The organism is Hydrogenophaga sp. A37, from assembly GCF_002001205.1.
GTDB lineage: Bacteria > Pseudomonadota > Gammaproteobacteria > Burkholderiales > Burkholderiaceae_C > Hydrogenophaga.
The window spans coordinates 1-48,435 of sequence record NZ_MUNZ01000063.1; the positions used below are offsets into that span (position 1 = coordinate 1).

Consider the following 48,435-nt stretch of genomic DNA (forward strand, 5'->3'; position numbering starts at 1 on the left):
GTGGTTCATGGGTAAACCTCCGCTCTGCGAGCTGCGGTGCGAGCGGGCTTGGGGCGGCCCGGCGCTGCGCTCATGGCAACACCTCCGCAGACGTCAACAACCGCTCGCCCACATCCGCCACGAGCAGGTGCTCCCAGTGGGGCGTGTCGCGGATCACGCCCATGGCCTGCAGGGTCCGGGCCAGGCTCTCTGCCTGCTGACCCAGGCGCTTGGGGTGGCCCGACAGCAGGTCCACCGATTGCCGGGCGGTGAAAAACCGCAGGCCCTTCAGCGTTGCGAGGTACGCGTCCACCGTCAGATCAACCTCGGGCGCCAGCAAGCGCGCACTCGCTTCGGGCTGCTCCTGCAATGTCCACAAGCCCCGCTGCCAGCCGGCCACCAGCGCAGCCACCTGCTCGGGCCGCGCCGCCAGCGTCTGCGCCCGCACCACCAGCACATCCATGATGTCGCCGGGCATCGCCCGGCTGTCGAAGATCGGGTGGTAACCCGCTGCGCGCAGGGCGCCGGCCAGCGGCTCGTAAGACACCGCGGCGTCCACACGGCCACTCCTGAGTGCCGCCAGGTGCTGAAACGCTTCAAGGCGGCTCACCACCACGTCGCTCTGCTGCAACTGGCCCGCCTGCAGCAGGCGTTTGAGCACCAGTGCACCGACCGCCGAGCCCTCCACGGCAATCGTCTTCCCCCGCAGATCCCGGGGGTTCGTCACCGAAAGACCGGCCAGCACGAGGTCGGCGCCGGCCGAACCGCTGAGCACCGCGACGATGCGGATGTCCGCCCCTTCGTCGGCCAGCCGCAGTGTTTCGTCCAGCGTCAGTGCGGCCGCGTCCAGCAGACCGTTGCGAAAATTGCGCAGCGTCTCGGCGCTCGACGGCAGTTCGATCACCTTGACCTGCCGGGCATCCAGCAAACCCTTGTCACGGGCCAGCGCCAGGGGGTCGTAACCCACCCAGGCATTCATGCCCACCTTCAAGGGTGCCTGCGGCGCAGGCTGGCAGCCAGCCAGCCACACCAGCATGAGCAGGAGGCAAGCCTGTGTCAGGCGCGCCAGGTCTCGGCCCATGTTCAGCTGCTGACCCGACCCTCCGGTGATGTGTGGCATGTTGGGGGAGTTGAAGAACGGTGGATGCGTTTCATTCTGTCACCACCGGCCCGGATATCCCACATGGGACCTGGCAAGTCCCGTGCGAAGCGATGGAACGACCGCTCAGTAAACGCCGACCGCGTTGAGGTACCAGCCCTTGTACCGATAGTCCGAGTGGCGCAAATCGTCGCTGAAGTCGGTGAAGTTGTAGCCCACCCCGAGGCGGAAATGGGGCGTGATCTGTTTGTCCACGCCGGCCAGCCAGCCAGAACGCTGGTTCTTGTCCTGCACGGTCTGCAGCCAGCGGTGTTCGACCATCACATCCCAGCTCTGCAACACGCGGTAGCGGACCTGCCCGGCGACGAAGTGGCGGGTGTTTTCATACCAGGCGCCGGTGTTGCGCCCCTCGCGCAATTCGCCGTTGCGGTAGGCGTATTTGCCGCCCACCTCCCACACCGGGTTGATCCGGTACAGCACCTCGGTGGCGGCGATGTGCGCCCGCTGATCCACCGCGTTGTTGGCCACGCCGGAAGCGGGTGAAATCTGCGCCACCGAGCCCAGGTCGTACAGATAGGTGTACTTCGACAACCAGGCCCAGCGGCCACTGTCGGCCGGGCGGTACGCCAGCCCCACGCTGGCTTCGGTGAAACGGGCGTCGTCGTTGCGGTCCTGCAGGTCCCGGGTGAGGGAGGTTCTCAGTCGAACCGCCGTGCGCCAGTCTTCGCTGAACTTGCGGGTCAGCCCCACGCTCAGCAGGTACTGGTTGCGGGCCTGAGCACCGCGGTCCCGGCGGTACTCGAACCGCGGCGTGAAGCTGGTCCGGGCGTCGTTGTAACTGGCCAGCACGGTGCCCGTGCGCCGCAGGGTTTCGCCGCCATCGGCGTCCTCGATCCGGCTCTGCGCGTAGCGCAGGCCGAGCTGCCAATGGCGCGCAATGTTGTAGTCCATGCCCAGGTTCTGGCCGCGCCCGCTGGTCCCCGCCCGTTCGCTCAGCTGCGCCTCCTGAAACAGGCTCAGGCCACCGCCCGCGTTCCAGCGCTGCCCCAGCGACAGGCTGCGACCGAGCCCGTCTTCAAACGGGTCGCTGCCAAAGAGGTCCCCCGGTTGCGTGGCGTAGGCATAGCGGGTGTACAGGTTGTAGTCGGGTGTGACGTAGTAGCTGCCTTCGAGCTTGCCTGCCACGCCGCGCGTGCCGGTCGACACCTCGGCCGTCGCCGAGGAACGCTCGCCGAAGTACCGGGTGGCCCCCAGTCCGAAGCGGTCGTTTTTCAGCGTCTCGTCGCTTTGCAAAGTGCTCTGCACAAAGGCATAGCCTTCGGTCTGGCCACCGAACTTGCGCTTGTAGCGAAGCCCCATGTAGGTGGCGGTGCCGATCCCCTGCCCCGCGTTGCGCACCGCCTCGTCCCGTTCGGCAAAGTCACCGCTCGGTTCGGCCGAGCGAATGCGGCGCAACTCCAGGCCCACGCTTTGCACATCGTCCAGGCGCCAGTTGCCCACCAGCTGGGCTTGCTCGAGGCGCGCCTGGGCATCGGTCTCGCGCCGACTCAGCCGCGCGCCCACGTCCAGATCGGTACTCACCTGCCCCAGCAGTTCGACACCCGACTCGCGGCTGTGCAGCCCGGCCGATTCGGCCCGAGCGGTGGAATAGCCGGCCTCCCGGTCCTTGTACCAGGCCCCGGCGCTCACATTGCCCTTCGTCAGCCCGAGCTCATAGAGGTTGACCTTCGCCTCGACGCCCACCGCCCGCCCGGATCGATCTTCGGTCTCCACGGCCACCGCCCGCTGGGTGTAGGTGAGACCGCCGTTGTCGGAGTAGTGCACGTCCGACTGGGTCGATTCGCTCTGGGCCAGCTCGGCCTTGAGGTAGGTGCCCCGCCCTGCGCGCAGCGTGACATCCACGCCCTGAAGTTTGTAGTCGTCGCCCGCGCGGTCTTCCGACACCACCGTGCCGCCGACGGCCACGTGGTCGCCCGCCCAGACCTGGCCACGCCCGCCCACCACCAAGTTCTCCACGCCCTCGGGGACGTATTCGTAGTCCACCAGGAGGTGGTTCTCGTGGTCGCCTTCCGCGCTCAGGCGCGTGATGCCAAACCCGCTGTCCAGGTCGCTGCGGCCCAGCGGGCGGCTCAGGATGATGCGGCCCTGGATGTAGTCGATCTCATAGTCGGTGCCGAAGACCAGGCGGCCGCGCCGGACCACCTGCCCGGTCACCCGGTCACGGACCTCGACGTGCAACTGCTCGGAACCCCGCAGCACGTCGGTGTGCTTGAGGTAATACAGGCTGCCCCCGGTGCCCAGCAGATCGCTGTAGCCTTTGGCCGACTGGGCCTCCGAGGCAAACACGCTGGCCTGCGCCTTCGGGTCGTCGAACCGTGTGGTCTCGTTGCTGCGCCATTTGAGCGCTCCGCCATAGAGCGTGCGTTGGTACTGGTTGAACTCGCCGCCGTCGATGCCCGTGTTGAAGTTGCCCCAGATGGCCTGGTTCTTGTCCCAGTCGAGCCGCACGTAGAGCTTGCCGGCGCTGTCCACATCGCGGTAGCCGCTGGCGTCATCACCGTACACCGAGTAGTACTGGTCCGGATCGAGGCGTCGGAAGATGTCCTGGGGCGTGGACTTGAAGAAGTTCTTGAACAGGTTGTTCAGTTCCTGGTCTTCGGTGTCGGCCTGGGCGGTGATGAGGTATTTGCCCTGGATCTTGCCTTTGAGGTAGAAGGCCAGGCGCCCTTCCTTGAGCAGTTCCTGATCGAAGCCGTCTTCCGCCGAAGCCGGTTCGATGTTGCCCGATACCTTGGATTTGGACAGGTAGAAGTCCGCCATGCCGACCATGAAGAAGTACTCACCGCTGATGTTCACGTCCAGCTGGCGCGAAAAGTCCGGGGTGGTCTTCAAGCCACTGACGTCGATCTTCAGGCCATGCGAACCGACCGGGAGCAGGAACTCGGACACGAAGCGGCGGTTGATGTCCAGCGACACCGTCTTGCCGTTGATCTTGATCTGCGCGTCGTCCGGAATGTCCTGCCCGAAGATGCGCACGATCGAGCCCGACAGGGGAATGTTCTGCTTCACGAGACCGTTGACCAGCTGGGCCTGGCGCGCCAGGCGCTGGTCGAGGGTGAAGCCATCGGCGAGCTGGTTGCTCTCGCTGAGCAACTGCTCTTTGGCCAGGCGCCATTCCTGCTCGGTGTACAGGCGCACGGAACGCGTCTGTGTTTCGTCCAACTGTCCGCCTTTGCCATAGGCCCTCACCAAGTAGACCAGGGTGTCCCCGGCACGCAGGCCATGGCCCGCGGGCAACTGGCCGTCCCATTTCGCAATCCCCTCGCCGCTCACCGGCAAAGACAGGGTGACCAAAGGTTTGACCAGATCGGTGTCGCGCCCGTTGAACACCAGCAGCTCCATGCGCTCGATGAAGCTGGCGTAGTTGCTGCTGTAGTTGAAGCTCAGGCCCTCGCTCAGCATGTCGTCGCGAATGCCGGCGATGGAGGTGGACGACACGTTCATCTGCGGCGTGAGGTTGGCTGGGTCTTCCGTCGCCCACACCCGCCCACCGCCCGGCAGGGTCAGCACCTGCCCGGGCCTCACCTGGGGCACCTGGGTCGTGGCCGGCGCGGCCACCGTGGCGGGCGCCTGCGCGGCAGGCTCGGCGGTTTGCGCGCTGGCCGCCAAAGGCGTCAACACGAAGACCGCGCCCATCGGCAGCAGCGCCGCCGCACGGAACCAGTCCCCCCCGGTGCGCTGGCGGCGCATGGCGACAAGACGTTCAATGTGGTGTGAAGTGAGTTTCATCTTGTGGTCATCCGTACGGGTTGTGTGCGGTTTCAAGGGGTCGCCTGACCCAGGGTGGTGTGCGCTGCAGACGCGCGATCACCACCCTCGGGGTCTTGGCAGGCGGGGAAGGCGTTCACCTTCGGAAGCCAGGTCAGATGCGGGCCATCAACGCGACGGTGTGGGTGCGGGAGCTCCCGGCGCCGGAGGCGGTGGCGGCACCACGACGGCGGCAGGCGCTGCGTTGTCGAACCCGACACCGAAGTCGAACCGCACCATCAGGCCGCCGGTCAGGCGACGCACCAAGGGGTTCTCCGTCGTCACGCGGGCACCCTGCGGCAGGCTGACCGGGTCCAGCTTCAGCACAAAGTTGCGTCCGCGCATCCGCGCGGCGGCATCGATGCCTTCAATGTGGAAGCGGCCGTAACTGTCCGTCTGCACAACGAGTCCCTCGGGGCTGGCCAGGCGCACGCCCGGCAGGCCCAGCTCGGAGACACCGCGGTTGGTGAGGATGTAGTCCACCCGGTGCTTGCCATCCACCGGCGTGACCGTGCGCTCGACGCGCAGGTCCTGACCGTTCAGGCCGGCGGCCACGTCGCCCTCGTGCCCGTAGACCACCTCACCGCCGGGTTTCACGGTGATGCGTGTCCCTTGCCCACTGGTGATCACGCTGTCCCCGACCCACACCGGGGCGGTCAGCCACTGGCTGATCACCACGCGGGACAGCGGGGTCGCGGGGTCGGCGTCGCCCCGTCCGCGCAGGGTGCCGATGCGGATGCCGTGCAGCAGCGGTGCGCTCGCATCGGGTTCCGGCTGGGCGCCCTGTCCGCGGTCCACGGTGGTGGAACCGGCCACATAGACGGAGGCGTCGATGCCGCCCTGGATCTTCACGTCGTGGGCGTCGGCGCTGTCTTGCCAGCCGTCGCCGTCCCGGTCGATGAACACCCTGCCGATGATCGATGTTTCGTCGGTGTCCGGGTCGGCCGAGACCGACACCACGGCCTTCGCCGTGCTGCCGACCTGCGCGCCTTCATGCAACGGGACGGCGGTGTTCACCGCGTCACCCCGGCGAGCGTTCGCGCCCACACGAAGCACGTAGGTGATGAACGCTTTACCGTTGCCGGCGAGGTCGATCTGATCCAGCGTGATCGGGCCGGTGCCGGCCACCGTGCCACTGGCGTTGCGGTCCTGGAACCGGGCGCTGCCCGACACCAGGCTGAAACCGGGCGGTGGGGTGTCGACGATCTGCAGCCCCTCCACCTCGGTGTCGTTCTCCGAGAGGTTGTCGATCTGCAGCGTGTAGGACACGAAGTCACCCACACGGGTCTGTTTCACGTTCGCGGTCTTGATCACCCTGACCAGGATCTGGCACTGCTTGATCTTCACCACGATGGTGGCGGTGTCGCAGTTGTTCGACACGCTGCGCTGGCAGATCTTGTAGGTGATCGAGTACGACCCACCCGGGGTGCCCGCCGGCACCTTCACGTCGCCCGTGGCCGTGTTGAGCTCGGGAACGGGCTTGCCTGGCTTGGTGGGTTTGGCGGCGGAGACCACCGAACCCAGGACCTCGGCAGCGCGGATCGGCTGGCCATCGATGGTGTCGTTCTTGTAGGCATTGCCGACGATGGCGTCCGCCTTGGGACACATGATTTCGCCGAAGTCATCGTTCTTGGCCCGCACCACCGCGGGAATCACCTGGGTGCTCAAGGTGACGCGGCATTGGGCGTCCTGACTGCCCGCAGCGCACCGGGCGCTGCTGACCGTGGCCACGTTCACCACCCGGCGCGCCCGCGCATCGGCCGCGGTGACGGTGTAGGTGCCCTGGAGCACGCAGGACTGACCGGGCAAGACCGTGGCGCAGGTGATGCTGCCCGGCGCGATGCGGGCGTCGCTCACCACCACATCGCTCAGCGGAACAAAGCCCGCGTTGCTCAGGGTGATGCGGTAGGTCAGGGTGTCGTGCAGCGACACCTTGCCGTTCCGGTCCTCATCGGCATTGCTCAACACCTGCTTGGTCAAGGTCTGCCGGGGGCTGCCCGTGCTCCTGACCTCGAAGTTGAAGACCGCGAGCTGTCCGTTGGCGTCGGTGACGGTCACGCTGATGTTGAAGGTACCGACCTGGGTGGCCGTGCCCGACAGCAAACCGCTGGCACTCAGGCTCAGACCCGTGGGCAGGCTGCCGCTGGTCAACGCAAACGTGTAGGGCGCCACACCGCCAGAGGCCGTGAGCAACTGGCTGTAGGCCTCACCCGCCACCGGATCGGGCAGCGTGGTGGGCGTCACCGCGAAGGTGGGCGCCGCGACGTTGAGCACGTGGTTCTGTGCCACGGAGAACGGCGCCCCTGCGCCTGTGAGCGCGCTGTCCGTGGCCGTCACCGTGATGGGATAGCTGCCCGGTGCGGTCGGCGTGCCCGAGAGCGTGTTGCCGCTGAACGTCACCCCTGTCGGCAGCGCGCCGGTCAACGCGTAGGTGTAAGGACCGGGGCTGCCGCTGGCCGTGAAGACCTGTGAATAGGCCACGCCGTAGGGCGCCGTCAGCACACCCGCCGCAGGGGTCATCGTCAGCGTGGGGGCGCCAACCACCAGGGTGTAAGCGCGGCTGCCGACCTGACTGAAGTTGTCGGTCACGGTGACCGTGAAGCTGAAGCTACCGACCTGTGTGGGAGTGCCCGTGAGCGCGCCACCGGTGCCCAAGGTCATGCCCGCCGGCAGGGCACCAGCGGTCAGGGCGAAGCTGTAGGGAGCCACGCCGCCACTCGCCGTGATCGTCTGGCTGTAGGCCGTGCCGACGGCAGGGTTCGGTAGCGATGCAGGATTGACCACCAGGGTCGGCGCTGCCACGTTGATGGTGTAGTTTTGAGCGACAGAGAACGGCGCGCCCGCACCGGTCGCCAGCGTATCGGTGGCGGTCACCGTGACCGGGTAACTGCCGGGCACGGTCGGCGTGCCGGAGACCGTGTTGCCGCTGAACGTGAGGCCCGCCGGCAAGGCGCCGGTCAAACCGTAGCTGAAGCTGCCCGAGCCCCCGCTGGCAACGAAGCTCTGCGAATAAACCACGCCGTACGGAGCGGTCAACGCTCCCGCTGCGGGTGCCAGTGTCAAGGTGGGTGCACCGATGGTCACGGTGTAGGCACGCGAGCCCGTCTGAGCATTGGCGTCCGTCGCGGTGACCGTCAGGTTGAAGGTGCCCACCTGGTTCGTGGTACCGGACAGCACGCCACCCGTGGACAGGGTCAAGCCGGCGGGCAGGCTGCCGGCGCTCACCACGAAGCTGTATGGCGCGATGCCACCCGAGGCAGTGACCGTCTGGCTGTAGGGCGTACCCACCGCCGGATTGGGCAGCGTGGTCGGGCTCACCGCGATGGTGGGTGCCGCCACCGTCAGCGTGTAGCTCTGCGCGATCGAGAACGGTGCACCGGTGCCGCTGGAGCCTGTGTCGGTGGCCGTGATGGTGAAGTTGTAGCTGCCTGGCGCCGTGGGTGTGCCCGAGACGGTGTTGCCCGAAAAACTGACGCCCGCCGGCAGGGTGCCCGCCGTCATGGCATAGCTGTACGGACCGGTGCCGCCGCTGGCCGTGAAGCTCTGGCTGTAGGGCACTGCATAGGGCGCACTGAAGGTGGTGGCGGCCGGGGTCAGCGCCAGACCCGGCGCAGCCACGGTCAGCACATACACATCGCCGACCGTGTACGGGCCGTTGCCGGTGCTGCTGTCGGTGGCGGAGGCGTTGAGCGTGAAGATGCCTGCCTGGGTCGGCGTTCCGGACACGGTCACGCTGTTGGGGGTGGTGCCGGTGATCGACAGCCCAGCCGGCAGGTTGGTGACGATGAAACCGCTCCAGGGCGGTGCCCCCCCGATCAGGGTGATGGTCTGGGCATACGGCGTGCCGACGGTGGCCGAGAAACTGCCGCTGGCCGTGGCGGTGATGACCGGGTCACTCACCGTGACGGTGACCGTGGCCGGCGCCGAGGTGCCCCCGGTGTTGGTCGCCGTGTAGGTGAAGCTGTCTGGCCCGGCATAGCCTGTGGTGGGCTGGTAGGTGATGGACGTACCCGATGCGATGGCCGTGCCGTGGGCGGGTGCCGTGCCGATGGCGACCGAGGTCGGCGTGCCGCCGGTGATGTTCAAGGTGACCGGCGTGGCGGCGGCGTTGTAGGCCACGGTGAGCGACGACGCATTGGCGATGGGAGGCAGGTCGATCACGGTGATGGCATACGACTGGGTCGCGGTGTACGGGCCGGTGCCCGTGCTGCTGTCGATCGCGGTGATGCTGAAGTTGAACGTGCCCGTTGCGCTCGGGGTGCCGGTGATGGCACCGCTGGGGGCGCTGAGGGTCAGGCCACTCGGCAGTGCACCGGCGGTGACCGCGTAGCTGTAGGGTGCCGTGCCACCCGAGGCTGCGGTGATGCTGGCTGAGTAGGCGGTGCCGACCGTGCCACCGGCCAGGCTGGTCGCCGGCAGCACGATGGTGGGAGCGGTCACGACGAGCGTGTAAGCGCGGCTGCCCGCGAACGGCCCCGGGAAGGGGCTGCTGTCGGTGGCGGTGGCGGTGAAGTTGAAAGTGCCGCCGGCCGTCGGCGTGCCGCTGAGCACACCGCCCGCAGACAAGGTCAGGCCCGCGGGCAAGGCGCCGGCCGTCACCGCGAAGCTGTAGGGCGCCACGCCGCCGCTGGCGGTGAGGGTCTGGCTGTAGGCTGCAGCGACGGCACCGCTGGGAACCGTTGCCGGGTTGACCGTCACTGGCACGTCGTCGTTGGTGATCGTGCCCAACCCTTGGTTGTCGGCGATGGTGGCGTTGGTCGCACCGCTGAGGTTGACGAAGAAGGTTTCGCCGGCCTCGGGCACGGTCTCGCCCGCCACCAACACCGTGATGGTCTGCGTGGTCTGGCCCGGGGTGAAGGTCAGCGTGCCGCTGGTGCTGGTGTAGTCGGCCGACTGCGTGGCGGTGCCGTCGGCGGTGGCGTAGTTGACGCTCACGGTCTGGCCGCTGGCCGCACTCAGGGTGACAGTAAAGACGGCGCTGGTGGTGCCGCTGTTGCCCTCGACCACGGTGACGTCGTCGATGGACAGGCTCGGCAGCGGGTCGTCGTTGACGATGGTGCCCAGCCCCTGAGCGTCGCCGACCACCGCATTGGTCACGTTGGTGACGTTGACGAAGAAGGTCTCGCTCGGCTCGTTGAGCGTGTCGCCGTTGACCAGCACGGTGAAGCTGTAGGTGCTGGAGCCGGCCGGAATGGTCTGGCCGGTCAGGCTGTTGGCGACGTAATCCACGCCCGCCGTGGCTGTGCCGTTGGCGGTGGCGATGTCGAAGGTGACGCCGCCCGGGCCCGCCGGGGTGCTCAGCGAGACGGTGAATGTGAAGTTCGTGGTGCCCGCGTTGCCCTCGGCCGCGGTGACGTCGTTGATCGTCAGCGTGGGCAGATCGTCGTTGAGGATGGTGCCGGTGGCGCTGGCCGGTGCACCGACGGTGTAACCGGCGCCCGCGGCGAGGGTGAGGATCACCGTTTCGTCGGTTTCGATGGTGGCGTCGGCCGTCGGGTTGACCGTGATGGTGCCGGTGGTGCTGCCGGCCGAGATGACCAGCGGCGAGGTCACGGCCGCGTAGTCGGTGCCGGAGGTGGCGGTGCCGGCGACGGTGAAGTTCACCGAGGTTGCAACCAGAGGGGCCTGGGTCAAGGTGACGGTGTAGACCAGATTGGTCGCCCCGTCTTCGGACACGCTGGCGGGCGCCACGGAAATGGTGGCACTGGGCACGTCGTCGTTGAGGATGGTGCCGGTGGCGCTGGCGGGCGCGCCGACCGTGTAACCGGTGCCGGCGTCGACGGTCAGGATGACCGTTTCATTGGCTTCGACCGTGCCGTCCACCGTGGGGTTGATGGTGATGGTCGCCGTGGTGGCACCCGCGGGGATGCTCACCGTGGCCACGCCGCCGATGTAGTCCACGCCTGAAGTGGCGGTGCCGCCGGTGGTGATGTTGACCACCGTCGCCGACGACAGGTTCAGGCTGCGGGTGATGGTGTAGACCAGGTTGGTCGCGCCGTCTTCACTGACGCTGGCCGGGGATACCGCGATCGAGACCGTCGGCGGCGGGCTGACGGTGAGGGTGAAGGCTTCAAGTTCGAAATAGCTGCCCGGGCCGGTGCTGGCATCGGTGACGCGCAGGGTGACCGGGTAGTTGCCGGGTGCGGCGGCCGTGGTGCCGCTGACCACGCCGGCGCTGGAAATCGTGATGCCAGCGGGGAATGTACCTGTTTCCAGAAGATAGCTGTAAGGGGCGACGCCACCGGTGGTGGAGAGCGTCTGCGAGAAAGGAGCGCTCTGGATGGCGGTGCCGCTGGACGTGGCGAGCGCGAGGCTCGGGTTCTGCACCGTGCCCGTGTAGCCCTTGTCCACAAAATCGGAGACGCTGTCGGTGGATCGCACGGTGAAGGTGTAGCTGCCGCGCTGGGTCGGCGTGCCGCTGAGCACCCCAGCGCCGGACAGGCTGAGGCCAACCGGCAAGGTGCCGGATTGCAGCGTGTAGGTATACGGGGCGACACCGCCGGCCGAGGTCAGGGTCTGAGAGAACGGTGTGCCGGCGGTCAGGGTCGGCAACGACGCCGGTGACACCACGATGGCCGAGGCTGCCGGGGTGATGGTGACGTTGAAGAACAGCTCATCGCCGTTTTCGTCTTCCAGCGCGAACGTGTCGGTGGTGGTCGCCGTACCGTTGTGGGTGTACGAGACCGTCTGGTTTCCCCCCCCACTCTGGGGGCCGAGATCGACCGAGCCGTTGACCGGCAGGAACGGCGCGAAAGGCCCACCCATGCCGAAGTTGAACGGACCGTCGCAAGCAGCCAGATCGATCGAGGTCACCGATCCGCCATTGGCCACCGTGAGGTTCTGCGCCGGGCAATACGGCGAGACCTGAGCCATCGCCAAACCCGGCAGGCACAGCGCCATGGAAAGCCAGATCCATCGCGCCTGCAACAGCGTCCACGTGCGCAAGCGGCGCAGGCACAAAAAAACACCCAGATTCAAAGTCCCTGCAGGCATCAGCCCCTCCATCTCAGTCGTTCTGACCTGTGTTGTTTGCGTGACCGGTGCTTCGGAAACGAACCGTTGCGCGGTGTCAGTATAGATACAAGGTGTAACAAGGAAGTTGTCATCGGACCACAGGCAGGGTCTTTGCTTCGTGTTGTTCTGGCCGCTCTTCGTGGCTTCGCTTGCGAATGTGACCTGAGGTTGTGGTCAATGGCTTCGGCACCTGTCAGCGTTGACAGGGGACCGCCCAATCTCGCCCGTTCAAAGCACACAGAATGCAACGCGGCGGCGCTGCACCTGCGCCAACCACCAACCACCAAGGGGGGACTGAAGTGAGCGATTTCTTCATCGGCCAGGTCATGATGACCGGCTTCAATTTCGCGCCGAAATTCTGGGCGCAGTGCAACGGCCAGTTGCTGCCGATCAGCCAGAACCAGGCGCTGTTCTCCCTGTTGGGCACGCAGTTCGGGGGCAACGGCACCACCAACTTCGCCCTGCCCGACCTGCGTGGGCGATCCCCCGTGGGTTATGCCAGCTCGGTCGACCCGGGCTGGCAGCCCCCCGGGGTGCAGATGGGCCAGACGGGCGGCGCCGAGAACGTCACGTTGCTCTCGAGCAACCTGCCTGCGCACACCCACACCATGGCGGCGTCGACCGCACCGGGCGACAACCGCACCCCGGTGAACCGCCTGCAGGCCACCAGCACCAACTCCGCGACGGCGGCCAACCTGTACGCTCCCTCGAACGGTGCGCCGGTGGCGATGAACGTTCAGTCGGTGGCCACGGCCGGCGGCAATCAGCCGCACCCGAACCTCCAGCCCTACACCGCGATCAATTTCTGCATCGCGCTCAGCGGCATCTTTCCCTCGCGCGACTGACGGCCAGAGCCAGAGCCCCCTGACAGATCATTCGGAGCACCGTTTCATGTCCACACCTTATATCGGCGAAATTCGCACGTTTGGCTTCGGCCGCACCCCCATCGGTTGGCAGGCCTGCGACGGCAGCCTGCTGCCGATCTCCCAGTACGACACCCTGTTCGTCCTCATCGGCACCACCTACGGCGGCGATGGCCAGAGCACCTTCGCCGTGCCCGACCTGCGTGGCCGCCTGCCCATCCACCAGGGCCAAGGCCCGGGACTGAGCAGCTACGTCATGGGCCAGATGGCCGGCACCGAAAGCGTGACGCTGCTGACGACCCAGATGCCAACGCACACCCACACCATGATCGCGACCACGGGCGCGGCGACCTCACTGACACCGGGCAGCACCCTCCTGCCCGGCTCGGTCAGCGGCGACGTCTTCTACGCCACCGATGTCACCGGTGCCACGGCCGCGGCAATGTCCGCGCAATCCACCACCATCGGTGGCGGCTCGCAACCGCACGAAAACACCATGCCCACACTGACGGTGCAGTACTGCATCGCCACCGAAGGCATCTTCCCGCAACAGGCCTGAACGCAGAACAACCCCACGAAGGAATCAGATCATGAGCGAACCCTTTATCGGCGAAATCCAGATGTTCGGCTTCAACTTCAACCCGCGCAACTGGGCGTACTGCAACGGCGCCACGCTGCCGATCCAGCAGAACACCGCGCTCTTCGCACTCATCGGCACCACCTACGGCGGCAACGGGACGACCACGTTCCAACTGCCCAATTTCGCGGCCCGCGCTGGCTGCGAACAAGGCCAGAGCCCGGGACTCAGCGAACGTTTGCTGGGAGAAACCTTCGGCGTCAACACGGTCACCCTGACCAGCACCGAAATCCCGGCGCACAACCACGGCATCAACGCGTTCGCCCAATCCGACAGCTCCAAAAAGAGCGGCTCGCCCAGCAACAACAGCGCGCTCTCCACGCTGGGCAGCAATACCGCGAAACCGTTCAACGCCGCGTCCCCCAACACCTCCCTCGCCCCCAACATGATCCAGCCCAGCCAGGGTGGCGGGCAGCCTCACCAGAACCAGCAGCCGTACCTCGGCGTGAACTTCTGCATCGCGCTGCAAGGTGTCTTCCCTTCGTTTCCCTGATGTGACGACGGCAGCACCGCAACCGCTGGCGCCGTTCCCACGGGAACGCGCCGACCGCATGCCAACTCCCGCGCTCCTTGCCGATCGCGGGTTTTTTTTGCGCGCGCTGTGTGATTCAGACTTGCCTTGGCTGTGCGATCTCTACGCCAGCACGCGCAGCGATGAGATGGCCCAGGTGCCTTGGCCCGATCACGTCAAACGCCAGTTCCTCGAACAACAGTGCTTGCTGCAACACCGACACTATCTGGGGCACCACGGAGATGCCTCGTTTCTGGCCATCGAGCACCGCAACCTGGGGCCGGTGGGAAATTTCTACCTGCTGCAGACCCCACCAGAGCATCTGATCATCCACATCAGCCTGCTGCCCCACATGCGCGCCAGCGGACTGGGCTCGGCGTTGGTGCGACAGGCCCAGGCCGATGCAGCCGCACTGGGGCGCGGCGTGCGTCTGCACGTGCTGGAGACGAACACCCGCGCACGCGCGCTCTACGAACGGCAGGGCTTCATGGCGGAAACCAGCGAAGGAGCGCATCTTTCCATGCGCTGGTGCCCCTGAGCCACTTGGCCCTCGGCGCCGCTCGCTGGGCCAAGAAGGCCAGCACCGGCAGACTCGGTGGCCACCGTCAGTTGAACACCGCCTGGTAGAGAAATCCGGCTTTCTCGTACGCGATGGGGACGAGAAAGATGCCCACCTCACCGACCCGGGCGTGGTGCATGGGGTAGATCTTCTGAGGAAAGAGCACCGCCGCAGAATTTCGAAACAGCAAAGAAAACGGCCGCCGGACGGCGTTGTGGGCCTTTGTTTCGATGGATCTGGCCTCGACCAGAACGAACTCCAGCGACACGCCGTCCAGCTGGGTGACAAAGGGCTCGTTCACGCAGCCCGAGAAGTGGTCCAGTGTCAACAGGTTCATGGTCATTCCACCGTGACCGACTTGGCCAGATTGCGGGGCTTGTCCACATCGGTCCCCTTGGCCAGCGCTGTGTGGTACGCCAACAGTTGCAGCGGCACCACGTGCAGGATGGGTGAGAGTGCGCCATAGTGCTCAGGCATGCGAATCACGTGGATGCCTTCGCCGCTGGTGATGCGGGTGTCGGCGTCGGCCAGCACATACAGCACGCCGCCGCGCGCGCGCACCTCCTGCATGTTGCTTTTGAGTTTCTCTAGCAGCGCATCGTTGGGCGCCACCGTCACCACCGGCATGGCCGATGTCACCAGCGCCAGCGGGCCGTGCTTGAGTTCGCCCGCCGGGTAGGCCTCGGCGTGGATGTAGCTGATTTCTTTCAGCTTCAGGGCACCTTCGAGCGCGATGGGGTAGTGCAGACCCCGCCCAAGGAACAGTGCGTTGTCCATGCGCGCGAAATCTTCGGCCCAGCTGATCACCTGCGGCTCCAGCGCCAGCACGGCCTGCAGCGCCACGGGCAGGTGGCGCATGGCCTTCAGATGCTGCGCTTCCTGCTCGTCGCTCAAACGACCGCGCGCCTGGGCCAGCGCCAGCGTCAGCAGGAACAGACCGGCGAGCTGGGTGGTGAAGGCCTTGGTGGAGGCCACACCGATCTCGACGCCCGCTCGGGTGATGTAGGCCAGCTTGCACTCGCGCACCATGGCGCTGGTGCCCACGTTGCAGATCGTCAGGGTGTGTTTCATGCCCAGACCCTGTGCGTGGCGCAGCGCAGCCAGGGTGTCGGCGGTCTCACCGCTCTGCGTGATGGTCACGATCAAAGTGCGCGGGTCGGGCACGCTGGTGCGGTAGCGGTACTCGCTGGCCACTTCCACCTGCGTCGGGATCTGCGCGATCTCTTCCAGCCAGTATTTGGCGGCGCAACCGCTGTAGTAGCTGGTGCCGCAGGCCAGGATCAGCACCTTGTCGATGTCCTTGAACACGCCGTGGGCGCCATCGCCGAACAGCTCGGGCGTGATGCCCTCGACGCCCTCGAGCGTGTCGGCAATGGCACGCGGTTGCTCGAAGATCTCCTTCTGCATGTAGTGGCGGTAGGGACCGAGTTCGGCCGCACCGCTGTGCGCGTGCACGGTCTTGACCGGTCGCTGGCCCGCTTCAAAGACACGCCCCCGCGCGTCGGCCACCCAGTAGCGGCCCAGTTGCATGTCCACCAGATCGCCTTCTTCAAGGTAGACGATCTGGTCGGTCACCCCGGCCAGCGCCATCGCGTCGCTGGCCAGAAAGTGCTCGGCCCCGACCACCCCATCGATCTGACCCACACCCAGCACCAGCGGAGAGCCGGCGCGCGCGCCGACCACGCGGTGCGGCTCGTCCTTGTGGAACACGGCCAACGCGTAGGCGCCGTGCAACTGCACCACCGCGGCCTGCAAGGCCCCGAAAACGTCGCCTTCGTACAGCGAATCGATCAGGTGGGCGATGACCTCGGTGTCGGTCTGGCTCTCGAACACGTAGCCCTTGGCCTGCAAAGCCGCGCGCAAGTCGTCGTGGTTTTCAATGATGCCGTTGTGCACCAGCGCCACCCGACCGACCGCACCGGTCGACGCCGACGGGCCGTGGCTGAAGTGGGGGTGGGCGTTGTGCACGACGGGTGCGCCATGGGTGGCCCAGCGGGTGTGGGCGATGCCCGTGCCGCTGGCGATGTGCTCGGTTTGCACCTCTTTCACCAACTCGGCCACTCGGGCCGTGCTGCGGGCCCGTTTCAGGCTACCCGAATGCACCGCCACACCACAAGAGTCGTAACCCCGGTACTCCAGACGCTGCAAACCCTGAACCAGCACCGGCACGATGTCGCGCCTCGAAACCCCTGCCACGATGCCACACATGCTCTGCTCCAAAAATCAAAGTGAGGCCATGCTACCCAGCATCAAAAGAAATTTTCAATCTCATTTCAAATGAAAATGAAGAATAATTCCTCATTCCATCAGTCACGAAATTTTTAGAACACAAGAACACAAAAAATGGAATCAATTGAACTGGATGAAGCCGACTTGCGCTTGCTCAGCCTGCTGCAAAACGATGCCTCCCTCAGCAACAAGCGCTTGGCGGAGTTGGCCCACGTGTCACCACCCACCAGCCTGCGGCGGATCAAGCGCCTGCACGCGCTGGGGTTGATCGAGCGCCAAGTGGCCTTGCTGCAGCCGGACCGCCTGGCGGCCTTGACGGGTCACGGCCTCACCGCTCTGGTCGAGATCACGCTGGAACGCCAAGGTGCGGAACAGCTGCAGGCCTTCGAAGACCGCGCGGTTGCCGACCCGGCGGTGCAGCAGTGCTACCGGGTCAGCCCGGGGCCGGACTTCGTTCTGGTGGTCCACAGCCGCGACATGCCGGACCACCTCGCCTTGTCTCAGCGCCTGTTCACCAGCGACGCCAATGTGCGCAACGTCAAGGCCTTCTTCAGCCTGCGACGGGCCAAGTTCGACCCGCGGCTACCGATCTGAGCCCCGTGCGAGTAGCAACAATGGGTTATCGATATCCATGTCACGCCACACACCCCCTAAAATTCGGTCACAAAAATGGCTTAGTTAACCGGAGGTTTCATGTTTCCACTGTGGATTGCGTTTGTTGTTGCCATCGCCTTGGTGGCGCTCGGTGTCTGGGTGTATCGCCGTTATTTCCGCACGGCGTCCGGACGCGAAGACCGTTACACGCCCGAGCGAATCCTCACGCCCGAGCAGGTCGCCATGCTGGACTACCTGTGCGAGACCTTCCCCGATCAGGTGGTCTTGCCCAACATGCCGCTGCGAAACATGTTGTCGATCCGGCGCGCCATCGACCGTCAGCGCGCGACCGAGCGGCTGCGCACCCAGAAGGTGGATTTTGTGGTGTGTGACGCCGAGGGGCGTCCGGTGTTTGCGTTCGACGTGGAGCAATACCACCTGAGCGACGCCAAGGCCAAAGCCCACCAGCTGAAGATGAAGAACCGCATTCTCAAGACGGCGGGGGTGCGCTTCCTGTTCCTGAAGAACAGCATTCACCGCATGCCCTCGCCCAACGATTTCCGCCGCCAGCTCGACCTGGCCGCCCTGCCCCGGCCCAAGCCACAGGACGCGGAACCCCAGGACAGCGCGCGCCAGCGCCTGGAATCCAAGATGTCGGAATACGACACCCTGGCCTACCCCAACACCGGGTTCAAAGAGTCCGAAGTCATGGGCCTGAGCGGCCTGATGGGGCTGGGTGAGGCCAAGGCCGACCGCAAGAACGATCTCGACAGCCCGCTGGACAGCCGAACGGAATCGGTCCGCCGGCGCGCCTGAGCGCCAGGGCGGATCAGCCTTCAGGGCTTTTTCTTCGCGGGGCGCTGCCAGTTCGGTAACACGACCTGTTTGCCGCGCGCCACGCTCAAGGCCCCCGGCGGCGTGCTTTTGGTGATGGTCGAGCCGCCGCCCACCGTGCCACCCGCGCCAATCGTGACCGGCGCCACCAACACACAGTTGCTGCCCACGTGCACATCGGCCTCGATCACCGTGCGGTGCTTGTTGGCCCCGTCGTAGTTGGCCGTGATGCTGCCCGCGCCGTAGTTCACCCGCTCACCCACTGTGGCGTCGCCCAGGTAGGCCAGGTGGTTGGCCTTGGCGCCGTCGGCCAGGGTGCTGTTTTTGACCTCCACAAAGTTGCCGATGTGCACCTCGCGCCCCAGCTGAGCGCCCGGGCGCAGCCGGGCAAACGGGCCGATCAGCGCGCCGGCCCCCACGCTCACGCCCAGTTTCTCGCCGTCGATGTGGGTGAAGGGGTGGATCACGGCACCGTCGTCGATGCGGGCGTTGGCGATCACGCAGTTGGCGCCGATGCGCACACCCGCGCCGAGGCTCACCGCGCCCTCAAACACGCAGTTCACGTCTATGTCCACGTCTTGTCCGCAGCTGAGGGTGCCCCGCACATCCAGCCGCGCCGGGTCGGCCAGGCGAACGCCCTGCTCCATCAGCGCCTCGGCCACGCGCCGCTGGTGCGCGCGCTCCAGCTCGGCGAGCTGCAGCGGGCTGTTGACGCCCGCCACCTGCACTTCGTCGCGGATGCGGTGGGCCTGCACGCTTTGCCCATCGGCCACCGCGAACTTCACCACGTCGGTCAGGTAGTACTCGCCCTGGGCGTTCTGGTTGTCCAGGCGCGCGAGCCAAGCCCTTAGAAGGGGCGTGGGCACGGCCATGATGCCGCTGTAGATCTCGGTGATCGCGCGCTGTGCGTTGGAGGCGTCCTTGTGCTCGACGATGGCCGCCACCGAGCCGTCGGCCGCGCGCACGATGCGCCCGTAGCCGGTCGGGTTGGCCATGCCGAGCGTCAGCAGGGCCAGGCGCTCGCCGCCGCAGAGGTCCAGCAAGGCTTGCAGCGTCTCGGGTCGCGTGAGCGGCACATCGCCCGACAACACCAAGGTCACGCCGTCGTCGGCCAATACCGGCACCGCCTGCTGCACCGCGTGGCCGGTGCCCAGTTGGGGCTCCTGGCGCACATATTGCAACTTCAGCGCATGACCCGACTCCAAGTCCGGTGCGGTCAAGCCCGCCTCCACCTGCTCGGCCCCGTGCCCGGTGATCACCACCACGGAGCGGGCGGATACCCGGGCCGCCGTATCGATCACGTGCTGGGCCAGTGCGCGCCCTCCCAAACGGTGCAACACTTTGGGCCTGCTGCTTTTCATGCGCGTGCCCTTGCCGGCCGCCATCACCACCACATCCACAGGGAACGACATGAGCACCTTTCCTGAGGCCACACCGGGCCAACGGCCGAAACCGGTCACAAACAAGGGCCGAATTATCGCCCGCAGCCTGCTGCTGACCGTGCTGGCGCTGGTGCTCACCGCCTGCAGCGCGGTGCGACTGGCCTACAACCAGGCACCGAGCCTGGGCTACTGGTGGATCGACGGCTACGCCGATCTGAACGAGGTGCAGACGGGTCAGATGCGACGCGACATCGACACCTTCTTCGCCTGGCACCGGAGCAGCGAGCTGCCGTCCTACATCAACCGCCTGCAGCAATGGCAGCAGCTCGCCGCCGCCGACAGCAACCCCGATCTCGCCTGCGTGCAGTTCACGCAGCTGCAAACGGCCTACCTGCGCATGATCGACCGTGCCCTGGAGCCCATGGCCAAGCTCGCCATCACCCTCTCACCGACCCAACTGCAACACATGCAACGCCGCTATGCCAAAGGCAACAAGGAGTTCGAGGCGGACTATGTGCGCGTGAGCGCTGAAGAGCGAATCAACAACCTGCTGGAGCGCGCCACCGACCGCTACGAAACACTGTATGGCGACCTGAACGACGCCCAGCTCAAGCTGCTGCGCGATCGCATCCGGCAGTCCCCGTTCGACGGTCCGCGGGTCCACGCCGAGCGGCTGCGGCGCCAGTCCGACCTGCTGAAGACGCTGCGCGAGCTGCAAGCCGAACGCAGCGTCACGCCTGCGATGGCGGTGACTGCGTTGCGCGGCTGGCATGACCGTGTCATGGAATCGCCCACACCCGGCTTCCCGGCCTACAGCGACGCGCTGGTGCGCAGCGGTTGCGAGCAATTTGCCGCCCTGCACAACACCACCACCGCCGAGCAGAGAGCCCACGCGGTGCGCGTGCTCAAGGACTACGAAACCGACCTGCGCGCGCTGACCGCCGAACAGCACTGAATTGAAGCCCCCCCGCAGCGCTTCGCGCTACCCCCCAGGGGGCGGCACTGGCCGTCCGGCAAAGCCGGCCCGGGGTGCCACCGTATGTCCAGCCCAGGCACCAGTCTGGGCACCCCGGCCTGCTGTTCTGGTGCACGTGATCGCGCAAGCAAGGCCGCGCGCACAAGTCTGGCGCACATATCTTGCATACAAGACCTGCATGGCGCTGGCACGCTTTTCGCAAGCTGCCCTGTCATGGTCAGTTCCACCGACATCGCCCAACGCATCATCGAAGCCGTGCTCGCGCAGCGCCTGGCTCCCGGCACGCGCCTGGGTGAACAAAACCTCTCGCTGCTGTTCGACTGCAGCCGCACGCTCGTGCGCGAGGCGCTGGTGCGCCTGGCCGCGCGCGGCATCGTCACCGTCAGTTCGCGCCGCGGCTGGTTCGTCGTTCAACCTTCGCATGAGGAAGCGCGCGAAGCCTTCGAGGCTCGCCGCGTCATCGAAACCGGTCTGATCCGCCGCACCGGCGCTATGGACAAGGGCACCATCAAGCGGCTCAAGCAACACCTGAAACAGGAACAGGACGCGCTCAAGGGCGACGACGTCGGTCACCGCAGCTACCTGCTTGGCGACTTCCATGTGTGCCTGGCCGAATGCCTGGGCAACCAGCTGCTGGCCGACACGCTGCGCGACTTCACCGCGCGCACCACGCTGATCGCCATGCTCTACCAGTCCACGCACGACGCGGTGCAGTCGTGTCAGGACCACGTGGCCATCGTCGATGCACTGAGCCGTGGCGACACCGCCCTGGCCGAACGCCTGATGGAAGAACACATCGGCCAGGTGCAGGCCGCCCTGCGCCTGGCCCCGGCGGACGACCCGCTGGCCGACCTGCGCCAGGCACTCGCCCCGGTGCGCACCGCCCCATCACCCAAGCTGTCCGCCAAAGACACCCCTCAACCCCCCGCTGAAACCTACCTAGGAGCCCTGCTGTGATCACCAACAAACGCGCCTTCATCGCCTCCACCATCGCGCTCGCCTCGCTGGCCACCACCGGCCTCGCCACGGCCCAGACCGCGCTGGACGACGTGATGAAGTCCAAGTCCATCAAGATCGCCATCCCGACCGACTTCCCGCCCTATGGCTTCGTCGGCACCGACCTTCAGCCCCAGGGCCTGGACGTGGACATGGCCAAACTGATCGCCGCCAAGCTCGGCACCAAGGTGGAACTGGTGCCCGTGACCAGCGCCAACCGCATTCCCTACCTGCAAACCCGCAAGGCCGATCTGGTGATCTCCACGCTGGGCAAGAACCCCGAGCGCCTGGCGGTGATCGACTTCACCGTCGCCTACTCGCCCTTCTTCCAGGCGGTGTTCGCCGCCAAGTCCCTGCCACTCGCTTCGTTCGCCGATCTGGCCGGCAAATCGGTCGGTGTGACGCGCGGCGCCATCGAAGACCAGGAGCTCACCAAGCTCGCGCCGCCCACGACCGACATCAAGCGGTTCGAAGACAACAACGGCACCGTCTCGGCCTTCGTCTCGGGCCAGGTGCAGGTGATCGCCACCGGCGCGTCGGTGGCCGGCAACCTGATGGCACGCAACCCGCAGCTGGGCACCGAATACAAGCTGCTGCTGAAAGACAGCCCCAACTTCATCGGCGTGGCAAAGGGTGAAGACGCGTTGCGCACCAAGGTCAACGAGGTCATCCTCGCTGCCAAGAAGGCGGGCGAGCTCGATGTGATGGCGAAGAAATGGCTCGGCCGCCCGGCCGGCACGCTGCCTGAGTAATGAAGCCCCCACGCTCCGCCGCTGCGCGGGTCGCTGCCCCCCGAGGGGGCTGGTTGCGCCTTGGGAGCGGCCCGGCGGCGCAACCGCCGCGCCTGCCCCGCTAACACATTGGAGGAATCCGGATGCGCATCGAATTCGATTTCCTGGCCGTGCTGGCCCAGTGGCCGCTGCTGATCCACGGCGTGCTGTGGACGCTGGGCCTGACGGCGGTTTCGGCCGTGCTCGGCCTGCTGCTGGGCGTGGCCTGCGCCTGGTCGCGCAGCCACGGTCCGGTGTGGCTGCGCTGGGTGGTGGGCACCTATGTGGAGCTGATCCGCAACACCCCCTTCATCGTGCAACTGTTCTTCGTGTTCTTCGGCCTGCCGGCGGCGGGCGTGAAGCTCACGCCCGAGATCGCCTCGGTGATCGCGATGGTGGTCAACCTCGGGGCGTATGCGGCCGAGATCGTGCGTGCCGGCATCGAGGCCACACCCAAAGGCCAGTTTGAAGCGGCGGCCAGCCTGGCGCTCAGCAAGGCGCAGACCTTTGTGCACGTGGTGCTGCCGCCCGCGCTGCGCAAGGTGTGGCCGGCGCTCACCAGCCAGATCATCATCGTGATGCTGGGCTCGGCGGTGTGCGGGCAGATCGCCACCGAAGAGCTGAGCTACGCGGCCAACCTGATCCAGAGCCGCAACTTCCGCGCGTTCGAGGCCTTCATCATCGCCACCGGCATCTACCTGCTGCTGTCGATGGGCGTGCGCGCCCTGCTCAACTGGGCCGGCCCGCGCTTCATCTTTGGACGGGGAGGTGCCCGTGGTTGATTTCTCCCTCTGGGACATCCTGCGCAACCTGCTGCTGGCCGCGCGCTGGACGGTGGCGCTCTCACTGATCGCCTTCGTTGGCGGCGGGCTCGTGGGCATGGCGTTGCTGGTGGCGCGCACCGCGCGCTGGCCGGGCGCCGAGCGCTTCGTGGCCGGCTACGTGCAGCTCTTTCAGGGCACGCCGTTGCTGATGCAACTCTTCCTCGCCTACTTCGGGCTCGCGCTGTTCGGCGTGGACACCTCGGCCTGGGTCTCGGCGGCGCTGGCGCTCACGCTCTACACCAGCGCCTTCCTGTGCGAGATCTGGCGCGGCTGCGTGGCGGCCGTGCCCAAGGGTCAGTGGGAAGCGGCGCAGAGCCTGGCGCTGAGCTTCGCCGAGCAGCTGCGTTACGTCGTGCTGCCGCAAGCCACACGCATCGCCATCGCGCCCACCGTGGGCTTCCTGGTGCAGGTGATCAAGGGCACGGCGCTGGCCTCGGTGATCGGTTTCGTGGAGCTCACCAAGGCCGGCACCATGATCACCAACGCCACCTTCCAGCCCTTCCTGGTGTACGCCTGTGTGGCCTTGATGTACTTCGCGCTGTGCTTCCCCGTGAGCCTCACCGCTCGCTCTCTCGAAAGGAAGATGAATGTCAACCGTTGACACCCTGACCACGCCTGCGATGGCCACCCCCAACACGCACGGCCCCATCGTCGACATCCGCGCGCTGCGCAAGTCCTTCGGCAGCAACGAGGTGCTCAAGGGCATCGACCTGCAGGTGAAGCGCGGTGAGGTGATCGCCATCATCGGCAAGAGCGGCTCTGGCAAGAGCACGCTGCTGCGCTGCATCAACGGGCTGGAGGTGTTCCAGTCGGGCGCGCTCAGCGTGGATGGCCAGCCCCTGCTGCACGGCAACGCCGCCGCCATGCGCGAGCTGCGCCAGCACGTGGGCATGATTTTCCAGGGCTTCAACCTGTTCCCGCACCTGAGCGTGGGCCGCAACGTGATGCTCGCCCCCGGGCTCGTGAAGAAGACCGACAAGGCGGCGGGCGAACAGCGCGCCCGCCAGCTGCTCGCCCGCGTGGGCCTGGCCGAGAAGTTCGACGCCTGGCCCGATCAGCTCTCGGGCGGTCAACAGCAGCGCGTGGCCATCGCCCGCGCCCTGGCCATGGACCCGGCCGTGCTGCTGTGCGACGAAATCACCTCGGCGCTCGACCCCGAACTGGTGGGCGAGGTGCTGCGCGTGGTCGAGTCGCTGGCCGACGAGGGCATGACGCTGCTGATGGTCACGCACGAGATGAGCTTTGCCCGCAAGGTGAGCGACCGCGTGATCTTCATGCACCAGGGCCGCGTGCACGAGATGGGCCCGCCCGATCAGCTCTTCGGCAGCCCGCAGACGCCCGAGCTGCAGCAGTTCCTGTCGTCGATCACAGACTGAACCACGCCCACACCATCCCCAGAGAGAGCAGCGTCACCGGCAGGCCGGTGAGCAAGTGGCGTTTCCAGTCGAGCACGATGCCCTCCTTGGCCGCGAGGTCGGCCACGATAAGGTTGGCGATCGAGCCCACCAGCAGCAGGTTGCCGGCGAAGGTGCTCACCAGTGCCAGCAGCACGCCGGCCTGCTGCGGGTCGGCGCCCAGGTGCGGCAACATCAGCATGACGGCCGGCACGTTGGACACCAGGTTGGACAGCAGCACGCCCACCACCACCAGCGCACCGGGGTCGCTCAGGTGAACACCCTGGGTGGCCAGCCAGGCCACAGCCTGCGCAGAGAGCCCGGTCTGCTCAAACGCGTGGTTCACCACGAACAGGCCGATGAAGAGCAACAGCAAGGGCCAGTCCACGGAGCCGATCACGTCGGCCGAGTGGAATCGGCGGCTGAGCAACAACACGCCCGCGCCCACCAGCGCCGCCACGTCGCGCGGCCAGTCGGTGAACAGAAACACCACCATCAACACCGCGGCCACCACGAGGCCTTTGGCCGTCTGCCAGCGGTTGAACAGCTCGTCGTCCGTGCTCACCGGGGTCGCCACCGGCCCTGCCGTCTCAGGCGCCCCGGCCCGCGCACCCGGCCCGTAGGCCAGCCACAGCCAGAGCAGCGCGAGGCTGACGCCCACCGGCGCCAGTGCCTGGCGCGCGTGGTCGGCAAAGTGCAGCTGCAGCACCGAGCCGATCAGCATGTTCTGCGGGTTGCCGATCAGTGTGGCGGCCGAGCCGATGTTGGCCGCGCAGGCCAGCCCGATCAGGAACGGGATCGGGTTCAGCCCGCGCTGCAGGCACAGGCGCGCGACCACCGGCGTCATGGCCAGACAGACGATGTCGTTGGAGAAGATGGCCGACAACGCACCCGACACCGCGATCAGCGCCGCCAGCAAGCCCGCACGCGAGAGCGGCATGGCGCCCACGCGGCGCGTGACCTCGGTGTAGAAGCCGCCCAGGCGCATCTGCGCCGACACCACCATGAAGGCGAACAGCAGCACGATGGTGGGCAGGTCCACCGAGCGAGCCGCGTCTTCCAGCGGCATGCCCGTGAGCGCGATCACCGCGATGGCACCCAGCAGCGCCACCCCCGAACGGTCCAGCTTCAGGCGCGGCAGACCGCCGAGGAACATGCCCAGGTAGACCGTGGCAAACACGGCGACAACGCCCCAGTGGGCGGGTGTGGAAGGGGCGAAAGGCACAGGCGGGAGCAGAAAAGCTACAGATGGATACACCATTGTCGGGGCAACTCGGTAGATCACCCCGGGTGAATCGGATTACCATCATCCTTCAACGATCCGGGAGCACACATGACATCCACCCACAAGAACCTCACCTTCTCGAAATTCCTGCTGGCCAGCTTCGTGGCGCTGGCACTCACGGGCTGCCTGCCTGTGCCCATCTTTGAAGTCACGCCGAGCACCGCGCGAGCGGGCACCGAGCTGACGTTCGACGCTTCGGGTTCGATCGTCTCCAACATGCCAGAAGACAATATCGCGGTCGGCTGGTCATGGAAATTCGGCGACGGTGAAACCGCCAAAGGCGAGGTGGTGACCCACACCTATGAGAAGGCGGGCACCTACACGATCGAACTCACCGTGACCGACAGTGCCGGGCGCGAAGCCACCGTGACCGAGCCGCTGACGGTGAAGGAAGCGCTGGCCACCAGCACGACCGACACGACCACCGATACAGAATCAGACACATCCACCACGACGACCGTCACCCCATAGAGGCGTCTTCCCCGCCCGCTCAGGCTGGCATCAACAAAAAACCCGCCGTGGCGGGTTTTTTGTTGCGCAAAAAGCGGTGCAGTTCAGCCCTGCAGCGACTTCCACATCTCCATGTCGCGCTCGGCCGTCCAGATGCGCGGGTTCTTAATGCCGCTGGCTTCGTCGTAGGCACGGCTCACGTCAAACGGCAGGCAGTGTTCGTAGATGAACACCTGGCCGAACACCGGGTCCATGGTCTTGCGGGTGTGGGCCATGGCGGCCTTCAGGTCCATGCCGGCGGCAGCGGCTTCCTTGCCGGCCGCGAACAGCGTGGTCACCCAGCGCTTCGTGTAGTCCAGCGCCTTGTTCACGTCGGCATTGCCCTTCATGGCTTCGCCGCGACCGGGCACGATGAACTCGGCATTCAGTGAGCGCAAGGCTTCCAGCGTTGCCGGCCACTCTTCAAGCTGGGCGTCACCGGTGTAGACGCCGGCTTCGTATTCGACCAGGTCACCGCTGAACAGCACCTTTTCTTCTTCCACCCAGGCGATGGTGTCGCCGCGTGTGTGGCCATGGCCCGGGCTCCAGATCTGGACCACCACACCGCCGAGGTTGATCGACAGCTTGCCGGGCACCTCGCCTTTGACCGGGTCTCCGCCACCAATCACCATGGTCGGCCAGGTCAGGCCCGGCACCGAGTCGGCACCGCGGAACAGGCGCGGGAAGCGCTCCATCTCGCTCTGCATGTCCTGCGCACCGCGCTCCTGGATCAGCTCCAGCGTGCCCTGGCTGGCGATGATCTCGGTCGCGCCTTCGATGAAGTAGGCGCTGGCGCCGAGCACGCGCACCGCGTGGTAGTGCGTGAGCAGCACGTACTTGATCGGCTTCTGGGAGACGGTGCGGATCTGCTTGATCAGGTCGCGCGCCATGGCCGGTGTGGCGGTGGCGTCGCTGACCATGATGAATTCGTCGCCGATGATCACACCCGAGTTCGGGTCGCCCTCGGCGGTGTAGGCCCAGCAGTGCGCGCTGAGCTGTTCGAAAGTGATCTTTTTGTCGGCCAGGTCGGCCTGGGAGGCGAAGGCTTTGCTCATGGGAGTCTCCTGTGTGTGGGGGTTGGCCGCGCAGATCGGCAACCTGGCAGATTTTAACTAATCGAAATCGATTACGTATAAGTAAACAAATAACCTTCACCTGCGCTGGGGCTCAGGCCGTCAAGCCCTTTTCGAGCACGGCCACCACCTCGTCGGCAAATGCCGCATAGCTCATGGAGCCACCCGGGCGCAGCCAGGTGAAGGTCCAGTTGATCATGCCGAACAGCATCATGGTCAGCGCGGTCTGGTTGGCGGGCGTCACGCGCTCGGGGTAGGCGCGTTTGAGAAAGCGGGTGAAGGCTGCCACCACGTCGCGCTGGCGGTTGAGGATGAGCTCGCGCTGCGTCTCGCCAAGGAACTTGGTGTCCGACACCAGCGCCACATGGCGCGTGGCCGAGCTTTCGTACTCGTCCAAAAAGGCGCGCACCAGTTCGTTGAGCGCCTCGCGCTCGCTCAGGTTTTTGCGCTGGGCACGCGCTTCGGCCTCGCCGATCAGCGCCAACAGGCGCTGGGTGTACCGATCCAGCAGGTCGAACAGGATCGCTTCCTTGCTCTCGTAGTAGTGGTAGAGCCGTGCCTTGCTGGTGCCGCAGGCCGTGGCGATGTGGTTCATGCTCGCGGCCGGAAAGCTCTGCTGGGCGAAGCACTGGGCGGCGACGTCGAGGATTTGATCGCGCTTAAGGTCGTGGGTAGCGGATTTGGGGCGGGCCATGGGTGGACATTGTCCACCCATGCAGGATGTGGCCCACCCCCGTCGCTTGCTCGCTGCGCGTAGCCGCTCCGCCCCTCAAGGGGCAACGCTGGCGGCCTGGCAAAGCCAGTTCCGCGGCGTTCTGGGATTTAGGCATTTCGCGCTCGCTGCTTGTTGCCTTGCTCACGGCTCACTACGATGGCGGCATGGCCATCAAACCCATCACCGATCCGTTTGTCCTCCACGCCTGCGAGCTGCTGTCCTGCCTGGGGCCGTGCAAGGCGGTGCGCATGTTCGGCGGCTACGGGCTGTCGGTGGACGGCATGAACATCGGCCTGGTGATCGAGGACACGCTCTACCTGAAGTCGAATGCGCTGACCGTGCCCCGGTGGCTGGCGGCAGGCGGGCGGCCTTTTGAGTACGAGGCCAAGGGCAAGACGGTCCAGGTGAAATACCACACTCCCCCAGACGACGCACTCGAATCGCCCGCGCTCATGGCGCCATGGGCGCGGCTGGCACTGGAGGCGGCGGTCGCGGCGCGCAAGCCGGCGCCCCGCCGCAAGCCGGCCTCAAGAACGCAGTGATTCCAGCGGCGAGAGCACCCGTCCGCGCCCCGCCACCAGGAACTCGCTGTAGCCCAGCAGCCCAAACACCATGCGCGTCAGCGCCACGGCGGCGTGCGCGAGCGAGGAGCGCAACTCCCGCGCCGGGGCGCCCACCTCGCGGGCAAAACGGCTGGGCGCCAACGCCGTGGCGGCATCGCTCCAGTCGAAATGCACGGGGCCCTGATCGCCGGGGACCGCGACCGGCTCCATGACCAGGCTCGCACCGGCCGGCACGCTCAGCACATCGCCGGGGCCCAGGAAGCGGTCGCCACCGTCGTCGGGCGCGCCCGCCTCGGCGCCTTGTCCCAGGGTCGCCCAGACCCGGCCGCAGTACACGCGCAACACGGCGGCTTGCCTGGGCTGCAGGCTCATGGCGTGGCCAGGGTGCAGGCGCCAGGCGCCCACGGGCAGGTGACGGAGAGCGGGGGCAGAGAAGTGGGACATGACGTACTCCAAAAACAGCAGATTGGAGGGCATCTTCTCGCGCACAGGCCCGCCCGTCCAATGAAATGGGGGTAAGCTATTGATTCGATAAGCGCATCAATCCCGCCGCCACCATCCGCCCGTTGACCATGCAGCTCACCTCCAGCCACCCCCGCACCCGCCCCATCTCGGCCGGCCACCTGCGCGCCTTCGAGGCGGTGGCGAGGCACCTCAACTTCCGGGCCGCTGCCGAAGAGCTTTCCCTCACGCAAAGCGCGGTCAGCCGGCAGATACAGGCGCTGGAAGACGAGGTCGGCACCGCCCTCTTCCTGCGCCACACACGCGCCGTGGAGATGACGAGTGCGGGCACCCAGCTGCTGCGGGCGGCCGGGTCGGCGCTGGAGCGGATTGATGCGGCGGTGCGGCAGATCCGGCAGAGCGCCGGGCGCAAGAGCGTGGCCATCACGACCTGGGCCTCGTTCGCCTCGATGTGGCTGATCCCGCGCCTCGAAGCCTTCCAGCGCGAGCACCCGGACATCGACATCCGCATCGACGCATCCGATGTCGCGGTCGACCTGAGCACGGCCGACGTCGACCTCGCGCTGCGCTACGCGGTGCCCCAAGCCATGCCGGCCGGCGCGATCCGCCTGTTCGGCGAGCAGCTCACGCCCGTGGCCAGCCCCTGGCTGCTGAAAACCCACCGCATCGCCACGCTGGACGACCTCGCCAAGGTGACCCTGATCGAGGCCGGCGACGCGCACCGCACGCGCCACCTGGAGTGGCTGACCTGGCAGCGCTGGCTTGAAAACTTCTCGACCGCGGGCGCGGCGCGCAGCGGCAGCAAAGTCAAGACCAAACTCTCACCCCAGCGTTGGCTGTATTTCAACTACGCGCACCAGATCGTTCAGGCGGCACTCACCGGTCAGGGGGTCGCGCTGGCGCGGCTGCCGCTGGTGGCCGAGAGCCTGGCCAGCGGCGACCTGGTTGAGCCGCTGCCCCAGATGCGGCTGGATTCGCCGCTGGTGTACTGGCTGGTGGTGGCGCCACGCAGCGTGCAGCGCCCGGAGGTGAAGGCTTTCAGTGACTGGCTGCAGCAGCAGGCCGCGGCCACGCGTGAAGCGGTGGGTGATGTGCCCGACCCGGACACCGTAGACCATATCGATTGAACGGATCGGCTCCCCCCTGCGCCGCTGCGCGGCGTCCCCCCAGGGGGACCACGCCCTTGGACCGGCGAAGCCGGATCTTCGGCGTGTGCTCGGTTCGGGCACGCGCTCCGGTGGAGGACGCGTGTCGCGGACAGCGGTTCCTTCTGCACCGCTTTGGGTGGCGCCTGAAGAACCATCCTCTTTCAGGCAGACTGCGCGGCTCTTCTTCTGATCCCATGACCACTCCCGCCCAACACGCCGCCGGCAACCTGCGCAGCATCGTCAACATGCTGCTGGCGGTCATGTTTTTTTCGCTCATGGACGCGGTGCTCAAGACGCTGTCGGCGCACTACCCGCCGCTGCAGATGGCGTGCCTGCGCGGGTTGACGGCGTTGCCGCTGGTGCTGGCCTGGATCCAGTGGCGACGGGGCTGGGGCCGCTTGAAAAACCTGCGCTGGTCGCTGCACATCCTGCGTGGCCTGCTGGGCATCACCATGCTCTCGCTGTTCACGCGTGGCGTGAGCGAGCTGCCGCTGTCGGCGACCTACACCATCTTCTTCATCGCGCCGCTGCTGATCACGGCGCTGTCGGTGCCGGTGCTCAAGGAGCGCGTGCCCAAGGCGCACTGGTGGGCCATCGGGGTCGGCTTCGTCGGCGTGCTGGTGGCGATCCGGCCCAGCGGCGGTGACCTGCAGGCCGGTTTCGCCACCACCGGCGGCATCGCCGTGATCATCGCGGCCTTCTGTTACGCCGTGGCCGCCGTCGCGGGCCGGTTGCTCAGCCGCACCGACAGCACCGAGTCACTGATCCTGACCATGATGGTGTTCATGAGCGTGGGCGGCGGCTTGCTGGCGTGGTCCGACTGGAAGCCGGTGTCGCTGGACCACGCGGCGCTGCTGCTGGCGCTCGCGGTCACGGGTTTTCTCGGCCAGCTCACGATCAACGAGGCCTTCCGCAGCGGGCAGGCCAGCGCAGTGGCGCCGTTTGAATACACCGCCCTGGCCTGGGGCGTGGGGCTGGACTGGCTGATCTGGCAGACCCTGCCGGGCGCACACACCTGGCTCGGCGCGGCCATCATCGTGGGCAGCGGTCTCTACCTCGTGCGCCGCGAACAGCGCATCAGCGAGGTGCACGCCAACGCGGAACACCCTTGAAGCGAGCGCCCGCAGCGCAGGGCGCGCAAAATGGACCCGCATCCTCACCCCAGCGCAGGCCCGTCACAGCGGCCGAACCTCCACAAGAGCTCCCTGCCGTGAACACCTCCCCATCGAATCCCGAACCGTCCCAGCCGCCCGAGGCCACTCCCTCCACCGCGGCCGTACCGGCGGCCAGCACCACGGAAACCCAGGTGCTGCCGGGCGTGCAGCGCTTCGTGTTCTCCGGCGCAGCGCTGGGCCTGGGCATCCTCGCCCTCCACCACGGCAAAACACTGCTCATGCCGCTGGCGTTCGCCGCGCTGCTCGCGTTCGTGCTCGACCCCGTGGTGACCTGGCTGCGCCGCCATTCGGTGCCGCGCGGGGTGGCGGTGGGCGCGGTGCTGACGCTGGCGCTGTCCTTGCTCATCGGCGTCGGCGCCTTGATGGCCAACCAGGTCAGCGACCTCGGCCAGGAGCTGCCCACCTACCGCAAGAACATCCAGCAAAAGCTGCACGACCTGCGGCCGGCGGCGGTGCCGTCGGGTTCGATGAGGGAATTCGGCCGGATTTTCAGCGTGGTCATGCGCGAGTTCGACGCCGCCACCAAGACCCTGGACATGGGCAAGAAGGACAACCCGGGCACCACCCGCGTCGTCGTAGAGACCGATGACAGCAGCCCGCTGGAGGTGGCCGTCAACGTGCTGACCACGGTGGGCGTGCAGCTGGCCACGGCGGGCCTGGTCATCATCCTGGTGATGTTCATGCTGCTGCAGCGCATCGAACTGCGCGACCGTTTGCTCCGGGTGATGGGCGGCAACCAGCACCAGATGGCCGACGCCCTGTCCGAGTCGGCCGAGAAGGTCAGCCGCTACCTGCTGGCCCAGGTGCTGGTCAACGTGGGCTACGGCATTCCGATGGCGCTGGGCCTGTGGTGGATCGGCGTGCCCGGCGCCTGGCTCTGGGGCGGGCTGGCAGCGCTGCTGCGCTTCATCCCGTATCTCGGTCCGGCCATCGGGGCCATCTCCCCACTGGTGCTGGCGTTCGCGGTGGACCCGGGCTGGTCGGTCGTGCTGTGGACACTGGCCCTGATCCTGGTCCTCGAGCTCATCAGCAACAACGTCGTCGAGCCGCTGGCCTACGGCGGCAGCACAGGGGTGTCGCCGCTGGCGGTGCTGATCTCCGCCGCCTTCTGGGCCACCCTGTGGGGGCCGCTGGGCCTGGTGCTGGCGACACCGCTGACGGTGTGTCTGGTGGTGATCGGCCGCCACCTGGCGCCGCTGCAATTCCTGGAGGTGTTGCTCGGCAGCGCACCGGTGTTCGACAGTGCCACCCAGCTCTACCATCGGCTCATTTCCGGTGACCTCGACGAGGCGGAGGACATGGCCTACCAGGAGGTCCGGCAGACCTCGCTGGCGCGCTTCTACGGCGACACCGCCTTGCCGATGCTGGGGCTCGCCGCCCGCCTGAGCGACGAAGGCGTGACCGCCGCGCACCGCCACCGCCTGCTCGACGGCACGGCGCGTTTCGTGGCCGAGCTGCAGGCAGACGACACCGCCGCGCAAGCGTCGGACGCCCTGGCGCCGAACATGCTGTGCGTGGGCCTGCGCACCGAGCTCGACACCCTGTCGGCCGACATGCTGGCGCACGCGCTGGCCCACGCCGGCCTGCGCGCCCGCGCCCTGCCGGTGGCCTCCCTCCAGCAGGCGCGGTCGGACCTGCGCGACGCGGCGTCGGTGCAGGTGGTCTACCTGTGTTCCTTGTCCAAAGCACCCGACACGCAGGTGCGCCTGGTGTGCCGGCGATTGCGCCGCCACTGGCCGGGGGTCGTGGTCCGGCTGGTGGCCTGGCGCGGCGCCGAAGCGCTGGCGTCGCCCGAGCGGCAACAGGCCCTCGGGGTGACGGCCGTGTTGTTCCGGCTGCCCGAGGTGCTGGCGCTGGCCGAGCACGAGCGCACCGCAGAGCCACCGTCGGCGCACGACGACGGTGGCGACGGTCCCGGCCAACCGGACGCCGCGACCGCGCCGACAGCCGTGGAGGCATTGGAAGCATCGATTCATCGCAGCGTGCAACGCGCCGCAGCGGTGTTCCGTGTGCCCGCGGCGAGCCTCATGCTGCGCACCGGCGCCACCCAGGTGCGCTGCCTGCTGGCGGGGGATGTGCCCCAGCCCGGCTGGTCCACCGAATTTCTGCCCCCAGAGGTGTCGCCGCCCGACCCGGCGCTGGTCGACCTCCAGCATCCGGCGCTGGAGCGTCACCCCTTTATGGCGAGCCGACCGGTGCTGGACACCCATGGGGCGGTGCTGGGCGTGCTCGCGGTGCACGCGCCCCAGGGTCACGCGCTGGCCGCTGGCGAAGCCGAGCTGCTGTCCCAGATGGCCACGGAGCTCGCGCCCGACGTGCAGGCCTTGCTCATGGCCTGGTCGCCCGGCAGCCGCGAAGCGCCCGAGAAGGCGGCCACCATGCCCGCCATCGGTCCCGGCCTGACCGTCGGGCTGCGCGGCCACCCCGCCTGAGACACGTCCCCAACGCGGGAGTGCGGCGCCGTGTCGGCCCAGTCCTACGTCAGGCCGTGGGATTGACCGACACCACCGACGCCACGGCGTTCCTAAACTTTATTCATCGCTGCGACAGGCGTTGCCACCCATCCCTCACTCACCCCATTCAAGGAGCACATGATGAATCCCACCGCCAAAAACATTGCCACCGCCGCCCAGGACATGGCGGACACCGGTGCCAGCGCCGCAGAGGTCGCCATGTCCCGTGCCGTCGGCAAAGCCGACGACCTGATGAACGATGCACAGCGCGTCACCGCCGAGACCGAGAAGCACCTGCAGTCGGGCGTGCGTCACCTGCGCGAAGCCATCCCGGCGACCATCGCCCGTGCCGCGCACTCGGCCGAAGACCTGGCCCGCGCCGGCATTGAAAAAGCGCGTGCCGCCCGCGCAGTGGTGGCCGACAAGGCCCATCAGCTGAACGACCAGACCACCAGCTACGTGCGCCGGGAGCCCACCAAGGCCATCCTGATCGCCATGGCCGCTGGCGCCACCGCCGCCCTGGTGATCGGCTGGGCGACCCGCAACCACCGCTCCAACAGCCACTGAACCCGCCCGCCTGCGAGAGACCCGCTCCGGCGGGTTTTTTCGCGGGTGCTGGTTGAACATGCCACCTGCAGAAAGCGCGCCCGCCATGCTCCACCCTTTGTTCATCACCCTGGCGAAGCAGCCCACGCTGTTCACCGAGCACGCCGACGCCTATGCCGATCTCGCGTTGGCCGAGTGGCAGGGCGTGACGGACCAGCTGAAATCGCGCGCGCTGTTCTGGGTGACCACCGCCGTGCTGGGGCTCGTCGGACTGATGCTGCTGGGCACCTCGTTGCTGCTGTGCGCGGTGGTGCCGCTGGCGTCCATGCCCATGCCCTGGCTCTTGTGGGCGGTGCCCGCGGTGCCACTGGTGGGCGCGGTTGTGTTCGCCTGGGTCGCGGCCACGCGCCACGATGCCCCGGCCTTTGAGGCCCTGCGCGCGCAATGGGCGCAGGACATGGCCACACTGAAAATTCTGGGCGAAGAATGAACACCCCACCATCTCAGCGCAAGGCCGCTGCGCTCGCACGGATCGAGGCGTCTCGCACCCGGCTGATCCTGGCCTTGTTGCCCGAAGAGCCAGCCCCTCACGAGCAGGCCCCAACGCCTGGCACGGGCGCAGCCGGCGCCCGCGGGTTCCCGGCCGCGTCGTTGGCCGCGCGCATGCGGCGGGATGGCGCAGGGCTCGGGTTGTTCAGCGCAGGCCAGACGCTGGTGCGCCGGTGGTGGCGGCGGCAACCCTGGCACGGGCCGGCCGAGCTGGTGGCCTCGGCCGTGGCGCAGCAGGTCAACCCCGTCGTGCGCCGCCACCCCTGGGCCGCGCTGGCGGTCGGCGCGGCGGCCGGGATGGTTCTCGCGACGCTGACGCCCAGGGTTCTCGGTGCGGCGAAAAACCGCTGGGCACCGTGGCGCGCGAACCTTGGGGGCGTGCTCTGGTCGCAACTGGGACAGGCCTCGGTGCAGATGGCCCTGGCTGGCGCGCTCGCGTCCTGGGTCAACGACATGGGGAAACGGGCGCAACAGGCCCCGGACCGCGAAGCCAGTGCGGGGCCCTCGGGCGACACCTCGTAGCGCCACCGCTCCCTGGGCCGAAGCCCGCTACTGGATCAGGCCATGGGTCATGGCGTAGTAGGTGAGGTCGCTGTTGCTGCCGAGCTTGAGCTTCTCCAGCACCCGCGTGCGGTAGGTGCTGACCGTCTTCACACTGAGAAACATGGCCTCGGCCATGCTGCCGATGGTCTCGCCCTTGGCCAGGCGCAGAAACACCTGCAACTCGCGCTCTGACAACAGTTCGTGAGCCGGCCGATCCAGGCCCCCTGCCACCCCTTCGGCCAGCAGCGTCGCAACCGCCTGGCTGACGTACTTGCGGCCCATCGACACCGTGCGGATCGCCTGCACGATCTCTTCGGGGTCGCACTCCTTGTTGAGATAGCCACTGGCGCCCTGGCGCAGCAGGGTGATGGCGTAGTGCGTCTCGGGGAATCCGCTGAGGATGAGCACGGGCAGCTCGGGGCAGCGTGCCTTGATGGCCTTGAGCGCATCGACACCGCCCTGTTCGGGCATGGAGAGGTCGAGCAGCAACACATCCACCTCGCCTTGCCGCACCATGTCCAGCGCCTCGACCCCATTGCCGGCTTCCCCCGTCACGCGCAGGTCCACGTGCTCGGACAGGAACTGTTTGAGCCCTGCACGCACGATTTTGTGGTCGTCCACGATCCCCACTCGAATCATCCCGTGCCTCCGTGTCTGGTGCGCCTTGTGCGCAAGAACGCGCACTGTAGCTCGGGAATCAAAGCCCTGCCCGCAGGGTGAATGGCGCCCCCGGATCGGACCCGCTCCGACGCACCGACGGCGCCCTGTCCTACAGATCAACACTGTGCCCGCCGACACCGGCCATTCGCTCCAAAACCTACAGTGTCCATACAGCCCGGCGACACACGTCGCTGCTGCTTTCTGTCAGCCATGTCCTACAACCCCACGGAAGCGCCACCGATACACTGGGCTTGAACGCCCGGCGCGGTGGCGATGTCGTTCACTGAGAGGCCTCAACACCATGTCCCAACACACCCACTTTCCTGGGCGCACCGCGCTCGCGGTCTGGGCCATCGCCGCCCTGACCAGCCTCGGCGCCTGCGCACAGACGGCACCCGCTCCCACGCCCACCGTGGGCCAGCGGGTCGACAGCGCGATTGAAAAGTCGAAAGAGGTCGCGACCGATGTCAAGGACAACGCGGTCAACGCCGTCAACACGGTGTCGGCCAAGTCCTCCGACGCGGTCATCACGGCCCGCGTCAAAGGCACGCTGGCCACCGACTCCGAGCTGAGTGCACGGGCCATCAACGTCGACACCACCAACGCCGTGGTGTCGCTCTACGGACCCGCGCCCAACGCTGAAGCCATCCAACGGGCCACCACCCTGACCAAGGCGGTCACGGGCGTGGTGGACGTGAAGAACCACCTCACCCTGGTCAAGAAGCCGTAACCCCCACCCCCTTCACCGCTTCCGACGACCACCGACCATGTCCCCTGTTCGCGCCTTCATCGTGGAGGACAACCCCGTCATCCTGAAAGACCTGATCGCCACGCTGGAGGAGCTGACGCCGGTGCGCGTGGTCGGTTCCGCGCGCACCGAGGCCGACGCGGTGCGGGAACTGGAAGCGCGAAGGGAAGACCTGGACCTAGTCATCGTGGACATCTTCCTCGCCTCGGGAAGCGGCCTGGGTGTGCTGGCGCGCGCCCAGGCGCTGAACCTGCCCATGCGCCGCGTGGTGCTGACCAACTACCCCTCGCCCGACATGCGCCGGCGCTGCGCCGACCTCGGCGCCGACCAGCTCTTTGACAAATCGAGGGAACTGGACGAATTGATCACCTATTGCGAAGCCATGCCCGGCGCTTGACCACCCGCCCAGCCCCGACACATGAACATGGACGACACCACGCCGGGCAAGCTGCGCTCCACCATCGAATGGGTGGCGCGCGGACGTTACCTCATGCCGGTCGTGGTGGTGGTCAGCCTGGTGGCCATCGGCATCAACGAGACCGCCTACCAGCACGCCCACCGCACCCTGTCGAGCGGCATCGCCCTCACCGATGCGCGCATCCGGTCGGCCGATGCGTTGCAGGCCCTCACCGACACGGACCTGCACGCGCGGTCGTACCTCATGTCGAACGCCCCCCAGGAGCTCGCCAAGTACCGGGAGACACTGCAGCGCCTCGATAGCCTGAAAAACGACGCGTTCGCGCTGGTGCACCAGATGGACCCCTACAACACCATCTCGCTCGAACGCGTAGAGCGGCTGCTGGCCGATCACGTGCAAGGCACCGATGCCTGGGTGGAGGCGTATGAACGGGGCGACAAGGCGAAGGCCGTCGCCGCGTCCGTCAGCGCCGTCACGCGCACGCGCCGCGACGAATTGCGCGAGGAGTTCGACCTGGTGTTGCGCACCTCTGCCAGCCTCCAGGAGACCGCGCGTTTCTCCCTGTACCAGGCGCTGTCACTGAACCGCCTGGCCATCCACGTGCTGGCGCTGGGCACCGCGCTGGCCCTGTTTTATTTCCAGCGCCTGTTGCGCGCGGAAGACCGCAAGCTGGCCCGGGAGCGGCTGCTGCTGGCCGACCGGGTGAAAGAGCGCACGGCCGAGCTCACCGAGATGGCCACCCACCTGGTCAATGCGCGTGAAGACGAAAGGGCCCATGTCGCGCGCGAGCTGCACGATGAGATGGGCGGGCTGCTGACCGCGATGAAGCTGGAATTTGCCCGGCTGCGCCGCCTGCCCGACATGCCGGAGAAAGCCACCGAGCGCCTGGCGTCGGTGGAAGCGCGTCTCAACGAAGGCATTGCGATCAAGCGCCGCATCATCGAACACCTGCGGCCGTCGTCGCTGGACCAGTTGGGGCTCGTGCCGGCGCTGGACATGCTGTGCCGCGACATGGCCGGCGTGCTGGGCCAACCGGTGAAGACCGATTTGCAGCCCGTTGCCGTGGACCGCAACGCCGAGTTGACGCTGTTCAGGGTCGCGCAGGAGTCGCTGACCAACATCGGTAAATACGCGCAGAGCGCCCGGGTGCAAGTGCGCTTGATTCAGGTCGGCCCGGTGGTGCGTCTCACGGTGCAGGACGACGGACAGGGGTTTTCACCGGCCCGGGTGCCACATGGCCGCCACGGCCTGAGCGGCATGCGGGTGCGCATGGAATCGCACGGCGGGCGCTTGACGGTCCTCAGTGTGCCGGGGCACGGCACCACCATCACCGCCGAGCTGCCCGCGACCCCGGCGGCCTCGCCGTCCGTCTGAAGGCCCTCTCACCGCCCGGTGATCAACTCGACTGGCGCGCCACCCAGTCGCTGACCAGCTGCACCGACGCCTGCAACGGCACCGGTTGACCCTGAAAGTAGTGGTTCGCGTCGGCGATCACGTGCAGCTCTTTGTCGGCGCTGCCAGCAGCGGCGAACATGAGACCGATGTCGGGTTGCGGCACGGCGTCGTCGGCCCCGTGCTCGATGGCCAGCAGCGGCACGCTGATCTGCCGCGCGCAGGTTTCGCCGTCGGCGCGCGAGTCGTCGATGGACCATTGCGAGAGCCAGGAGCGCAGCGTCGAGAAGCGCGCCATGCCCACCGGCCCGCTGTTCACGGTTTCCGGCACGCCGAGATAACAGCGACCCACGGGGCGGCCGTTGGGATCGATGGACCCATCGAGAAAACGCGGGTCGGCCAGCGTGCGGTGTGTGACGAAACCCCGCTCCAGCTCGGCACCACCCCGGCGCCGCAGGTCGTCGAGCGTGTCTTTCACGCGCGCCGTGATGCGCCGCAGGCGCGCGAGCTGGGCCGCACGGTAGGCCGCCAGCCAGTCGGCCGGGTACGGCGCCTGGTAGGGCAGCGAGGGCGCATAGAGGTCGAAAGCGGGAAGGCGCTGATCGGGGTCGGCCTCGTCGATCACGGACGGGTCGATCCAGTCGCGCAGGCACTGGGCGCGCGAGCGGTGCGCGGCCTCCAGCACCACGCCGTCGGCCGGGATCAGGCCCGCGCCGACGATATCGACGGGGTCGCCCGCTGGCGTCTGGGTGATCGTCGGCCGCTCGGCCTGCGACTGGTAGAACAGCGCCAGCGAGCCGCCGCCGGACCAGCCCATGAGCACCACGCGCTCGAAACCCAGCACCTCCTTGGCATGGCGCACGCAGGCGCCCATGTCCAGCACCACCTTTTCCATGATCAGCGCGGTGTCGTTCTTCGCGTAGCGGCTGCCCATGCACAGCACCGGGTAACCGGCGGCCGCCAGCGCGGGCGGCAAGGGGAGCAGCTGCAACGTGGAGCTGGGGTGCATCATCAGGAACACCACCTCTCGCGAGGCGCCGGGCGCGCTGATCAGCAGGCCCTCCAGGTGGACCGCGCCCTGGCTGCCGGCAAAACCGTAGGTCTCGGTAAAGGCGCTGGTTTCGCGGTAGGCGATTTGCACCCACTGGTGCATCAGGCCGCTCATCGCGTCACCCACTCACGGGCCACATCACGCCGGTGTCGGCCAGGATCGCGTTCAGCGGCACGTCGTGCGACTCGGGCACCAGGTCGGGCAGGTAAGAGAAGTCGTAGCCCAGCCCGACGGTGAAGGGCTTGGGGCTCAGCGAAGCCAGCGTGCGGTCGTAGAAACCGCCACCGTAACCCAGCCGGTAGCCGCCGGGGCCGTAGCCCACACAGGGCACGAAGATGAGCGTGGGCTCGATGATCTCGGTGTCTTTGGGTTTCGGGATGCCGTAGGCGTCTTCTTCCATCGGGCAGCCGGGGAACCAGCTGTAGAAGGTGAGGGTCTTATCAATCTTGTTGACCACCGGCAAGCCGATGCGGCGGTGTTTCTGGGCACCCTGGGCGTCTTCTTCGAGCCCCGCCTCCTGCCATCGGAACAGCGCCGGCAGGGGGTCGAACTCGCCTTTGATGGGCCAGTAGGCGCCGATCACGGCGTCGGGCCGGTGGATCAGCCAGACCCGCATCACGCGCTGCAACAAATCGTTGCGCCAGGCCCGGTCGGCCAGGTTCTGGCGCTTCTCGATCAGTTGTTTGCGCCAGGCGGGTTTGGGTCCCTCCAGAGGCCGAACGGTTGCAGGTTGAACGTCTTTGTTGTCCATAATCGCCGCATGAAACTGGTGAGCCTGAAACAGGGTCTTGTGCCCATTATGGCTGCGCTGCTGATGCAGGGCGCGGCGTGGGCAGAAGGCAGTGCCGATGCGGCCCTGCTGGAGATGCGCGACGCCTTCCGGCGCAACCACACGCAGGTGCTCAGCAGCCTGCTGCCCCGGGTGCGCGGCCATGTGCTCGAGCCCTTGGGCGTCTACTGGGAGGCCAAGGCCCGGCTGGAGACCGCCAGCCCCGCCGAGCTTCGCGCGGCGATGGAGCGCATGGCCGGCACCTACTGGGAAGACCGCTTGCGCAACGACTGGTTGCTGCGCTTGGGCAAGCAACGCGACTGGGTGAATTTCGAAGCCGAGCTGCCGCGCTACCGCATGAACGACGACAAGCAGGTGCAGTGCTACGCGCTGATGCTCGACGCCGTGGCGCGCCGCAAGCCGGCCGACGAAGCGGCCCGGCAGGTCGCGCAGCTCTGGCACGCGCAACGCGAGGCCGACGACGGCTGCGCCACCGCGGCCAAGGCCTTCGTCGACAGCGGCCATCTCAAGCCCGAGGTGGTCTGGCAGCGCGCGCGCCTGGCGATGGAAACGAACCGCCCCGCGGTCGTGACCCAGGCCGTTGCCCTGCTGAACCCGGACTGGGTCGGGATGGTCAGCGCCATCGCCGTGGACCCCGCGCGCTACCTCGACGAGAAGTTCACCGCCATCCGCCCGCGCACCAAGGAGCTGGTCACGCTGGCCATCATCCGCCTGGCCAGCCTGGACACCGCGGCCGCCGCGCGCGAGATGCAACACATGCGCTGGAAAACGCAGCTCACGCATGAAGAGCGCAGCTGGCTCTGGGGCGTGATCGGCAAACGCCTGGCACAGACACCGCAAGGGCCCGCCCTGGCTGCGTTCGTGAACGGCGAAGACCGGCTCATGCACGCCGACCACCTGGCCTGGAAGGCGCGCGCAGGCCTGCGTGCCGGCGCCTGGGGCCACGTGCGAGATGCCATTGCGGCCATGGGTGAGGCGCAGCGCAACGAGACCATCTGGATTTACTGGCGCGCGCGCGCGCTGCAGGCGCTCAAGGAGCCCGACGTGCTGGCCGCCCAGATCCAGGCCCTCGCCCTCTATGAATCCATCGCCTCGACCCGTGGCTACCACGAGCAGCTGGCCATGGAAGAACTGGGACGGCCCATCACCACGCCACCGGCGCCCGCCCCGCTGACACCCCAGGAGCTGGCCTGGCTGCAGGCCCACCCCGGCCTGCAGCGGGCGCTGGCCGCGATCCGGCTGGGTCTGCGCAGCGAAGGTGTGCGCGAGTGGAACTACAGCACCAACCTGCACACGGCCGGCGGCATGTCCGACCGCGAGCTGCTGGCCGCCGCCGCGCTGGCCTGCCAGAACGAGCTGTGGGACCGCTGCATCAACACCAGCGAGCGCAGCCGCGACCTGCAAGACAACACGCAGCGCTTCCCGATGCCGCACCGCGCGCTGGTGCTCAAGCGCTCGGCCGAGATCGGGCTCGACCCGGCCTACGTCTATGGCCTGATCCGGCAAGAGAGCCGCTTCATCACCGACGCCCGCTCGGGTGTGGGCGCCTCGGGCCTCATGCAGGTGATGCCGGCCACCGCGCGCTGGACCGCGCGCAAGATCGGCCTGACCGACTTCGAATCGCACCAGATCACGGACCGCGACACCAACATCCTGATCGGCACCGCCTACCTGAAGTTCGCGCTCGACGACCTGGAAGGCTCGCTCCCACTGGCCGCCGCCGCCTACAACGCCGGGCCGCAGCGGGCCCGCGCCTGGCGCGAGGGCGCCGTGCTCCCGGGCGAAATCTGGGCCGAGAACATCCCTTTCGAAGAAACCCGCGACTACGTCAAGAAGGTGCTCGCCAACACCACCAGCTACGCGGCCCTGATCACCGGCCAGCCGCAGTCGTTGCGCGCGCGCATGGGCGTGGTCGGCCCGGCGACGGACCCCAACGCCATCAACAAAGAACTGCCTTGAACAACATCCTCGTGCTCGGCGGCACCGGTTTTGTCGGCCGCCATGTCTGCGAAAAAATCCAGCGCGAGGGCTGGCGCAGCACGGTGCCCACGCGGCGCGCCCTCAACGCGGCGGCGGTGCAGCACCTGCCTCGACTGACCGTGATCGAGGCCAACGTGCACGACGAAGCCAGCCTGGTGCGCTTGCTGCCAGGGCACGACGCGGTGGTCAACCTCGTCGCCATCCTGCACGGCAACGAAGCGTCTTTCGAACGTGCCCACGTGACCTTGCCCGCCACCCTCGCGCGGGCTTGCCTGGCCACGGGCGTGCGGCGGCTGGTGCACGTGAGTGCGCTGGGTGTGGCACTGGATGGCCCCTCCATGTACCAACGCAGCAAGGCCCGGGGCGAAGAGGTTCTGCGCGCTGCCGGGCTGGAGCTGAGCATCCTGCGGCCCAGCGTGATCTTTGGCGCGGGCGACCGATTCCTGAACCTGTTTGCGCAACTGCAGGCGGTGTTTCCGGTGGTGCCGCTGGCCGGTTCCACCGCGCGATTCCAACCGGTGTGGGTAGAAGACGTGGCCAGCGCGGTGATCGCCTGCCTGCGCGACAGCGGCCTGCCGATGAGCAGCGTGGGCCAGACCTTCGACTGCGCCGGGCCCGAGGTGCTGACCCTGGCCGAGCTGGTGCACATTGCCGGGGCATTCGGCAGCCGTGCCCGGCCGGTGTTGCCGCTGCCGATGGCGCTCGGCCGTCTGCAAGCGCGCCTGATGGAGCTGATGCCCGGTGAGCCGCTCATGAGCCGCGACAACCTCGCGGCCATGCAGGTGGACAACGTCGCGAACGGCCAGTGGCCCGGGCTGTCGTCCCTGGGCATTCAGCCTGCGTCGGTGCGGGCGGTGGCACCAGGCTACCTCGGGCAGCGCGGCGGCCGCAGCCACCTGGACGGATTCCGACGCGGCCTGCGCCGCTGACACAGCGTTGGGCTGCCAGGGCTTTTGAATTTTTGGCACACTCGATCCGATTCACCACACGGGACTCCCCATGGCCACCACCCCCGCGAAATCCAAGCTGGCTGCAGCAGCCACCACCCCGCCGTCCACCTCGGCCGCCTTCCGGTTCGAACACCAGCGCGACGTGGTCAACCGGCTCAAGCGCATCGAAGGGCAGGTGCGTGGCCTGATCGACATGGTCGAGAGTGGCCGCCCTTGCGAAGACGTGGCACAGCAGATGTCGGCTGCGCGCAAGGCCATGGACAAGGCCTTCTACCGGATGATGGCCTGCTCGGTGATGGAAGCGGTGTCGGTGTCGGAGTCGGAAGACGAGACCTTTCGCGAGGTCGAGCGCTCGACGCGGATTCTCGAAAAATACGCATGAGAAGGCTCCCCCCGCAGCGCTTCGCGCTACCCCCCGAGGGGGCAACGCGAGCAGCCTGGCAAAGCCAGTTCCGCCGCGTTCTGGGCTGAGGCACTTCGCGGCGAAGCCGGTTCCGCGGCGTTCTGGGTAGGACACTTCTCGCCGGAGGCTGCTGGCCTCACCACCCTGCGCTCGAATCAATACCGCGGTTTTTTGGCATCAATGCGTCGCCAGCCGTGGCTTAGCATGGGCTTCCCTACACGGAGATTTTCCCCATGGCATTGCAGCTCTACATCGGCAACAAAAACTATTCGTCCTGGTCCATGCGCCCCTGGGTGCTGATGACGCAGGCCGGCATTCCGTTCGAAGAAGTCATGGTGCGCTTCGACTCGTTCGCGGCGGACTCGGCGTTCAAGAAGGGCCTGCGCGGCGTGAACCCGGTGGGCAAGGTGCCGGTGCTGGTCGATGACGGCTTCGCGGTCTGGGACACGCTGGCCATCGCCGAGTACCTGGCCGAGCGCTTTCCCGAGAAGGCCCTGTGGCCGGTCGATCCGAAACAGCGCGCCCGCGCGCGCAGCGTCTGCGCCGAAATGCACAGCGGCTTTGGCTCGCTGCGCAGCCACTGTCCGATGAACATCGAGGCCTCGCTGCCCGACACCGGCCGCCTGATCTGGCGCGACCAGGCCGGCGTGCGCGCCGACGTGGCGCGGCTGTGCGGCCTGTGGGGCGAGCTGCTGGCGGCGCAACCTGAAGGCGCCCTGCTGTTCGGCGACTTCAGCATCGCCGACGCCACCTTCGCCCCGGTGTGCATGCGCATCAAGACCTACGGCCTGCCCCTGCCCGCCGACCTGCAGGCCTACGTGGACCGTGTGGCCGCCCTGCCCGGGGTGAAGGCCTGGATCGACGGCGCGCTGGCCGAACACGACTTCCTCGATTTCGAAGAACCCTACCGTCTGGGGCGCTGAGCGGCCATCGGGCCAGAAGGAATGACCATGGATGTCACCGTTCACACCGTCAACGCCTTCGTCGACGACCAGGCCGGGTCGGCCATCGGGGGCAACCCCGCCGGGGTCGTGCTGGCCGCCGACGGGCTCGGCGCCGAGCAGCGCCAGGCGCTCGCCGCGCGCCTGGGCTTGTCGGAGACCGTTTTCGTCGACGCATCGGCGATCGCTTCGCGCCGGCTGGCGTTCTTCACCCCGACCCAGCAGATCGCCCACTGCGGCCACGCCACCATCGCCGCCTTCTGGCTGATGCAGCATCTGGGCCAGTTGCCCGGCGGGGTGCACAGCAAGGAAACCATCGACGGCAACCGCACCATCCTCATTGAAGGCTCGCGCGTGGCCATGGAACAAAGCGCGCCCACCTACACCGAGATCGCCACCGGCGACCCCATGCAGCAGGTGCTGGACGCGCTGCAACTGCAGGCCGACGACCTGATCGTCGGGCGCCCGCCTGCCGTGGTGCACACGGGCAATGCCTTCCTGGTGGTGGGCGTGCGCAGCCGCGAGCGCCTGGCCGCCATCCAGCCCCAGCTGGAACGGATTCACCGCCTCAGCGACACCCATGACCTGATCGGGTTCTATGTGTTCTGCCTGCAGCCCGACATGCCGGGTCGTCACGCGGCGGCGCGCATGTTCGCGCCACGCTATGGCATCAACGAGGAAGCGGCCACCGGCATGGCCGCCGGGCCGCTGGCCTGCTGGCTGCACGACCGGCTGGGCATGGCCCCAACCCGCTTCGCGCTGGAACAGGGCCGCCTCATGCCCCACCCGTCCCCCAGCCTGATCCATGTTTCGCTGGACATCGGCTCCTCGGGCATTGAACGCCTGTGGGCCGGCGGCACCGCGCGTCTGGCCCAGACACAGCGGCTTTCTTTCGACGACTGAAGAATCTCATCCCATGATCACCTGCTATCTGCGCTACGTCATCGACCCCGCCAAGCTCCAGGCATTCGAGCACTACGGCAAGCTCTGGATTCCACTCGTTGAAAAATTCGGCGGGCAGCACCACGGTTATTTCCTGCCCTCGGAAGGCGCGAACAACATCGCACTGGCCCTGTTCAGCTTCCCCAGCCTGGCGCTCTACGAAGACTACCGGTCCCGCTCCTTCGAAGACCCGGACTGCCAGGCCGCGTTCCGCTACGCCGAAGAAACGCGCTGCATCCTCAGTTACGAGCGCAGCTTCTTCAGGCCCGTGTTCGACTGAGCCTCCCAGGCCCCGGCCGGCGCCTCTACACTTGGCGCCATGGAGATCTACCTTGTGGGTGGCGCGGTGCGCGACGCCCTGATGAGCCCCCAGAGTGCCACGTCCGAGCCGTCCCACGTGGACCGCGACTGGGTCGTGGTCGGCGCCACGCCCGAGGCCATGGTGCAACAGGGCTTCCTGCCCGTGGGCCGCGACTTCCCGGTCTTTCTGCACCCTGAAACCCGTGAGGAGTACGCGCTCGCGCGCACCGAGCGCAAGACCGCGCCGGGCTACCACGGCTTCGCCTTCCACGCCGAACCGGGCGTCACGCTCGAAGCCGATCTGGCGCGGCGCGACCTGACGATCAACGCGATGGCGGTGGCCCAGGCGGAGGCCGACGACCCGACCCGCGCACGGCTGATCGACCCCCACGACGGCCAGCGTGACCTGCGCGATCGGGTGCTACGCCACGTCACCCACGCCTTCGCCGAAGACCCGGTGCGCATCCTGCGGCTGGCGCGTTTTGCCGCCCGCTTCCCCGACTTTTCGGTCGCGCCCGAAACCCTCGCCTTGATGCGCCACATGGTGGACGCCGGTGAGGTGGACCACCTGGTGCCCGAGCGGGTCTGGCAAGAACTCGCGCGCGGGCTGATGGAGCAGCGCCCGAGCCGCATGTTCGAGGTGCTCAGGGAGTGCGGCGCGCTGGTGCGGCTGCTGCCCGAGGTGGACCGGCTCTGGGGCGTGCCACAGCGCGCCGACTACCACCCCGAGGTGGACACCGGCGTGCACCTGATGATGGTGCTCGACATGAGCGCGCGGCTGGGCGCGGGCCTGCCGGTGCGCTTCGCCTGCCTGTGCCACGACCTGGGCAAGGGAACGACGCCGGCCGACATCCTGCCGCGCCACCTCGGCCACGAAGAGCGCAGCGCCCAGTTGCTGCGCGGCGTGTGCGAGCGCTGGCGTGTGCCACGCGAGAGCCGCGAGCTGGCCGACGTGGTGGCGCGGGAACACGGCCACATCCACCGCAGCAGCGAGTTCAATGCGGCGGCGCTGGTGCGCCTGCTGGAGCGCTGCGATGCATTGCGGCGCCCGGAGCGGTTTGTCGATGTGCTGCTGGCCTGCGAGTGCGATGCCCGTGGGCGCCTCGGGCATGGCGACAACCCCTACCCCCAGAGCGCCAGGCTGCGCGGCGTGCTGGCGGCGGCGCAATCGGTCGATACCGCGGGGATTGCACGCGCGGCCCAGCAGCACGGTACGCATCCGGATCACAATGCACAGGCCAGCGCGATGGCGACGGGTGACCGCATCGCCAACGCCATCCACCAGGCCCGCTGCCGCGCCGTGGCCCTGGCCCTGAATCTGGAGCACCCCGACCCCTAGGAGCCCAACATGGCCAGCAACCCGTTCAACCCTGCCCTGCCCGAAGGCATCCGCCGTTTCGGTTTCCGCAAGTGGTACGAACGTGAGCTGCTCTCCAGCCACGCCCACATGGCGCTGGCCCTGGTGTCGGCGGTGGCGCTGATCGCCAGCTTCGAGGCCTTCAAAGGCGGCAACTGGACCGAAAAACTGATCGACACGGCCTTCGTGCTGATCTGCGCCAGCGTGTCGCTCTGGGCGCTGCGCCGTTACCTCTACCTGCTGATGCACGCCGAAGAGATGGCCAACCAGGCCAACTGCGGGCAATGCAAAGCCTATGGGCTGTTGTTGCTCGACCAGGCGCGCACCGCCGAACCCGCGACCCGGCTGGTGCCGGTGTGCTGCAAACGCTGCGGTTTTCGCTGGAACATGGAAGACGCTTGAAGGGAAGCACCCCCCGCGCCGCTTCGCGTCACCCCCCTCTCTCGCCTTCGGCGGGAGGGGGACGGCACTGGCCGTCCGGCAAAGCCGGCCCGGCGGTGCCCTTGGGCTGCACCGTCTCATGCATCGGGGTGGCGCTCCGGTGCCATGCAAAGCTGGATGAGAAGAGGGGACTCCGCCAAAAGCCCGGATAATTTGGCCGCATGGCCCACCTGTTGATTGTTGAAGACGACGAATTGCTGCGCGACGGACTGAGCGCCCAGCTCATGCAGGCGGGTCACCGCATCGACACCGCCACCGACGGCGAGCAGGCGCTGGAGCGGCTCCAGAGCGATGCGTTTGACGGTGTGGTGCTCGACCTCGGCCTGCCCAAGCTGGACGGGCTCACGGTGCTGCGGCGCCTTCGGTTGCGCCTGCCGGCCCTGCCGGTGCTGATCCTCACGGCGCGCGACGGCATCGAGGACCGGGTCGAGGGCCTGAACGCCGGGGCCGACGACTACCTCACCAAACCCTTCAACCGCGACGAGCTGCTGGCCCGTCTGCAGTCGATGTTGCGGCGCGCCAGCCTGCCCGCCTTCGGCCCAGCCAGGCGCGCGGCAGCACCGGGTCCACGCGCAAGCTGCCCGCGGCGGGTG

General features: G+C 67.3%; 45 protein-coding genes. 32 read left to right on the forward strand and 13 right to left on the reverse strand.

Annotation, left to right across the window (positions count from 1 at the left end; translation table 11 throughout):
- Positions 1–70: 70 nt before the first annotated feature.
- The 3 genes from B0E41_RS03980 to B0E41_RS03990 form a co-directional block, all read right to left on the reverse strand.
- A complete protein-coding gene (locus B0E41_RS03980) occupies positions 71–1,099 on the reverse strand; it encodes an ABC transporter substrate-binding protein (protein ID WP_143433643.1) in 1,029 nt (342 codons plus the stop codon).
- Between the two features lie 105 nt (positions 1,100–1,204).
- Positions 1,205–4,867, reverse strand: a complete 3,663-nt coding sequence (locus B0E41_RS03985) for a hypothetical protein (protein ID WP_143433644.1) — start codon at positions 4,865–4,867, stop codon at positions 1,205–1,207.
- A 147-nt stretch (positions 4,868–5,014) separates the two neighbouring features.
- Entirely contained in the window at positions 5,015–11,878 is a 6,864-nt protein-coding gene (locus B0E41_RS03990; RefSeq protein ID WP_171984657.1) for a putative Ig domain-containing protein, read from the reverse strand.
- Positions 11,879–12,198: 320 nt separating this feature from the next.
- Here B0E41_RS03990 and B0E41_RS03995 point away from each other — a divergent pair, with 320 nt between their 5' ends.
- The 4 genes from B0E41_RS03995 to B0E41_RS04010 all read left to right on the forward strand — a co-directional run bounded on the left by B0E41_RS03995 (position 12,199) and on the right by B0E41_RS04010 (position 14,448).
- A complete protein-coding gene (locus B0E41_RS03995; protein ID WP_077329160.1) occupies positions 12,199–12,744 on the forward strand; it encodes a tail fiber protein in 546 nt (181 codons plus the stop codon).
- A 46-nt stretch (positions 12,745–12,790) separates the two neighbouring features.
- Positions 12,791–13,321 carry a tail fiber protein gene (locus B0E41_RS04000; protein WP_077329083.1) on the forward strand — a complete coding sequence of 177 codons (531 nt, stop codon included), beginning with the start codon at positions 12,791–12,793 and terminating at the stop codon, positions 13,319–13,321.
- 31 nt (positions 13,322–13,352) lie between these two features.
- Positions 13,353–13,892 (forward strand): tail fiber protein, encoded by a 540-nt coding sequence (locus B0E41_RS04005; protein WP_077329084.1) that lies wholly within the window; start codon positions 13,353–13,355, stop codon positions 13,890–13,892.
- Positions 13,893–14,013: 121 nt separating this feature from the next.
- Complete coding sequence (locus B0E41_RS04010; RefSeq protein WP_216350727.1) at positions 14,014–14,448, forward strand: GNAT family N-acetyltransferase; 435 nt, start codon at positions 14,014–14,016, stop codon at positions 14,446–14,448.
- Between the two features lie 67 nt (positions 14,449–14,515).
- Here B0E41_RS04010 and B0E41_RS04015 read toward each other — a convergent pair whose 3' ends face one another.
- A complete protein-coding gene (locus B0E41_RS04015) occupies positions 14,516–14,806 on the reverse strand; it encodes a hypothetical protein (RefSeq protein WP_077329086.1) in 291 nt (96 codons plus the stop codon).
- 2 nt (positions 14,807–14,808) lie between these two features.
- A complete protein-coding gene (gene glmS / locus B0E41_RS04020) occupies positions 14,809–16,677 on the reverse strand; it encodes a glutamine--fructose-6-phosphate transaminase (isomerizing) (RefSeq protein ID WP_077329090.1) in 1,869 nt (622 codons plus the stop codon).
- A gap of 135 nt (positions 16,678–16,812) precedes the next feature.
- Here glmS and B0E41_RS04025 point away from each other — a divergent pair, with 135 nt between their 5' ends.
- Entirely contained in the window at positions 16,813–17,292 is a 480-nt protein-coding gene (locus B0E41_RS04025; RefSeq protein ID WP_077329092.1) for an Lrp/AsnC family transcriptional regulator, read from the forward strand.
- Between the two features lie 99 nt (positions 17,293–17,391).
- Complete coding sequence (locus B0E41_RS04030) at positions 17,392–18,108, forward strand: DUF2726 domain-containing protein (RefSeq protein ID WP_077329094.1); 717 nt, start codon at positions 17,392–17,394, stop codon at positions 18,106–18,108.
- A gap of 20 nt (positions 18,109–18,128) precedes the next feature.
- On the opposite strand, the gene glmU is transcribed toward B0E41_RS04030, so the two are convergent.
- Positions 18,129–19,538 carry a bifunctional UDP-N-acetylglucosamine diphosphorylase/glucosamine-1-phosphate N-acetyltransferase GlmU gene (glmU, locus tag B0E41_RS04035; protein ID WP_077329096.1) on the reverse strand — a complete coding sequence of 470 codons (1,410 nt, stop codon included), beginning with the start codon at positions 19,536–19,538 and terminating at the stop codon, positions 18,129–18,131.
- On the opposite strand from glmU, the gene B0E41_RS04040 reads away from it, so the two are divergent.
- From B0E41_RS04040 to B0E41_RS04065, 6 genes are all read left to right on the forward strand, one after another.
- Entirely contained in the window at positions 19,537–20,463 is a 927-nt protein-coding gene (locus B0E41_RS04040) for a DUF6279 family lipoprotein (RefSeq protein WP_077329098.1), read from the forward strand. The two genes, glmU and B0E41_RS04040, sit on opposite strands and share 2 nt — an antisense overlap.
- A gap of 234 nt (positions 20,464–20,697) precedes the next feature.
- Positions 20,698–21,441, forward strand: a complete 744-nt coding sequence (locus B0E41_RS04045; protein ID WP_077329100.1) for a GntR family transcriptional regulator — start codon at positions 20,698–20,700, stop codon at positions 21,439–21,441.
- Positions 21,438–22,232, forward strand: a complete 795-nt coding sequence (locus tag B0E41_RS04050; protein ID WP_077329102.1) for a transporter substrate-binding domain-containing protein — start codon at positions 21,438–21,440, stop codon at positions 22,230–22,232. The genes B0E41_RS04045 and B0E41_RS04050 overlap by 4 nt, the downstream gene beginning before the upstream one ends.
- A gap of 122 nt (positions 22,233–22,354) precedes the next feature.
- Entirely contained in the window at positions 22,355–23,032 is a 678-nt protein-coding gene (locus B0E41_RS04055) for an amino acid ABC transporter permease (RefSeq protein WP_077329104.1), read from the forward strand.
- Positions 23,025–23,675 carry an amino acid ABC transporter permease gene (locus tag B0E41_RS04060; RefSeq protein ID WP_077329164.1) on the forward strand — a complete coding sequence of 217 codons (651 nt, stop codon included), beginning with the start codon at positions 23,025–23,027 and terminating at the stop codon, positions 23,673–23,675. The genes B0E41_RS04055 and B0E41_RS04060 overlap by 8 nt, the downstream gene beginning before the upstream one ends.
- Entirely contained in the window at positions 23,662–24,450 is a 789-nt protein-coding gene (locus tag B0E41_RS04065; RefSeq protein WP_077329106.1) for an amino acid ABC transporter ATP-binding protein, read from the forward strand. Before B0E41_RS04060 ends, B0E41_RS04065 begins: the two co-directional genes overlap by 14 nt.
- On the opposite strand, the gene B0E41_RS04070 is transcribed toward B0E41_RS04065, so the two are convergent.
- Complete coding sequence (locus B0E41_RS04070) at positions 24,440–25,693, reverse strand: anion transporter (RefSeq protein ID WP_253194601.1); 1,254 nt, start codon at positions 25,691–25,693, stop codon at positions 24,440–24,442. The genes B0E41_RS04065 and B0E41_RS04070 overlap by 11 nt on opposite strands.
- Positions 25,694–25,801: 108 nt before the next feature.
- On the opposite strand from B0E41_RS04070, the gene B0E41_RS04075 reads away from it, so the two are divergent.
- On the forward strand, positions 25,802–26,224 hold the full coding sequence (locus B0E41_RS04075) for a PKD domain-containing protein (RefSeq protein ID WP_077329110.1): 423 nt from the start codon (positions 25,802–25,804) through the stop codon (positions 26,222–26,224).
- An 83-nt stretch (positions 26,225–26,307) separates the two neighbouring features.
- Here the strand turns inward: B0E41_RS04075 and B0E41_RS04080 are convergent, their stop codons facing one another.
- On the reverse strand, positions 26,308–27,297 hold the full coding sequence (locus B0E41_RS04080) for an MBL fold metallo-hydrolase (protein WP_077329112.1): 990 nt from the start codon (positions 27,295–27,297) through the stop codon (positions 26,308–26,310).
- A 112-nt stretch (positions 27,298–27,409) separates the two neighbouring features.
- Complete coding sequence (locus tag B0E41_RS04085; RefSeq protein WP_077329114.1) at positions 27,410–28,009, reverse strand: TetR/AcrR family transcriptional regulator; 600 nt, start codon at positions 28,007–28,009, stop codon at positions 27,410–27,412.
- Positions 28,010–28,194: 185 nt separating this feature from the next.
- Between B0E41_RS04085 and B0E41_RS04090 the strand changes: the two genes are divergently transcribed.
- Positions 28,195–28,572, forward strand: coding sequence for a TfoX/Sxy family protein (locus B0E41_RS04090; RefSeq protein ID WP_077329166.1), 378 nt, complete (start codon positions 28,195–28,197; stop codon positions 28,570–28,572).
- Here B0E41_RS04090 and B0E41_RS04095 read toward each other — a convergent pair.
- The gene (locus tag B0E41_RS04095; RefSeq protein ID WP_171984658.1) at positions 28,558–29,037 is read right to left on the reverse strand and encodes a DUF2917 domain-containing protein; all 480 of its coding nucleotides are present in this window, start codon (positions 29,035–29,037) and stop codon (positions 28,558–28,560) included. The two genes, B0E41_RS04090 and B0E41_RS04095, sit on opposite strands and share 15 nt — an antisense overlap.
- A gap of 128 nt (positions 29,038–29,165) precedes the next feature.
- Here B0E41_RS04095 and B0E41_RS04100 point away from each other — a divergent pair, with 128 nt between their 5' ends.
- From B0E41_RS04100 to B0E41_RS04125, 6 genes are all read left to right on the forward strand, one after another.
- Positions 29,166–30,182 (forward strand): LysR substrate-binding domain-containing protein, encoded by a 1,017-nt coding sequence (locus tag B0E41_RS04100; RefSeq protein ID WP_077329118.1) that lies wholly within the window; start codon positions 29,166–29,168, stop codon positions 30,180–30,182.
- Positions 30,183–30,397: 215 nt separating this feature from the next.
- On the forward strand, positions 30,398–31,315 hold the full coding sequence (locus B0E41_RS04105) for a DMT family transporter (protein WP_077329121.1): 918 nt from the start codon (positions 30,398–30,400) through the stop codon (positions 31,313–31,315).
- A gap of 98 nt (positions 31,316–31,413) precedes the next feature.
- Positions 31,414–33,810, forward strand: coding sequence for an AI-2E family transporter (locus tag B0E41_RS04110; RefSeq protein ID WP_143433647.1), 2,397 nt, complete (start codon positions 31,414–31,416; stop codon positions 33,808–33,810).
- A gap of 162 nt (positions 33,811–33,972) precedes the next feature.
- Entirely contained in the window at positions 33,973–34,398 is a 426-nt protein-coding gene (locus B0E41_RS04115; protein ID WP_077329125.1) for a hypothetical protein, read from the forward strand.
- Between the two features lie 85 nt (positions 34,399–34,483).
- Positions 34,484–34,867 (forward strand): phage holin family protein, encoded by a 384-nt coding sequence (locus tag B0E41_RS04120; RefSeq protein ID WP_077329127.1) that lies wholly within the window; start codon positions 34,484–34,486, stop codon positions 34,865–34,867.
- Positions 34,864–35,448 (forward strand): hypothetical protein, encoded by a 585-nt coding sequence (locus B0E41_RS04125; RefSeq protein WP_077329129.1) that lies wholly within the window; start codon positions 34,864–34,866, stop codon positions 35,446–35,448. The genes B0E41_RS04120 and B0E41_RS04125 overlap by 4 nt, the downstream gene beginning before the upstream one ends.
- A 27-nt stretch (positions 35,449–35,475) precedes the next feature.
- Here B0E41_RS04125 and B0E41_RS04130 read toward each other — a convergent pair whose 3' ends face one another.
- On the reverse strand, positions 35,476–36,108 hold the full coding sequence (locus B0E41_RS04130) for a response regulator transcription factor (RefSeq protein ID WP_077329131.1): 633 nt from the start codon (positions 36,106–36,108) through the stop codon (positions 35,476–35,478).
- Between the two features lie 322 nt (positions 36,109–36,430).
- Between B0E41_RS04130 and B0E41_RS04135 the strand changes: the two genes are divergently transcribed.
- From B0E41_RS04135 to B0E41_RS04145, 3 genes are read left to right on the forward strand one after another with little or no spacing between them, the layout of a single operon-like run.
- Positions 36,431–36,859 carry a BON domain-containing protein gene (locus tag B0E41_RS04135; protein ID WP_077329133.1) on the forward strand — a complete coding sequence of 143 codons (429 nt, stop codon included), beginning with the start codon at positions 36,431–36,433 and terminating at the stop codon, positions 36,857–36,859.
- 37 nt (positions 36,860–36,896) lie between these two features.
- Positions 36,897–37,274: a response regulator gene (locus tag B0E41_RS04140; protein ID WP_077329135.1), complete on the forward strand. Its 378-nt coding sequence runs from the start codon at positions 36,897–36,899 to the stop codon at positions 37,272–37,274.
- Between the two features lie 21 nt (positions 37,275–37,295).
- Positions 37,296–38,669 (forward strand): sensor histidine kinase, encoded by a 1,374-nt coding sequence (locus B0E41_RS04145; protein ID WP_077329137.1) that lies wholly within the window; start codon positions 37,296–37,298, stop codon positions 38,667–38,669.
- 22 nt (positions 38,670–38,691) lie between these two features.
- On the opposite strand, the gene B0E41_RS04150 is transcribed toward B0E41_RS04145, so the two are convergent.
- The gene (locus B0E41_RS04150; protein WP_077329139.1) at positions 38,692–39,852 is read right to left on the reverse strand and encodes an alpha/beta hydrolase; all 1,161 of its coding nucleotides are present in this window, start codon (positions 39,850–39,852) and stop codon (positions 38,692–38,694) included.
- 4 nt (positions 39,853–39,856) lie between these two features.
- Positions 39,857–40,489, reverse strand: a complete 633-nt coding sequence (locus B0E41_RS04155) for a 5-formyltetrahydrofolate cyclo-ligase (protein WP_077329141.1) — start codon at positions 40,487–40,489, stop codon at positions 39,857–39,859.
- A 9-nt stretch (positions 40,490–40,498) separates the two neighbouring features.
- Here B0E41_RS04155 and B0E41_RS04160 point away from each other — a divergent pair, with 9 nt between their 5' ends.
- The 9 genes from B0E41_RS04160 to B0E41_RS04200 all read left to right on the forward strand — a co-directional run.
- On the forward strand, positions 40,499–42,487 hold the full coding sequence (locus B0E41_RS04160; RefSeq protein WP_077329144.1) for a lytic transglycosylase domain-containing protein: 1,989 nt from the start codon (positions 40,499–40,501) through the stop codon (positions 42,485–42,487).
- On the forward strand, positions 42,484–43,437 hold the full coding sequence (locus B0E41_RS04165; RefSeq protein ID WP_077329146.1) for a complex I NDUFA9 subunit family protein: 954 nt from the start codon (positions 42,484–42,486) through the stop codon (positions 43,435–43,437). Before B0E41_RS04160 ends, B0E41_RS04165 begins: the two co-directional genes overlap by 4 nt.
- Before the next feature lie 70 nt (positions 43,438–43,507).
- Positions 43,508–43,840 (forward strand): metal-sensitive transcriptional regulator, encoded by a 333-nt coding sequence (locus B0E41_RS04170; protein WP_077329148.1) that lies wholly within the window; start codon positions 43,508–43,510, stop codon positions 43,838–43,840.
- Positions 43,841–44,094: 254 nt separating this feature from the next.
- Positions 44,095–44,784, forward strand: a complete 690-nt coding sequence (locus B0E41_RS04175) for a glutathione S-transferase family protein (RefSeq protein ID WP_077329150.1) — start codon at positions 44,095–44,097, stop codon at positions 44,782–44,784.
- 27 nt (positions 44,785–44,811) lie between these two features.
- Entirely contained in the window at positions 44,812–45,705 is an 894-nt protein-coding gene (locus B0E41_RS04180; protein WP_077329168.1) for a PhzF family phenazine biosynthesis protein, read from the forward strand.
- Between the two features lie 13 nt (positions 45,706–45,718).
- Complete coding sequence (locus tag B0E41_RS04185) at positions 45,719–46,024, forward strand: NIPSNAP family protein (protein WP_077329152.1); 306 nt, start codon at positions 45,719–45,721, stop codon at positions 46,022–46,024.
- 39 nt (positions 46,025–46,063) lie between these two features.
- On the forward strand, positions 46,064–47,383 hold the full coding sequence (locus B0E41_RS04190; RefSeq protein WP_077329154.1) for a multifunctional CCA addition/repair protein: 1,320 nt from the start codon (positions 46,064–46,066) through the stop codon (positions 47,381–47,383).
- A gap of 9 nt (positions 47,384–47,392) precedes the next feature.
- Complete coding sequence (locus tag B0E41_RS04195; protein WP_077329156.1) at positions 47,393–47,803, forward strand: hypothetical protein; 411 nt, start codon at positions 47,393–47,395, stop codon at positions 47,801–47,803.
- Between the two features lie 200 nt (positions 47,804–48,003).
- Positions 48,004–48,435 (forward strand): response regulator (locus tag B0E41_RS04200; RefSeq protein WP_143433649.1); only part of this gene is annotated, 432 nt, incomplete at its 3' end.

Bases quoted from the DNA above. Each gene is read 5' to 3' on its own strand.
- B0E41_RS04115 (WP_077329125.1), top strand. From the start codon at position 33,973: ATGAATCCCACCGCCAAAAACATTGCCACCGCCGCCCAGGACATGGCG.
- B0E41_RS04180 (WP_077329168.1), top strand. From the start codon at position 44,812: ATGGATGTCACCGTTCACACCGTCAACGCCTTCGTCGACGACCAGGCC.
- B0E41_RS04145 (WP_077329137.1), top strand. From the start codon at position 37,296: ATGAACATGGACGACACCACGCCGGGCAAGCTGCGCTCCACCATCGAA.
- B0E41_RS04130 (WP_077329131.1), bottom strand. From the start codon at position 36,108: ATGATTCGAGTGGGGATCGTGGACGACCACAAAATCGTGCGTGCAGGG.
- B0E41_RS03990 (WP_171984657.1), bottom strand. From the start codon at position 11,878: ATGCCTGCAGGGACTTTGAATCTGGGTGTTTTTTTGTGCCTGCGCCGC.
- B0E41_RS04080 (WP_077329112.1), bottom strand. From the start codon at position 27,297: ATGAGCAAAGCCTTCGCCTCCCAGGCCGACCTGGCCGACAAAAAGATC.
- B0E41_RS04040 (WP_077329098.1), top strand. From the start codon at position 19,537: ATGAGCACCTTTCCTGAGGCCACACCGGGCCAACGGCCGAAACCGGTC.
- B0E41_RS04120 (WP_077329127.1), top strand. From the start codon at position 34,484: ATGCTCCACCCTTTGTTCATCACCCTGGCGAAGCAGCCCACGCTGTTC.
- B0E41_RS04195 (WP_077329156.1), top strand. From the start codon at position 47,393: ATGGCCAGCAACCCGTTCAACCCTGCCCTGCCCGAAGGCATCCGCCGT.
- B0E41_RS04025 (WP_077329092.1), top strand. From the start codon at position 16,813: ATGGAATCAATTGAACTGGATGAAGCCGACTTGCGCTTGCTCAGCCTG.
- B0E41_RS04045 (WP_077329100.1), top strand. From the start codon at position 20,698: ATGGTCAGTTCCACCGACATCGCCCAACGCATCATCGAAGCCGTGCTC.
- B0E41_RS03980 (WP_143433643.1), bottom strand. From the start codon at position 1,099: ATGCCACACATCACCGGAGGGTCGGGTCAGCAGCTGAACATGGGCCGA.
- B0E41_RS04065 (WP_077329106.1), top strand. From the start codon at position 23,662: ATGTCAACCGTTGACACCCTGACCACGCCTGCGATGGCCACCCCCAAC.
- B0E41_RS04030 (WP_077329094.1), top strand. From the start codon at position 17,392: ATGTTTCCACTGTGGATTGCGTTTGTTGTTGCCATCGCCTTGGTGGCG.
- B0E41_RS04100 (WP_077329118.1), top strand. From the start codon at position 29,166: ATGCAGCTCACCTCCAGCCACCCCCGCACCCGCCCCATCTCGGCCGGC.
- B0E41_RS04095 (WP_171984658.1), bottom strand. From the start codon at position 29,037: ATGTCCCACTTCTCTGCCCCCGCTCTCCGTCACCTGCCCGTGGGCGCC.
- B0E41_RS04015 (WP_077329086.1), bottom strand. From the start codon at position 14,806: ATGAACCTGTTGACACTGGACCACTTCTCGGGCTGCGTGAACGAGCCC.
- B0E41_RS04140 (WP_077329135.1), top strand. From the start codon at position 36,897: ATGTCCCCTGTTCGCGCCTTCATCGTGGAGGACAACCCCGTCATCCTG.
- glmU (WP_077329096.1), bottom strand. From the start codon at position 19,538: ATGTCGTTCCCTGTGGATGTGGTGGTGATGGCGGCCGGCAAGGGCACG.
- B0E41_RS04000 (WP_077329083.1), top strand. From the start codon at position 12,791: ATGTCCACACCTTATATCGGCGAAATTCGCACGTTTGGCTTCGGCCGC.
- B0E41_RS03985 (WP_143433644.1), bottom strand. From the start codon at position 4,867: ATGAAACTCACTTCACACCACATTGAACGTCTTGTCGCCATGCGCCGC.
- B0E41_RS04125 (WP_077329129.1), top strand. From the start codon at position 34,864: ATGAACACCCCACCATCTCAGCGCAAGGCCGCTGCGCTCGCACGGATC.
- B0E41_RS04160 (WP_077329144.1), top strand. From the start codon at position 40,499: ATGAAACTGGTGAGCCTGAAACAGGGTCTTGTGCCCATTATGGCTGCG.
- B0E41_RS04190 (WP_077329154.1), top strand. From the start codon at position 46,064: ATGGAGATCTACCTTGTGGGTGGCGCGGTGCGCGACGCCCTGATGAGC.
- B0E41_RS04075 (WP_077329110.1), top strand. From the start codon at position 25,802: ATGACATCCACCCACAAGAACCTCACCTTCTCGAAATTCCTGCTGGCC.
- B0E41_RS04175 (WP_077329150.1), top strand. From the start codon at position 44,095: ATGGCATTGCAGCTCTACATCGGCAACAAAAACTATTCGTCCTGGTCC.
- B0E41_RS04090 (WP_077329166.1), top strand. From the start codon at position 28,195: ATGGCCATCAAACCCATCACCGATCCGTTTGTCCTCCACGCCTGCGAG.
- B0E41_RS04005 (WP_077329084.1), top strand. From the start codon at position 13,353: ATGAGCGAACCCTTTATCGGCGAAATCCAGATGTTCGGCTTCAACTTC.
- glmS (WP_077329090.1), bottom strand. From the start codon at position 16,677: ATGTGTGGCATCGTGGCAGGGGTTTCGAGGCGCGACATCGTGCCGGTG.
- B0E41_RS04055 (WP_077329104.1), top strand. From the start codon at position 22,355: ATGCGCATCGAATTCGATTTCCTGGCCGTGCTGGCCCAGTGGCCGCTG.
- B0E41_RS04150 (WP_077329139.1), bottom strand. From the start codon at position 39,852: ATGAGCGGCCTGATGCACCAGTGGGTGCAAATCGCCTACCGCGAAACC.
- B0E41_RS04135 (WP_077329133.1), top strand. From the start codon at position 36,431: ATGTCCCAACACACCCACTTTCCTGGGCGCACCGCGCTCGCGGTCTGG.
- B0E41_RS04155 (WP_077329141.1), bottom strand. From the start codon at position 40,489: ATGGACAACAAAGACGTTCAACCTGCAACCGTTCGGCCTCTGGAGGGA.
- B0E41_RS04170 (WP_077329148.1), top strand. From the start codon at position 43,508: ATGGCCACCACCCCCGCGAAATCCAAGCTGGCTGCAGCAGCCACCACC.
- B0E41_RS04185 (WP_077329152.1), top strand. From the start codon at position 45,719: ATGATCACCTGCTATCTGCGCTACGTCATCGACCCCGCCAAGCTCCAG.
- B0E41_RS04105 (WP_077329121.1), top strand. From the start codon at position 30,398: ATGACCACTCCCGCCCAACACGCCGCCGGCAACCTGCGCAGCATCGTC.
- B0E41_RS04085 (WP_077329114.1), bottom strand. From the start codon at position 28,009: ATGGCCCGCCCCAAATCCGCTACCCACGACCTTAAGCGCGATCAAATC.